The sequence below is a fragment of the Stenotrophomonas sp. UBA7606 genome (genome assembly GCF_002477705.1).
Lineage (GTDB): Bacteria > Pseudomonadota > Gammaproteobacteria > Xanthomonadales > Xanthomonadaceae > Stenotrophomonas.
This window is the reverse complement of sequence record NZ_DLJW01000127.1, coordinates 40340-89224: the sequence shown is the minus strand read 5'-3', so window position 1 is coordinate 89224 and position 48885 is coordinate 40340. Positions and strand designations below refer to the sequence as shown.

The 48885-nt window shown below is 65.2% G+C and carries 44 protein-coding genes, 1 tRNA gene and 2 pseudogenes; 14 read left to right on the top strand and 33 right to left on the bottom strand.

The genetic code is table 11. The features are described from left to right. The 4 genes and pseudogenes from B2527_RS17365 to B2527_RS17350 all read right to left on the bottom strand — a co-directional run. Nucleotides 1–104, bottom strand: a pseudogene (locus tag B2527_RS17365) (DNA-binding response regulator); the annotation flags it as partial. After that, nucleotides 101–1312: a sensor histidine kinase gene (locus B2527_RS17360; RefSeq protein ID WP_293716609.1), complete on the bottom strand. Its 1212-nt coding sequence runs from the start codon at nt 1310–1312 to the stop codon at nt 101–103. The gene B2527_RS17360 and the pseudogene B2527_RS17365, both read right to left, overlap by 4 nt. After that, nucleotides 1312–2097 carry an ABC transporter permease gene (locus tag B2527_RS17355; protein WP_293716607.1) on the bottom strand — a complete coding sequence of 262 codons (786 nt, stop codon included), beginning with the start codon at nt 2095–2097 and terminating at the stop codon, nt 1312–1314. The genes B2527_RS17360 and B2527_RS17355 overlap by 1 nt, the downstream gene beginning before the upstream one ends. After that, a complete protein-coding gene (locus B2527_RS17350) occupies nt 2097–3017 on the bottom strand; it encodes an ABC transporter ATP-binding protein (protein ID WP_293716605.1) in 921 nt (306 codons plus the stop codon). Before B2527_RS17350 ends, B2527_RS17355 begins: the two co-directional genes overlap by 1 nt. Nucleotides 3018–3220: 203 nt before the next feature. On the opposite strand from B2527_RS17350, the gene B2527_RS17345 reads away from it, so the two are divergent. The 6 genes from B2527_RS17345 to B2527_RS17320 all read left to right on the top strand — a co-directional run bounded on the left by B2527_RS17345 (nt 3221) and on the right by B2527_RS17320 (nt 12561). After that, the gene (locus tag B2527_RS17345; RefSeq protein WP_293716603.1) at nt 3221–4471 is read left to right on the top strand and encodes an efflux RND transporter periplasmic adaptor subunit; all 1251 of its coding nucleotides are present in this window, start codon (nt 3221–3223) and stop codon (nt 4469–4471) included. 487 nt (nt 4472–4958) lie between these two features. Then, nucleotides 4959–5645 carry an ABC transporter ATP-binding protein gene (locus tag B2527_RS17340; protein WP_293716601.1) on the top strand — a complete coding sequence of 229 codons (687 nt, stop codon included), beginning with the start codon at nt 4959–4961 and terminating at the stop codon, nt 5643–5645. 11 nt (nt 5646–5656) lie between these two features. Further along, nucleotides 5657–6817 carry an ABC transporter permease gene (locus B2527_RS17335; RefSeq protein ID WP_293716599.1) on the top strand — a complete coding sequence of 387 codons (1161 nt, stop codon included), beginning with the start codon at nt 5657–5659 and terminating at the stop codon, nt 6815–6817. A gap of 10 nt (nt 6818–6827) precedes the next feature. Further along, entirely contained in the window at nt 6828–8135 is a 1308-nt protein-coding gene (locus B2527_RS17330) for an ABC transporter permease (protein WP_293716597.1), read from the top strand. 225 nt (nt 8136–8360) lie between these two features. After that, entirely contained in the window at nt 8361–11207 is a 2847-nt protein-coding gene (locus tag B2527_RS17325) for a TonB-dependent receptor plug domain-containing protein (RefSeq protein WP_293716595.1), read from the top strand. Between the two features lie 274 nt (nt 11208–11481). Then, on the top strand, nt 11482–12561 hold the full coding sequence (locus B2527_RS17320) for an alpha/beta fold hydrolase (protein ID WP_293716593.1): 1080 nt from the start codon (nt 11482–11484) through the stop codon (nt 12559–12561). A gap of 165 nt (nt 12562–12726) precedes the next feature. On the opposite strand, the gene rarD is transcribed toward B2527_RS17320, so the two are convergent. Both rarD and yedA read right to left on the bottom strand, forming a co-directional pair. Further along, nucleotides 12727–13641 (bottom strand): EamA family transporter RarD, encoded by a 915-nt coding sequence (rarD, locus tag B2527_RS17315; protein WP_293716591.1) that lies wholly within the window; start codon nt 13639–13641, stop codon nt 12727–12729. Then, nucleotides 13638–14537, bottom strand: a complete 900-nt coding sequence (gene yedA, locus B2527_RS17310; RefSeq protein WP_293716589.1) for a drug/metabolite exporter YedA — start codon at nt 14535–14537, stop codon at nt 13638–13640. Before yedA ends, rarD begins: the two co-directional genes overlap by 4 nt. A gap of 207 nt (nt 14538–14744) precedes the next feature. Here yedA and B2527_RS17305 point away from each other — a divergent pair, with 207 nt between their 5' ends. After that, a complete protein-coding gene (locus B2527_RS17305; RefSeq protein WP_293716587.1) occupies nt 14745–16073 on the top strand; it encodes an MFS transporter in 1329 nt (442 codons plus the stop codon). A gap of 243 nt (nt 16074–16316) precedes the next feature. Here the strand turns inward: B2527_RS17305 and B2527_RS17300 are convergent, their stop codons facing one another. From B2527_RS17300 to B2527_RS17285, 4 genes are all read right to left on the bottom strand, one after another. Then, complete coding sequence (locus B2527_RS17300) at nt 16317–17969, bottom strand: M28 family metallopeptidase (protein WP_293716586.1); 1653 nt, start codon at nt 17967–17969, stop codon at nt 16317–16319. A 693-nt stretch (nt 17970–18662) separates the two neighbouring features. Further along, the gene (locus B2527_RS17295; protein WP_293716584.1) at nt 18663–19595 is read right to left on the bottom strand and encodes an MBL fold metallo-hydrolase; all 933 of its coding nucleotides are present in this window, start codon (nt 19593–19595) and stop codon (nt 18663–18665) included. Nucleotides 19596–19680: 85 nt separating this feature from the next. Continuing rightward, a complete protein-coding gene (locus tag B2527_RS17290; RefSeq protein ID WP_293716583.1) occupies nt 19681–19974 on the bottom strand; it encodes a hypothetical protein in 294 nt (97 codons plus the stop codon). A gap of 22 nt (nt 19975–19996) precedes the next feature. Next, nucleotides 19997–21298, bottom strand: coding sequence for a tryptophan--tRNA ligase (locus tag B2527_RS17285; protein WP_293716581.1), 1302 nt, complete (start codon nt 21296–21298; stop codon nt 19997–19999). Between the two features lie 121 nt (nt 21299–21419). Between B2527_RS17285 and B2527_RS17280 the strand changes: the two genes are divergently transcribed. Continuing rightward, nucleotides 21420–22244: a hypothetical protein gene (locus B2527_RS17280; RefSeq protein ID WP_293716579.1), complete on the top strand. Its 825-nt coding sequence runs from the start codon at nt 21420–21422 to the stop codon at nt 22242–22244. 319 nt (nt 22245–22563) lie between these two features. Here B2527_RS17280 and B2527_RS17275 read toward each other — a convergent pair whose 3' ends face one another. The 5 genes from B2527_RS17275 to B2527_RS17255 form a co-directional block, all read right to left on the bottom strand. Next, a complete protein-coding gene (locus B2527_RS17275) occupies nt 22564–22785 on the bottom strand; it encodes a CsbD family protein (protein ID WP_293716577.1) in 222 nt (73 codons plus the stop codon). A 189-nt stretch (nt 22786–22974) separates the two neighbouring features. Then, nucleotides 22975–23112, bottom strand: a complete 138-nt coding sequence (locus tag B2527_RS17270; RefSeq protein ID WP_293716575.1) for an entericidin A/B family lipoprotein — start codon at nt 23110–23112, stop codon at nt 22975–22977. A gap of 54 nt (nt 23113–23166) precedes the next feature. Beyond that, the gene (locus B2527_RS17265; protein WP_293716573.1) at nt 23167–23319 is read right to left on the bottom strand and encodes an entericidin A/B family lipoprotein; all 153 of its coding nucleotides are present in this window, start codon (nt 23317–23319) and stop codon (nt 23167–23169) included. 202 nt (nt 23320–23521) lie between these two features. After that, nucleotides 23522–24442 carry an arginase gene (gene rocF, locus B2527_RS17260; RefSeq protein WP_293716571.1) on the bottom strand — a complete coding sequence of 307 codons (921 nt, stop codon included), beginning with the start codon at nt 24440–24442 and terminating at the stop codon, nt 23522–23524. Between the two features lie 182 nt (nt 24443–24624). After that, nucleotides 24625–26217 (bottom strand): mechanosensitive ion channel family protein, encoded by a 1593-nt coding sequence (locus B2527_RS17255; protein WP_293716569.1) that lies wholly within the window; start codon nt 26215–26217, stop codon nt 24625–24627. A gap of 442 nt (nt 26218–26659) precedes the next feature. Between B2527_RS17255 and B2527_RS17250 the strand changes: the two genes are divergently transcribed. Beyond that, the gene (locus B2527_RS17250; protein WP_293716567.1) at nt 26660–27868 is read left to right on the top strand and encodes an NnrS family protein; all 1209 of its coding nucleotides are present in this window, start codon (nt 26660–26662) and stop codon (nt 27866–27868) included. 14 nt (nt 27869–27882) lie between these two features. Here B2527_RS17250 and B2527_RS17245 read toward each other — a convergent pair whose 3' ends face one another. From B2527_RS17245 to B2527_RS17195, 11 genes are read right to left on the bottom strand one after another with little or no spacing between them, the layout of a single operon-like run. Next, on the bottom strand, nt 27883–28548 hold the full coding sequence (locus B2527_RS17245) for a sulfate/molybdate ABC transporter ATP-binding protein (RefSeq protein WP_293716565.1): 666 nt from the start codon (nt 28546–28548) through the stop codon (nt 27883–27885). Next, on the bottom strand, nt 28538–29221 hold the full coding sequence (gene modB / locus B2527_RS17240) for a molybdate ABC transporter permease subunit (protein WP_293716616.1): 684 nt from the start codon (nt 29219–29221) through the stop codon (nt 28538–28540). The genes B2527_RS17245 and modB overlap by 11 nt, the downstream gene beginning before the upstream one ends. A gap of 2 nt (nt 29222–29223) precedes the next feature. Further along, nucleotides 29224–29964, bottom strand: a complete 741-nt coding sequence (modA, locus tag B2527_RS17235; RefSeq protein ID WP_293716563.1) for a molybdate ABC transporter substrate-binding protein — start codon at nt 29962–29964, stop codon at nt 29224–29226. 21 nt (nt 29965–29985) lie between these two features. After that, nucleotides 29986–30762, bottom strand: coding sequence for a helix-turn-helix domain-containing protein (locus tag B2527_RS17230; protein WP_197606663.1), 777 nt, complete (start codon nt 30760–30762; stop codon nt 29986–29988). A 7-nt stretch (nt 30763–30769) separates the two neighbouring features. Then, the gene (locus B2527_RS17225; RefSeq protein ID WP_293716556.1) at nt 30770–31981 is read right to left on the bottom strand and encodes a coproporphyrinogen III oxidase; all 1212 of its coding nucleotides are present in this window, start codon (nt 31979–31981) and stop codon (nt 30770–30772) included. Nucleotides 31982–32025: 44 nt separating this feature from the next. Then, nucleotides 32026–33357, bottom strand: coding sequence for an MFS transporter (locus tag B2527_RS17220; RefSeq protein WP_293716554.1), 1332 nt, complete (start codon nt 33355–33357; stop codon nt 32026–32028). A 23-nt stretch (nt 33358–33380) separates the two neighbouring features. Further along, nucleotides 33381–34271 carry a peptidylprolyl isomerase gene (locus tag B2527_RS17215; protein WP_293716552.1) on the bottom strand — a complete coding sequence of 297 codons (891 nt, stop codon included), beginning with the start codon at nt 34269–34271 and terminating at the stop codon, nt 33381–33383. Between the two features lie 3 nt (nt 34272–34274). Beyond that, on the bottom strand, nt 34275–34979 hold the full coding sequence (gene narI / locus B2527_RS17210; protein WP_293716550.1) for a respiratory nitrate reductase subunit gamma: 705 nt from the start codon (nt 34977–34979) through the stop codon (nt 34275–34277). Further along, nucleotides 34976–35656 (bottom strand): nitrate reductase molybdenum cofactor assembly chaperone, encoded by a 681-nt coding sequence (narJ, locus tag B2527_RS17205; RefSeq protein WP_293716548.1) that lies wholly within the window; start codon nt 35654–35656, stop codon nt 34976–34978. Before narJ ends, narI begins: the two co-directional genes overlap by 4 nt. After that, nucleotides 35653–37197 carry a nitrate reductase subunit beta gene (gene narH, locus B2527_RS17200; RefSeq protein WP_293716546.1) on the bottom strand — a complete coding sequence of 515 codons (1545 nt, stop codon included), beginning with the start codon at nt 37195–37197 and terminating at the stop codon, nt 35653–35655. Before narH ends, narJ begins: the two co-directional genes overlap by 4 nt. Next, complete coding sequence (locus tag B2527_RS17195) at nt 37197–40448, bottom strand: nitrate reductase subunit alpha (protein ID WP_293716544.1); 3252 nt, start codon at nt 40446–40448, stop codon at nt 37197–37199. The genes narH and B2527_RS17195 overlap by 1 nt, the downstream gene beginning before the upstream one ends. Nucleotides 40449–40527: 79 nt before the next feature. On the opposite strand from B2527_RS17195, the pseudogene B2527_RS17190 reads away from it, so the two are divergent. From B2527_RS17190 to B2527_RS17180, 3 genes and pseudogenes are all read left to right on the top strand, one after another. After that, a pseudogene (locus B2527_RS17190) lies at nt 40528–40842 on the top strand (DUF1153 domain-containing protein). Then, nucleotides 40842–41219, top strand: coding sequence for a hypothetical protein (locus tag B2527_RS17185; protein ID WP_293716540.1), 378 nt, complete (start codon nt 40842–40844; stop codon nt 41217–41219). The pseudogene B2527_RS17190 and the gene B2527_RS17185 overlap by 1 nt, the downstream one beginning before the upstream one ends. A gap of 6 nt (nt 41220–41225) precedes the next feature. Then, nucleotides 41226–41522, top strand: a complete 297-nt coding sequence (locus B2527_RS17180; protein WP_343124769.1) for a DDE-type integrase/transposase/recombinase — start codon at nt 41226–41228, stop codon at nt 41520–41522. 423 nt (nt 41523–41945) lie between these two features. On the opposite strand, the gene B2527_RS17175 is transcribed toward B2527_RS17180, so the two are convergent. The 5 genes from B2527_RS17175 to birA form a co-directional block, all read right to left on the bottom strand. Beyond that, nucleotides 41946–42842, bottom strand: a complete 897-nt coding sequence (locus B2527_RS17175; protein ID WP_343124768.1) for a tyrosine-type recombinase/integrase — start codon at nt 42840–42842, stop codon at nt 41946–41948. Nucleotides 42843–42984: 142 nt separating this feature from the next. Beyond that, nucleotides 42985–43060, bottom strand: a tRNA-Thr gene (locus tag B2527_RS17170). A 102-nt stretch (nt 43061–43162) separates the two neighbouring features. After that, on the bottom strand, nt 43163–43951 hold the full coding sequence (locus B2527_RS17165; protein ID WP_293716538.1) for an SPOR domain-containing protein: 789 nt from the start codon (nt 43949–43951) through the stop codon (nt 43163–43165). A gap of 9 nt (nt 43952–43960) precedes the next feature. After that, on the bottom strand, nt 43961–44698 hold the full coding sequence (locus tag B2527_RS17160; protein ID WP_293716536.1) for a type III pantothenate kinase: 738 nt from the start codon (nt 44696–44698) through the stop codon (nt 43961–43963). Beyond that, nucleotides 44695–45660, bottom strand: a complete 966-nt coding sequence (gene birA / locus B2527_RS17155) for a bifunctional biotin--[acetyl-CoA-carboxylase] ligase/biotin operon repressor BirA (RefSeq protein WP_293716534.1) — start codon at nt 45658–45660, stop codon at nt 44695–44697. The genes B2527_RS17160 and birA overlap by 4 nt, the downstream gene beginning before the upstream one ends. A gap of 125 nt (nt 45661–45785) precedes the next feature. Here birA and B2527_RS17150 point away from each other — a divergent pair, with 125 nt between their 5' ends. Both B2527_RS17150 and B2527_RS17145 read left to right on the top strand, forming a co-directional pair. After that, entirely contained in the window at nt 45786–46073 is a 288-nt protein-coding gene (locus tag B2527_RS17150) for a hypothetical protein (protein ID WP_293716532.1), read from the top strand. Then, nucleotides 46040–46828 (top strand): zinc-dependent peptidase, encoded by a 789-nt coding sequence (locus B2527_RS17145; RefSeq protein WP_293716530.1) that lies wholly within the window; start codon nt 46040–46042, stop codon nt 46826–46828. Before B2527_RS17150 ends, B2527_RS17145 begins: the two co-directional genes overlap by 34 nt. Before the next feature lie 189 nt (nt 46829–47017). On the opposite strand, the gene B2527_RS17140 is transcribed toward B2527_RS17145, so the two are convergent. Together B2527_RS17140 and B2527_RS17135 are read right to left on the bottom strand one after the other, a co-directional pair. Beyond that, nucleotides 47018–48445 carry an ATP-binding protein gene (locus B2527_RS17140; RefSeq protein WP_293716528.1) on the bottom strand — a complete coding sequence of 476 codons (1428 nt, stop codon included), beginning with the start codon at nt 48443–48445 and terminating at the stop codon, nt 47018–47020. Nucleotides 48446–48468: 23 nt separating this feature from the next. After that, the coding region (locus tag B2527_RS17135; protein WP_293716527.1) for a winged helix-turn-helix domain-containing protein at nt 48469–48885 on the bottom strand (417 nt) is incomplete at its 5' end.

The window sequence follows — 48885 nt, the reverse complement described above, 5'->3', positions numbered from 1 at the left end:
TCGGCGGCGGTGCCGACCACCTCGATATCGGCTTCCAGGTTGAGCAGCGCCGACAGCGCGCCACGCACCATTGCCTGGTCCTCAGCCAGCAGGATGCGGATCATGCGCGCAACGCCTGCGCCGGTGCCATCGGCGCTGTGCTGCCCAACTCAATCGGCACCGGAATGCGTATCTTCAAGCAAGTCCCCTGCCCCTTGGGCGAATCAATCTGCATCTCGCCACCCAGCGCCAGCACCCGCTCACGCATGCCGGCCAGTCCATTGCCATTGACCGATACGCCGCCACGGCCATCGTCCACCACCTCCATCATCACCGCATCCGGCGCACTGACGAGGCTGATCCTCGCCTCGTTGGCCTGGGCGTGGCGGGCAATATTGGTGACGGCCTCGCGCAGCACCATCGAAAGACCGGCCTCGATCCATGCCGGCATCGGCGGTGGCGGCGCGTAGCGCAGGTTGACCCGTGAGGACTCCAGCAGCAGATGCGCCGAGGCCAGCTCCGCGGCCAGATCGGTGGCGCGGAAGCCGGTGACCGCGCTGCGCACCTGGGCCAGCGCATCGCGGGCAATCTGCTCGGCCTCGGCCAGCTCGCGCTGTGAGCGCAGCGGGTCGCGCTCGAACAGCTTGCGTGACAGCTCCATCTTCAGCGTGATCAGCGACAGCGTGTGCCCGAGCAGATCGTGCAGATCGCGGCCGATGCGCTCGCGCTCGGCGGTGGCGGCCAGCCGCCGCACTTCCTCGTGGGACAGCCGCAATGCGGCGTCCTTCTCGCTACTGGAACGCTCGACGTTGACGATCAGGCCAATGACCACGGTCAACGCCGGTATCCAGGCAATCACCTGCCACGGGTAGCCGATCCACGACGCCAACGATACGAAGCCGACATTCAGCAGCATCACCTCCAGCAGGTAACGCCACATGCCGATGCAGCGGTTGGTGCGCAACATCACGCAGCCGAACACGAAGTAGTTCATGCCGGAGGGATAGCTGCGCAGCAGGGCCATCGCCAGCACGATCATCGCCAGCGCGAAGATCGGCGCGCTGCGCCGCGAACTCACCAGGGTGAGCAGGTACAGCACGATGAACAGCGGGAAGGACCACAGAGTGATCAACAACCACTGCAGGCTGTAGCCACCGCCGAACATCGGCGTGATGAACACCCATACCGTCCATAACAGGTGCACGGTATCAATCCACGGCCACTTGCCGAGCTTGATGTTGTCGGCCACCACCGAATCCAGTGCCGGCTTCAACCATTCAGGGCGCTGCAATGCCATCGCGGGAGTCCTGTCGTCGTGCGGCAATGATGCCATCAGCCATGCCGGCGCAGGCGCCAGGCAGCCAATGCGGTGACCACCAGAGCAACGCCCGCCAGCCACAGCGCATGCGGCCAGAGCCGCCCTACCGGAAAATCCAGTGCGCCCTGTGCCAATGCATTCAGGTGATAGCTGGGCCAGATCCACGCCTGCTCCCGCAACACCGACGGCAGCATTTTCAGCGGGAACCACAGCCCCGACAGCACCGCCATCGGCAGGTAAACCAGGTTGATCACTGCCGGGGCGCCGTTGCCCTTGACCAGCGTGCCCAGCAACAGGCCCAGCGCACAGAATGGCAACGTACCGAATGTAGCCACCGCACTCAGCCGCAGTGCCTGCGACGCGGACAGTGGCACGCCGGCCACCGTTACCGCCAACACCTGCAGGACCAGCACGATCGCCAGCCCCATCATCATCGCCATCACCATCTTGCCCAGCAGATAGGCCAGCGGCGGCATCGGCAGCGCGCGTTTGAGGGTGAGCAGGCCGTTGTCCCGCTCCAGCGCCAGCGACATGCCGAAGCCGAACAGGCCTGGCGCCATCACCCCGAACGTGGCGTAGCTGCCCAGCAGGAAACGGGCGACTTCCGGCGGCTGCGCCTTGCCCAGCACCACCGCGAACAGCAGGTAGAACGTGGCCGGGAACAGCAACGTGGGCAACAGAAAACCGGGGCTGCGCAGGTAGCGCAGGCACTCGGCGCGGATCTCCTGCAGGTAGGCGCCCAGCAAGCGCTGCGGCGGCAACACCAACTGCGGGTTGTCGCGCAGGATCGGGGTGTTCATCAGGCCGCCTCGCGTTGCATCGGGCCGGCAGCACCGGCGGTAAGTTCGGTGAAGGCTTCACCAAGGCCCGGCGCCTGCACTTCCAGCCCGGACAGATGGGGATCGGCCACCAGCAATTGCCGCACCACGTTCTCCACCTGGTCGCTGTGCAGCTGCAGCCAGGCATCGTCACGGCGGGCCTGCAGCACGCCGGGCCATGCCGCCACCGTGGCCGCATCCAGGCTGCTGATGCAGCGGATGCGGCGCTGGACCACCCGCGCACGCAGCGCGTCCACGCTGCCATCACTGACGATGCGCCCGCGCAGCAGTACACAGACCCGGTCGGCCAGGCGTTCGGCCTCCTCCAAGTAGTGGGTGGTCAGCACCACTGCGGCGCCCTCCGCCACCAGTTGGCGCACGCTGGCCCAGAGCTGCTGCCTGGCGGGCAGATCCAGGCCAACGCTGGGTTCGTCCAGGAACAGCAGGCGGGGCCGCCCACAGATGGCCAGCGCAAACTGCACACGCCGCTGCTGGCCACCGGACAGCTTGCCGTAGCGGCGCGGCAACAGTTCCTCGGCACCGGCCAGCGCCGCGGTTTCGGCCACGCTGCGCGGCGCCGGGTAATAGCTGGCGGCCAAACGGATGAGTTCGGCAACACTCAGGGTGTCCGGCAGTTCCGCCGCCTGCAGCATCACGCCGATACCGCGGCGCGCGGCCAGCTGTTGCGGGTGCTGGCCGAACAGTTGCACCTGCCCGGCATCGGCACGCAGCAGCCCCAGTAGCAGGCCGATGGCGGTGGTTTTCCCCGCGCCATTGGGACCCAGCAGGGCCAGCACCTGACCGGCATGCAGTTGCAGGTCCACGCCGTCCAGCGCGCACACGGCGCCGTAGTGTTTGTGCACGCCCCGCAGGCTTGCCAGTACCTCACCGTGTTGTGCCATTGCCATCGCCTTCTTTGGGGACGGTGCAAGCTTGGGCAGGGGCCCAGCGTCTGCCCAGTCGCCGCGATCAGGCAAAGCACATGACAGCCGTCACCTGTCCCGAAGCCGGGCAGCACCTAAGATTCGGGCATCGCCCATCCCGTGCCTCCAAGGATTGCGGTAAGTTGCGGTCACATTTCCCTGCCGACGCCGTCCTGTCTCCCATGAATGCATCTGCTGAACTGCTGAAGGAACTACGCATCGACCGCTCCGCCCCCCCGCCGCGCGGCCCTGCACCGTCGCGGCGCTGGCTGTGGATCGTGATCGGCCTGGTGCTGGCACTGCTGCTGGCGCTGGGGGTTGGTGCCCTGCTCAGCCGCAAGCCGGCGCTGACGGTGCAGACCGCACCGGTGGTGGCGATGGGCCAGGCGGGCAGCGAAAGCAGCTCGGTGCTCGATGCCAGTGGCTATGTGGTGGCACGGCGCATGGCCACTGTCTCGGCCAAGATCACCGGCAAGGTGCGCGAGGTGATGATCGAGGAAGGCATGCGGGTGGAAGAAGGCCAGGTGATGGCCACCCTGGACCCGATCGACGCCAACGCCCAGCGCAGCCTCAACGCCGCCCAGCTGGCGGCTGCCCGCAGCCAGACCGAGGGCCTGCAGGCACAGCTGCGCCAGGCCGAGGCCGAGGCCGGCCGCCTGCAGGCGCTGGTGGGCCAGCAGCTGATCTCCCGGTCGCAGTACGACCAGGCCGTGGCCGCGCGTGACAGCCTGCGCGCACAGCTGGCCACGGCCCGCCACAACGCACGGGTCGCGCAGGACGCGCTGGCCATTGCCGACCTGGGCGTGGACAACAACGTGGTGCGTGCCCCGTTTGCCGGCGTGGTCACCGCCAAGGCTGCGCAGCCGGGCGAAATCGTGTCGCCGCTGTCGGCTGGGGGTGGTTTTACCCGTACCGGTATCGGCACCATCGTCGACATGGAGTCGCTGGAAGTGGAAGTGGAAGTGGGCGAAGCCTTCATCGGCCGCGTGCAGCCGAAGATGCCGGTGGAGATCGTGCTCAACGCCTACCCGGACTGGAAGATCCCTGGCCACGTGATCGCCATCATTCCCACCGCCGACCGTGGCAAGGCCACGGTGAAGGTCCGTGTGGCGCTGGAAACCAAGGACCCGCGCATCGTGCCGGAGATGGGCGTGCGGGTGAGCTTCCTGGAGAAAGCCGCTGCCGCTGGCACCGAAGCACCCAAGGGGGTACGCGTACCGGCCGCTGCGATTGTCGAGCGCGACGGCAAGCCGGTTGCTTTTGTCGTGCAGGCCGATGACAAGGTGACGCAGCAAGCGCTGCAGGTGGGCCAGGCATTGGCCAAGGACAAGCAGGTGCTGTCGGGATTGAGTGCCGGGCAGACCGTGGTGCTCAACCCTGCAGCAGAATTGAAGGATGGCGACAAGGTGACGCTGGAAGGCGCGGAGAAGTAAGCGCAGGCCTGTGATCTTTGTTGCGCTGGCGCGAATCCCCTGGTGCATTGAAGTAGCGCTGTTGCTGTTGCTGTTGCTTCCACCCCCTCCCTTGCGCGAAGCGTAGCCGAGGGTTGGGGTTGGGGCGAGTGCTTTGGCTTTGGTTTGAAAAGCCACAGGAAGCAAAACCGCAGCCGAAGCCTGAAGCAAAGCAAAAGCTGCCCTCACCCCTTCCCCTCTCCCGCTGGCGGGAGAGGGGAAAGCAACGACAGCCAGAGCCACTGCCAAAGCCAAAGCCAAAGCAAAAGCCAAAGCCAAAGCCAAAGCCAAAGCCAAAGCAAAAGCAAAAGCAAAAGCAAAAGCAAAAGCAAAAAGCACCCCTCCCTAGCCCTCCCCTTGCCTTCGGCAAAGGGAGGGAACCAGAAGCAAAGCGAAGCAAACTCGCGTCCGAAATCAAACTTTCAACATCAAACATCAAACACCACCGCGTCACTGCTGAGGATCATCCATGAGCACCCTCGTCTCCCTGCGCAACATCACCAAGACCTACCAGCGTGGCCCGGAAAAAGTGCAGGTACTGCACGGCATCAACCTGGATATCGCCAGCGGTGACTTCGTCGCGCTGATGGGACCGTCCGGCTCCGGCAAGACCACCCTGCTCAACCTGATCGGCGGCCTGGACACGCCCAGCGGTGGCGAGATCAACATCGAAGACCAACGCATCGACCAGCTCAGCGCCGGCCAGCTGTCTACCTGGCGCAGCCACCACGTTGGCTTCGTGTTCCAGTTCTACAACCTGATGCCCATGCTCACCGCGCAGAAGAATGTCGAACTGCCGCTGCTGCTGACCAACCTCAATGCCGGCGAGCGCAAGCGCCGCGCGCAGATCGCGCTGACCCTGGTCGGCCTGGCCGATCGCCGCGACCACCGCCCCAATGAACTGTCCGGCGGCCAGCAGCAGCGCGTGGCGATTGCCCGCGCCATCGTCTCCGACCCGACCTTCCTGATCTGCGATGAACCCACCGGCGACCTCGACCGCCAGAGCGCGGAAGAAGTGCTGGGCCTGCTGCAGCTGCTCAACCGCGAACACGGCAAGACCATCATCATGGTCACCCACGATCCCAAGGCCGCCGAGTACGCCACCCACACCGTGCATCTGGACAAGGGCGAGCTGGTCGACGCCCCGGCGCACTGAGGAGCACCGCCATGAAGTACTTCTCACTGATATGGGCGCAGCTGTTCCGCAGCCGCACGCGCACGCTGTTCACCCTGCTGTCCATCGTCACCGCCTTCCTGCTGTTCGGCATGCTCGATTCGGTGCGCGTCGCCTTTGCCAGCGGCGGCAATACCGTGGCCGGCGCCAACCGGCTGGTGGTGGCCTCGCGCCTGTCCATCACCCAGTCGCTGCCGATCCGCCTGGAACCGCAGATCCGCCAGATCGAAGGCGTCCAGGATGTCACCTATGCCATGTGGTTCGGCGGCATCTACCAGGACCAGAAGAATTTCTTCCCCAACTTCTCGGTGGCACCCAACTACTTCGACCTGATGACCGAGTTCGAGATCCCCAAGGACCAGGTCGATGCCTTCCGCAACACGCGCACTGGCGCCATCGTCGGCGAATCGCTGGCCAAGCAGTTCGGCTGGAAGATCGGCGACACCATCCCGCTGCAGGCCACCATCTTCCCGCGTGGTGGCAGCAATGATTGGCCGCTGCAGCTGGTCGGCATATTCAAGTCCAAGAACACCGCCACCGCCGCCAACGAAGAACGCCAGTTGATGATGAACTGGAAGTACTTCGACGAATCCAACGACTACATCAAGAACCAGGTCAGCTGGTACACCGTGCGCCTGGACAACCCTGACCATGCCTCGCGCGTGGCCCAGGCCATCGATGCGATCTCGGCCAACTCCGATCACGAGACCAAGAGCCAGACCGAGTCCGCCTTCCAGCAGGCCTTCATCAAGCAGTTTGCCGACATCGGCATGATCGTCACCTCGATCATGGGCGCGGTGTTCTTCACCCTGCTGCTGCTCACCGGCAACACCATGGCCCAGGCCGTGCGCGAGCGCGTGCCGGAGCTGGCCACGCTGAAAACGCTGGGCTTCACCGATGGCACCATGCTGATGCTGGTGATGGTGGAATCCATCGTGCTGGTCGGCCTGGGCGGTGCCATCGGGCTGGGGTTGGCGGCACTGGCATTACCGGTAATGGCGCCACAGACCATGGGCCTGCTGCCGCCGCATGTGCCGGCGCAGACCTGGATCGTGGGGCTGGTGCTGATCGTGGTGATCGGCCTGGTGGTGGGCGTATTGCCGGCACTGCGGGCCAAGCGCCTGAAGATCGTCGACGCACTGGCCGGGCGCTGAGGAGAACGACATGAAGAATTTTCTTTCGAATGCGCTGGTGATCGTGCTGCTCATCGTCGGCCTGGGTGTCTGGATTGCGCTGCCGTGGATCGGCGTCGCCGTGGTCGCGGTAGCGATCACGCTGTGGTTGCTGCTGACCCGCAGCGGCCGCCTGGCGCTTGCCGCGACCCGCATCGGACTGGCCAGCCTGCCGCAACGCTGGGGTGCCTCATCGGTGATCGTGATCGGTATTGCCGGCGTGGTCGGCGTGCTGGTGGCGATGCTGGCGATGGGCCAGGGCTTCCAGGCCACGCTGGAGAACACCGGCGATGACAGCACCGCGATCGTGCTGCGCGGCGGTTCGCAGGCGGAGACCAACTCGGTGATCACCCGCGACCAGGTGCCGCTGCTGGAAACCCTGCCCGGCGTGATGCGCGGCGAGAATGGACGGCCGTTGGTTTCCGCCGAAGCCTCGCAGGTGGTCAACCTCACCTCGCGCAGCGATGGCACCGATGTGAACGCACAGTTCCGCGGTGTCGGCGAGCAGGCCTGGGCGGTGCACGAGAAAGTGCGCCTGGTCGAAGGCCGCAAGTTCGGCGCCGGCCTGCGCGAGATCGTGGCCGGACGCGGCGCGCAGAAGCAGTTCCAGGGCCTGGAAGTCGGCAAGACCCTGCGCCTGGGCAACCAGGATTGGACCGTGGTCGGCATCTTCGAATCCGGCGACGCCCACGATTCGGAACTTTGGACCGACGCGCAGACCCTGGCCACCACCTACAACCGTAGCGCCTGGCAATCGATCAGCGTGCGCACCGACGGCAAGCAGGGCTTCGAGACCTTCAAGGCCGCAGTGGAAAGCGACCCACGACTGAAGCTGGACGTGGAAAGCACCGCCGAGTACTACCGCAAGCAGGGCGGCGGCCTGAACAAGCTGCTCAAGGTGCTGGGCACGGTGATCGGCGCGATCATGGCGGTGGGCGCGGTGTTTGGTGCGCTCAACACCATGTACGCGGCCGTGGCCACGCGTGCACGCGAGATCGCGACCCTGCGTGCGATTGGTTTCCGCGGCGTGCCGGTGGTGACCGCGGTGATGCTGGAAACCATGTTGCTGGCCCTGCTCGGCGGCCTGCTGGGTGGCATCGTGGCTTGGCTGGCGTTCAACAACTTCACCGTCTCCACCCTGGGCAACAACTTCAGCCAGGTGGTGTTCCAGTTCAAGGTCTCGCCGCCACTGTTGTGGAGCGGGCTGAAGTGGGCATTGGGGATCGGACTGGTGGGCGGGCTGTTCCCGGCCCTGCGTGCGGCCCGGCTGCCGATCACCACCGCCTTGCGCGAGACCTGAGCAGCGCAGCCTTGGCGCGTTGGCCGTGGTGTACACGGCCAACGCCCTGCCACCGGCGAATGGCGGAACTTTCCCACTGACGCATCAACTACCCAGCGGCACTCCGCCCCGTCCTCCGACGGGCGCGGTGTGCTGATGGATGCTGCGTCCCTCCCCCACGGTGATGCATCTGTCACGGCGCCCCTCTAGGGCGCCTTTTCGCGTTTAGAAAGGAAATCTGAAGAGATGTATCTGAAACCCACGCCGCTTCACGCCGCGATCGCCCTGGCCATGGTTGCGGGCAGCCCTGCTGCCTACGCCCAGGACAGCAGCGAACCCACCACCCTGGACCGCGTCGAGATCACCGGCTCGCGTATCCGCCAGGCCAATGTCGAAACCGCCCAGCCGGTGATCGCCTTGACCCGGGCCGAGATCGAGAAGAAGGGCTACGTCAACGTCGCCGACATCCTGCAGGATGTCACCGCTGCCGGTGCACCGTCGCTGAGCCGTGCCTCCGCACTGTCCTCGGGCCGTGACTACGGCGGCATGTTCATCAGCCTGCGCAACCTGGGCCCCGAGCGCAGCCTGGTGCTGATCGACGGCCGCCGCATGGGCGTCAGCGCCGGCGGTTATTCCGACGTCGGTTCCATTCCCTCTTCCATCGTCGAGCGCGTGGAAGTGCTGACCGACGGTGCCTCGGCCCTGTATGGCTCCGATGCCATCGCCGGCGTGGTCAACATCATCACCCGCAAGAACTTCGATGGCGGCAACGTCAGTGCCTATGTCGGCCAGTACAGCGAAGGCGACGGCCAGAAGCGCTCGTACAGCGCCAACTACGGCAAGACCTTCGAGCGCGGCTGGTTCAGCGTGGGCGTCGAGAAGTCCAAGGAAGATCCGGTACTGGGTGGTGAGCGTGAGTTCACCGCCTATCCCAACGGCCCCTATCATCCGCAAGATGGCCTCAACGGCACCACCCAATGGGGCTCGGTGACGGTTGATGGCAAGGTGCTGAGCGTCGGCCCGGGCGGCGACCCGTCGGACGTGGCCAACTTCAAGCCGCGTGACCCGGCCACCTACGCCAACACCAAGACCAACATGACCCTGCTGTCCTCGCTGGAGCGCAGGTCCGCATTCGCCAACGCCGGCTTCCAGATCACCGATAACGTCCGCGTGGTCGGCGACGTGCTGTACAGCGAGCGCGAGTCGGTGAAGCAGCTGGCCGGTTACCCCTACTCGGTGTCCGCGGCGCAGGCGGCCAGCGGTGCGCGTGCAGCGCTGTCGGCCGACAGCATGTTCAACCACTGGGGCAAGGACGTGCTGTTCTCGCACCGCACCGAGGAATACCCGCGTGCGACCAACAACAGCCTGACCACCAAGCGCGCCGGGCTGGGCCTGGAAGGCAGCTTCGAGACCGGTTCGCACCTGTGGGACTGGAACGTCAACTACATGTACAACCGCAATGAAGGCGAGCGCCGCAGCCGGCAGAGCATGTACCAGCCACACGTCAACCTGGCCGTGGGCGCGTCCTTCATCGATGCCGATGGCGTGGCCCGCTGCGGCAGCGTCGGCAACGTGATCGAAGGCTGCGTGCCGTGGAACCCGCTGGCCCCGGCTGGCAGCAACAGCACCGGCTCGCTCAGCGACAAGGCCGTGCGCGACTACATCTTCACCCGCTTCAGCGACGAGATCCTCAGCACCACCAAGGTCCTCAGTGCCAACATCTCCGGCTCGCTGTTCAGCCTGCCGGCTGGCGACATGATGGCGGCGATGGGCGTGGAGCACCGCTCCGAGGAAGCCAGCTACACCCCGGACCTGATGGTGCAGAACGGCGAGATCGCCGGCACCAGCGGCGGCCCCACCCGCGGTGACTACACCCTGGACGAGGTCTACCTGGAACTGCAGGTACCGCTGCTGTCCGACCTGCCCTTGGTGCGCGAACTGTCACTGGACATGGCCGGCCGCTATTCCGACTACGACAACTTCGGCGGCACCACCAACAGCAAGTTCGGCCTGAAGTGGAAGCCCGTGGACACCCTGCTGGTACGCGCCACCTATGGCACCGGCTTCCGTGCCCCCACCGTGGACGATCTGTACGGCGGCACGGTCACCACCCGCGACCGCATCACCGACCCGTGTGACCGTTCCTTCGGCGCGGCCGCACGCAATGCCGAGGTCGCCGCACGCTGCACCGCTGCCGGCATGGGCGCCGATTTCCGCCAGAAGACCGGTGACGGCGAACTGGCCACCACCTCCGGTGTACAGGCCGTCACCGACTTCACCTCCGGCTCCAACCCGGACCTGAAGCCGGAAACCGCCAAGACCTGGACCGTGGGCCTGGTCTACAGCCCCGACTTCGTCACTGGCCTGGACCTGAGCCTGGACTGGTGGAAGATCCGCATCGACAACGTGATCGTCGGCGAATCGGCCACCGACATCCTCAACCAGTGCTATGTGCAGGGCATCCAGTCGGCCTGCGACCGTTTCAGCCGCTACACCTCCGGCAGCAACAAGGGCCAGGTCAGCGGCATGAACCGCTCGTTGAACAACGCCGGTTTCCAGGAAACCGCCGGCTATGACATTGGTGTGCGTTACCGCCTGCCGGAAATGGCATTCGGCCAGCTATCGCTGCGCTGGAACACCACCTATGTGGATTACCTGTCGCGCAAGAGCGACAACGTCGACACCACCCCGGTCGAGCAGTACACCGGCTGGGAAGGCAACTTCCGCGTGCGCTCCAACCTCACGGCGGACTGGCAGTACGGTGATCTGGGCATCAGCTGGACCACCCGCTACTACTCCAGCATGAAGGAAAAGTGCTCCTACGATCTGGACGGTGGCCCCGAGTGCAACCTGCCGGGCTTCCAGTCGCCGTACACCGACATGCAGCCGAGCCGCAAGCTGGGCTCGAACACCTTCCACGATGTGCAGCTGCGTTACGCCCTGCCGTGGGAGGGCACGGTGTCGCTGGGTATCAACAACGTGTTCAAGCACGCCGGCCCGATCATGTACAGCCAGCCGAACAGCAGCTTCACCTATTACGGTGGCTTCGACATCGGCCGTTTCATCTACATGAAGTACCAGCAGCGGTTCTGATGGACCGCCTCCACGAGGCGCCCACCACTGCCTGAACGCTTCGCGCTTGAAACCCCTCTCCCGCCTGCGGGAGAGGGGCTACGGAGAGAACGCGCCAGCGCGCCAAGCCTCTGCCGGACATGGCGCGGCACTCCCCCGCGCGAGGGCCTGGGGCGGGAAGCGACGCTCCCGCAACCCAAACACCACACAACGGTCATCCAACTGTCATCGCCGCGCGGTAGATGACGGCCGCCATTGCACCTAATGTGGCCGGCTCCCCAAATCGGATACCGCCATGCTGCGTTCGCTGGCGCTGGCCGGCGTCTGCGTGATGCTGGCCGGCTTTGCCCTTTCCCCTCCTGTTCCCTCGCTGTCACTGAGCGAGCGCCTGGCTGCCCCTGGCGGCACCTCGCCGCTGGTCCCCACCGCGCGCATCGATGCACTGCTGGCCCACCTGCCGCATCGCCAGGGCACGGTTGCCGGCAGCGATGGCGTGGCCCTGCACTGGGTTGGCTTCGAGCCGGGCGACTACCAGCTCGACTACCGCTACCTTGGCAAGGGCCCGCGCTTCCCCGAGTTCTCGCTGCAGGCCAGTGCGCCCACCGCGGCCGCACCCGCCATGGCCCCGCGCGGCACCGTGGTGCTGCTGCACGGCTGGATGATGGACGGCGGCTCGCTGTTGCCGTGGTCGCTGGAACTGGCCCAGCAGGGCTACCGCACGATTGCCCTGGACCTGCGCAACCACGGTCGCTCCGGGCAGGCGCTATCAGGCTATGGCACCCGCGAAGGCGAGGACGTGGTGGCCGCGATCAGCCACCTGCGCGACCAGGGCGTGGTCAGCGGCCCGGTGCACCTGCTGGGCGTGTCCTATGGCGCCGCCACCGCGATCTTCGCCGCCCGCGAGCTGGGCAGCCAGGTCAGCAGCGTGGTCGCGATGGAGTCCTTCGACAACGCCGGCCAGGCGATACGCACGATGGTGCCGCATATGCTGTCCAAGCCACCGGAACGCTGGAGTGACTACGTCGCCCTGCCGATTGCGCGCTGGCAGTACGGTGGCCGCGGCCTGGACGAAGCCATTGCCACCACTGACCGCAAGCTTGGGCTGGATCTGGACCGGGTGGATGTGGGCCAGGCGCTGGCGCAGGTGCCCAGCTGCGTGCTGCTGGTCCATGGCCGCGACGACGAACACATTCCCGTATCGCAGGGCCGTGCACTGGCCGCGGCGGCGCCGAAGGCACGCTACCTGGAAGTACCCAGCGAAGACCATCTCACCCTGCCGATGCGGCTGGACCGGCTTTCCCCAGCAGTCAACGACTGGTTTGCCGAAGCCGCCGAGGGTCGCGGCTGCCCCGCCGCACCACTGGCGATGCGGTAACCGCGACGCAAGCTACCCGCCCCAACCCGGTCAACGGCAGAAGGCTGAAGCCCCTGCGGATCACCATCGGCAGCTGTGGCGCAAGCGGCGACATACCCGCCGCATCCGTCGCGCCAAAGCCACCCGCTCCCCTGCTGCGCAAGCGAGCGGGCAGAACAGAGGCCTTCAGGCTGCCGCAGGCTTCTGCTGCTTCGCGCGTGCAGCCGCTCGCCACCCGGCCACCGCAAACACCAGCAACCCGGCCCAGATGAAGCAGAAGCCGACCAGCTGGTTGGCATTGAAGGGCTCGCGCAGGATCAGCACGCCGGCCAGGAACTGCAGGGTCGGTCCGATGTACTGCAGCAGCCCCACCACCGACAGCGGCACCCGCCGCACGCCATAGGCGAAGGCGATCAACGGCACCGCGCTGACCACGCCGGCCAGCACCAGCAACACGTCATTGCCCAACCCCCAGCCCGAGATGAAACCGCCGCCGTGGCCACTCTCGGCCCAGATCACATAGACCAGTGCCGGCGCGACCATGAACACGCTTTCCACACCCAGGCCGGTGACCGCTTCCACCGCCACCAGCTTGCGCAGCAGGCCGTACAGGCCAAAGGTGATCGACAGACCGATGGCAATCCACGGCAACCGCCCGCCTTGCCAGGTCAGCCAGGCCACGCCCAGCGCCGCCAGCGCCACCGCCAACCACTGCAGCTTGCCCAGCCGCTCGCCCAGCACGGCCACGCCCAGCAGCACGCTGAGCAGTGGGTTGATGAAGTAGCCCAGGCTGGTCTCCACCACGTGGCCTGCGTTCACCGCCCAGATATACAGGCTCCAGTTGAGCCCGATCAGCAGGCTGGACAAGCCCAGTAGCCAGAACCGCCGAGGCGTGGCCCACACCTCGCGCAGCCACCCCCAGCCGCGCATGATCGCCAGCCCGCCGATCAGCAGCACCGCGCTCCAGACAATGCGGTGGGCAATGATCAGGAACGAAGGCACGTCCTTGAGCAGGTGCCAATACAGCGGAAACAGGCCCCAGATGACAAAGGCCAGGGTGGTGGCCCACAGGCCATTGCGGGTTTCGTTGGAGGCAGTCATGCGCGGCGCAGCCTGGCAAGGGTGATGACGACGACACCGGCCAGAATCACCGCCATCGCACCGAGATCGGAAACACTGAAGCGCTCATGCGCGATCCACACGCCCAACGCCACCGCGATCACCGGGTTGACGTAGGCATAGCTGCTGGCCAGTACCGGGCGCACGTTGTGCAGCAGCCAGACATAGGCGGTGAAGGCGATGATCGAGCCGAACACGGTCAGGTAGCTCACCGACAGCAGGCCCTGCAGGTCCGGCAGGCCGTGCAGGCGTTCGCCACGCAGCAACCCGACCGTGATCAGGATCACGCCGCCGCACAGCATCTGCCCGGCGGCGGTCATGAACGGCGACGGCAGGTCGCGGCCACGCGACCAGATCGAACCGGCAGCCCAGCCCAGCGGCGCGATCAGCAACAGCACCAGGCCCAGCGGGGTGGCGGTCAGGCTGCTGCCGGCATTGAGCCAGAGCACCCCGGCAAAACCAATGGCGATGCCCAGCCACTCGCCACGGGTGACTTTTTCGCCACGGAACGCCGAAAACAAGGCCATCCACAGCGGCACCGAGGCCACCGCCACCGCGGCCAGCCCGGAAGACACATCACGCTCGGCCAGCACCACCATGCCATTACCGAAGAACAGCAGGCACAGCCCCATCACCGCCAGGGTTGGCCACTGCGCGCGGGTGGGTGCAGCCACCCCGCGCCAGCGCAGCAGTGCGTACAGCACGCCACCGGCGACCACGAACCGGCTGCCGGAGATCACCGTCAGCGGTGGCAGGCCACTCTCCAGCGCCAGGTGGATACCCAGGTAGGTCGAACCCCAGACCACATAGACCAGGAACAAGGCCAGGACGACAAGGCCGCTCCGCGGAGCAGCCGACGTGGTTTCAGGTGAAGACATGGGGCAATACCACCATCAGGGGAAGGTGGATTTTAGGGCACGGCGTTGCGCGTTATCAGTACGGAAAACGGCATGCTGTATCCGTCGTGCCCGCCCCCTACCAAGTCATTACATCGCCTGAAGGCGGCGTGCGGTACGGTGCAGGCACCCGTCCGCTGTCGCCTGGCCGCAGGCTCCGCAGCGGATCCCAGCGAGGACACCGCCCCGATGAGCACGACCAGCACCGCCCCGGCCGCCGCCAACCACGCCCTGCGCCGCTCGATCTCCAACACGCTCAAGGGCTCGGCCGGCAACCTGGTCGAGTGGTATGACGTCTATGTCTACTCGGTGTTCGCGGTGTATTTCGAGTCACAGTTCTTCTCGGCCGAGGACAAGAACTCCACGATCTATGTGTGGGCGATCTTTGCCGCCACCTTCCTGATGCGGCCGATCGGCGCCTGGTACTTCGGCCGCTTCGCCGACCGCTATGGCCGGCGGCTGGCACTGACGGTATCGGTGTCGGTGATGGCGGCCTGCTCGTTCCTGATCGCCATCACCCCCACCGCCTCGCAGATTGGCGGCGCGGCGGCACTGATCCTGTTGTTCGCGCGGCTGGCGCAGGGCTTTGCCACCGGCGGCGAATACGGCACCAGCGCCACTTATATGTCCGAGGCCGCGCTGCCGGGCCGGCGCGGCTTTCTGTCGTCCTTCCACTACGTCACCCTGGTCGGCGGCCATGTGCTGGCGCAGCTGACCCTGTTCACGATGCTCAGCTTCTGGGACAAGCCGGAGATTTCCGCCTGGGGTTGGCGCGTGGCCTTCGCCATCGGTGGCGTGGCCGCCATCGTGGTGTTCTGGCTGCGCCGGAGCATGGACGAATCGCTTACCGCCGATTCGATCGAGGCCGCCAAGGAGGGCCGCGCCAAGGCATCGGGCTCGATGTACGAGCTGTTCGTGCACCAATGGCGGCCGTTGCTGCTGTGCTTCCTGATCACCGCCGGCGGCACGGTGGCGTTCTACACCTATTCGGTGAACGGGCCAAAGATGATCCAGAGCGCCTTCGCCGGTGACGACGTGATGACCGGCACGCTGATCAACCTGGGCGTGCTGATCTTCCTGATGGTGCTGCAACCGATCGGTGGCTGGATCTCGGACATCATCGGCCGCAAGAGCCTGCTGGTGTTCTTCGGCATCGGCGGTGTGCTCTACAGCTGGTACATGATCACCGCCCTGCCGCAGCAGCACGACGCCTTCAAGGCTTTCCTGGTGCTGGCCATCGGCTTCGTCATCCTCACCGGCTACACCTCGATCAACGCGGTGGTGAAGGCCGAGCTGTTCCCCACCCATGTCCGCGCGCTTGGCGTCGGCTTTGGCTATGCGATGGCCAATTCACTGTTTGGCGGCACCGCACCGCTGCTGTATCAGGCGGCGTTGAAGACCGATCATGTGGACACGTTCGCGATCTATGTCACCGCGGTGATCGCGGTATCACTGGTGGTCTATATCTTCTTCCTGAAGAACAAGGGACCAAACTGGCTGGATGACACGCGGAGTTAAGACCAGACAAGTTGGAACCATGGCGGGTTTGGGTTTGGCTTTGGCTTTGGCTTTGGCTTGGTCTTGTTTGACTTTGGTTTTGGCCTTGCTTTTGTGCCGTCATTCCCGCGCAGGCGGGAATGACGGCACAAAAGCAAAGTGCGAAGATCAAAACGAACAGCAGAAAAAAACCGGCGGACTCAGTCCACCGGTTTTCTCATCACTCAGCGCCAAACAACATCACTCAGCACAGCCACACATCACTCAGCGCCGAGCGGCATCACTCGCTTCACGCGCGGCCTCGAACTCCGCGCCCTTCTGCCACTGCGGCCACCGCCGGCTGTTGGCCAGCTCCAGCCCCAGGTCATAAACCAGCAAGGTATCGGCGGCCAGGCCTCGCGCATCCCACTGCGGGCTCCACGCATCGCAGGCCTGGTGGTAGCACTTGGCGAAATAAGCATCACGCAGCGCGCGGCCGGCGGCAACGCCGCCATCCAGCTTGTCCAGGCCCGCACCCACGGTGATCGCCGGCACGCCCTTGCGGGCAAAGGCGAAATGGTCGGCACGGTAGAAGAAACCTGCCTCCAGGTTGGGGTCCGGCGACCAGCGGCGGCCACGCGCCTGCGCCACCCGCTGCACATCGTCTTCCAGCGACACGCGGCCATTGCCCCAGGTCGCGATGTCGGCGGTTTCGCCGTCCGGGCTGAACATCTCGATGTTCAGCACCGCTGCGGTGGTTTCCAGCGGTGCCAGCGGATGCGCGGCGTAGTAGCTGGCGCCGAGCAGGCCCTTTTCTTCGGCGGTCAGCGCGATGAAGTACAACGAACGCTGTGGCCGCGGCCCGACCGCGAACACGCGGCCCAGCTCCAGCACCGAGGCCACACCGGTGGCGTTGTCGATGGCGCCGTGGCGCACGGTCTGGCCGCTGGCGTCCGCCTGGCCGATGCCGAAGGCATCCCAGTGCGCGGAGAAGATCACCGACTCCTGCGGGTAGCTGCTGCCTTCCAGCTTGGCCACCACGTTGCGGGTGACCACCTGCTCGCGCTTGAGCTTGAAGCTGGCCGACAGGCGTGCATCACCCAGCGTGAACGGCTTGAAATCAGCCTGCATGGCCTTGCGCTTCTCGGCATCGAAGTCCAGCCCGGCCGCTGCGAACAGCTGCTCGGCCAGGCTGCGCTGCATCCAGCCGCGCAGTGGCGTGTGTGCGGCCAGCGCCTCTTCCGGGCTGCGCTCGATATCGAACAACGGCGAGGTGCCGGAGGCCTTCACCGTTGCCCAGGGATAGGCCGCCGGTGCGGTTTCATGCACGATCAGCACGCCCTCGGCACCGCGCCGCGCGGCTTCCTCGAACTTGTAGGTCCAGCGGCCGTAGTAGGTGACTGCCTTGCCGTCGAATGCGCCGGCTCTGTCGGCCTCGAAGTCGGCGTCGTTGATCAGCACCACGGCGATCTTGCCGTGCAGGTCCACGCCTTTGTAATCGTCCCAGTGGCGCTCGGGTGCGGTAATGCCGTAGCCGATGAACACCAGCGGTGCATCCTTCACGGTCACCGCGGCCTGCGGGCGCAGACTCTGCAGGGTGACATCCTCGCCGTTGACCAGGGTCCGGGTCTTGCCGCCCTGGCTGAGGCTGGCCGTGGCCTCGCCATCCAGCTGCGCGCGGACCAGCGGCACTTCCTGCACCCAGCTGCCATCGTTACCGCCGGGCTGCAGGCCGGCCTTGCGGAACTCATCGACCAGATAGTCGACGGTGCGCTGTTCACCGGCCGATGCCGGTGCACGGCCTTCGAACTCGTCCGAGGCCAGGATGCGGACATGCCGCGACAGCGCTTCCGGATCGATGCCGCCGCCGGGCAGGTCATTGGCCGCCGAGGCGATGCCGCCCACGAACAGGCAGGAAGACAGCAGCAGGATGCGCATCGGGTTCAAGGCAACTACCAACGAGACAGAATGAATGGCAGATTCTAACCGGCCTTGCCCATGTAGTGCCGAGCCATGCTCGGCAGAAGCGTTACCGGGAAAGCCCCTGCCGAGCTTGGCTCGGCACTACATGAAAGACCTTTGCCGAGCTTCGCTCGGCACTACATGAGAGACCTTTGCCGAGCTTGGCTCGGCACTACATGAAAGACCTTTGCCGAGCTTCGCTCGGCACTACATGAGAGACCTTTGCCGAGCTTCGCTCGGCACTACCGCCCCCTCCCTTTCGCGTAGCGAAGGGGAGGGTTGGGGAGGGGGGAGCTTCACCGCTTCTGTTCTGAGCCAGGCTTCGCGGTTTGCACCGCTCCCGCAGCGAGCGGATGCATCGCGTGGAAAGCCTCTGCCGAGCATGGCTCGGCACTACATTGACGCCCTTTGCCGAGCGTGGCTCGGCGCTACATTGACGCCCTTTGCCGAGCGTGGCTCGGCGCTACATGAGGCCCTTTGCCGAGCTTCGCTCGGCACTACCGCCCCCTCCCTTTCGCGCAGCGAAGGGGAGGGTTGGGGAGGGGTGAGCTGCACCGCTTCTGTTATGAGCTTGGCTTCGATGTTTACACCGCTCCCGCAGCGAGCGGATGCATCGCCGGGAAAGCCTCTGCCGAGCATGGCTCGGCACTACATGGAGCTGGCGGGCTCTCAGCGCTTGTCGCGGTCCAGCCAGCAGGCCAGGCCCTGGGCGTTGAGCTCGATGTCCATCGCCAGCACCCGCAACACCTCGGATGCGTCCAGCGGGCTGCCCTGCAATCTCAAGCGCGCCACATACAGCGCGCCCAAGGCATCCACCAGCAGGCGGTGACGTTGCGGCTCACCGTTGCAGCGCTGCGCAATCGCCACCATTGCATCGATCTGCTCGTGCAGCTCCTGCGCCAATCGCGCCGTGCCTTCGACCCGGCCGTAATGGGTCAGGAACATGCCCTCCGGTGACTCCTGCATCAGCCGACGGATCGAGGCATGCATCGCTTCCGGCTCGAACTGCACCGGCGAGGAAGTAGGAATGATGAAGGCACCACCGGCATGATCCAGCTCTCGATAAGAGAGGCCAAACGTGTCGCCGGTGAACCAGCTGCGGCTGACGGCATCCCACACGCAGAAGTGATGCCGTGCATGCCCCGGCGTGTCCACGCAGACAAGTTCGCGCCCGGCCACGGAAACGCGGTGGCCGTCTTCGGCTACCACCACGCGCTCGGCGGGCACCGGCACGATCTGCCCGTAGCTGCGGGCAATTTCCGCCTCGCCATACACCGCCGTCGCCCCGGCGATCAGCCGGGTGGGATCGATCATGTGCCGGGCACCACGCGGGTGCACGACCAGCTTGGCATTGGGCAGCTGCTGCATCAGCGCACCAGCACCGCCGGCATGATCCAGGTGCACATGGGTGACGATCAGCCAATCAATATCCGCAGGCCTCAGACCCGCCTGCGCAATGCAGGCCAGCAGATTCGGCAGGGAATGTGTGGTGCCGCAGTCAACGAACGCGCCGCGCCCGTCCTGCACGATCAGGTAGGCCGCATCGAAGTGATCGCGCTGGAACGCGGTATCGATGGTGTGTATGCCATGGGCAAGAGACATGCAACAACTCCGGCAGAAACTGGCTTCGATCCTGCCAGCCCCCCTGCCCGCACTCAACCCGGACTTTTGTCGCAGCCGCGTCGGCTCAGTGCCGCAGTACGCGTGGGCGCAGCAACAGCGCCAGTACCATTACCGCCAGGAAGCCGCCATAGGCATAGAGCACAGCCAGGATCTGCTTCCACAGGCCGTCGGCCACCTCGGCCGCACCGACCTGGTAGCCCCACAACATGAAGCCGATGCTGGCCACCAGGGCCAGCATCAGCATCGCGGCATCAAACAAGGTGCGTGTGCGGTTGCGCGGCTGGCGCGGGAACCACCAGTACAACGCCCCCATCACGCAGAACCAGGGGAGAAACAACAACAACGACAACCAGGCCATCGACGTGCTCCTCCGCAGGTGATTACTCCTTCGCTGCCGCCTCGCGCAGTTCGCGCAACGCCGCCAGCACCGGCTCCACTTCCACTTCAACCTTGAACAACTCGCTCTGCAGCGCATCGCCCTGCTCGGCCTGCTTGAGCACGGCGATCAGCTGGCCGGCATCGCGCGGCGAGTCAAAGCCTTCGCTCTGGATCAGCAGCGTGCCTTCGCCATCAAGCAGCTTGAAGTAGAAGCGGCCATCCTTTTCGCGGTACTGCTTGAACAGCGGCAGCGCCGCCTTGGCAGCGGCTGCCGCCTTGGGCTTGTCACCGGCGGCGGACAGATCGCGCAGGCCCACGGCGTGACGCAGCTCCTTCAGCAGCGGGATGGCGAACTGCTCGCGCAGCTGCTGGCCACGCTTGCGCAGGATGGCTTCGATCTTCTCGGGCTCGGCCATCAAGGCGTTGTAGCGCTCGCGCAGCGGCGACAGCTCGGCGTCGATGCGCTCGAACAACTGCTGCTTGGCATCGCCCCAGCTGATGCCCTCGGCAAAGGCCTTGGCAAAGGCGGCGGTCTGCTCCGGGCTGGCGAAGGCCTGGTACATCTGGAACAGCGCCGAGCCCTCGGTGTCCTTGGGTTCGCCGGGCAGGCGCGAGTCGGTGAGGATGGAGAACACCAGCTTCTTCAGCTCCTCGCGCGGCACGAACAGCGGAATGGTGTTGCTGTAGCTCTTGCTCATCTTGCGACCGTCCAGGCCGGCCAGGGTGGCCACCTGTTCGTCGATGATCACCTCCGGCAGAGCAAAGTATTCCTTGCCGTAGACGTGGTTGAAGCGCTGGGCGAAATCGCGCGCCATCTCGATGTGCTGGATCTGGTCACGCCCCACCGGCACCTTGTTGGCGTTGAAAATCAGAATATCGGCGGCCATCAGCACCGGGTACATGAACAGGCCGGCGCTGACGCCTGCATCGTCGTCCAGCTGCTCCTCGCGGTTCTTGTCCACCGCCGCCTTGTAGGCGTGGGCGCGGTTGAGAATGCCCTTGCTGGCGACCACGGTGAGGAACCACATCAGCTCGGTGGTTTCCGGGATGTCGCTCTGCCGGTAGAACCACACCTTGTCCGGGTCCAGGCCACAGGCCAGCCAGCTGGCGGCGATCTCCAGGGTCGAACGCTGGGTGCGCTCGGGCTCCTGCGCCTTGATCAGGCTGTGCAGGTCGGCCAGGAAGAAGAAGCTCTCGATGTCCGAAGTCTGGCTGGCGGCAATGGCCGGGCGGATCGCGCCGACGTAGTTGCCGAGATGGGGAGTGCCGGAGGGGGTGATGCCGGTGAGGACGCGGGTAGTCATGTAAACCAAGCTGACGAGCGGATGAACCGGGCCAGTGTAACCGCCCCAGCCTGTCCCCGCCCTCAACCCCGTTGCCCGCGCCCGGCCGTTTCATGCCACGTACCCCGCCAAGGAGCCTGCCATGTACCGTTTTCTAGCCAGTGTGTTGTCGGTTGTCGCGCTATGCGGGTTCAGCCCGGTACGGCCGGCAGAGGAGGGCCCGGTGCTGCTGTCGGTGATCGACCGCGACGACGGGCAGGAGCTGGACCTGCACCCGCACCGGGGCCAGCAATGGGTCGCCGGCAGCCCCGGCCACCGCTACAGCGTGCGCATGCAGAACCGCAGCGGCGAGCGCGTGCTGGTGGTGCTGTCGGTGGATGGGGTCAACGCCATCACCGGCCAGACCGCCTCGCCCAGCCAGTCCGGCTATGTGCTGGAGCCCTGGCAGAGCAGCGAGATCACTGGCTGGCGCAAATCCAATGCCGAGGTGGCGCAGTTCGTGTTCACCGCCTCCAGCGACAGCTATGCAAGCCGCACCGGCCGCCCGACCAATGTCGGGGTGATCGGCATTGCGGTGTTCAACGAAGCGCGCCGACCGGTGTATGACGTGCGCCCGCTGCCGATGCCGCGGCCGACCCCGCGGCCGATGCCGCAGTACGAGGACCGTGCCGAGGCCAGCGCCAATGCCCGCGCTGCCGAAGCGCCTGCCCCACCCAGCGCGATGGCCAGGAGTGAGTCGCGTCAGCGGCTGGGCACCGGCCATGGCGAGCGCGAATGGTCCAGTTCGTCGCTCACCAGCTTCGAGCGTGCCAGCCGCACCCCGGTGCAGGTCAGCGAGCTGCGTTACGACTCGCGCCAGCGGCTGGTGGCGATGGGGATCCTGCCGCGCGGTTATCGCCGCGTGGACAACACACCGCAGGCCTTCCCGAGCGGCTTCGTGCCGGATCCGCCGGCACGTGGGCGCTGAGTTTGGTGATTGCATCGGGGATGCAAGAAGGGCCGCTTTCAGCGGCCCTTCTTCCTTATCCCCAAGCCCTCTCCCGCAACGGGAGAAGGGCTCGAAGGCTGACTGCTGGCACAGGTATGAACGGTGCCCTGTGCCTCGTAGCCTCGTAGCCTCGTAGCCCGGGTAAGCGCAGCGCACCCGGGAAGCTCGACCTCTCGGGTCGTTCGATACTTCTGCCAACAGCCCCGGGTGCGCTGCGCTTACCCGGGCTACGCGGGGGGAGGCGTCTCAGGCTGCCAGCAACCTGCTCCCTCAATCCCCCCGCATCAACCACCCTGCATCAACGGTAGTCTGGATACTCATCGTGCAGGGACTTCTGGAAATCGCGCACCTCGGATTCAGCGCGATCCTTGGCCCAGCCATAACGTTCCTGCAAGCGCCCGGCCAGATACTCGGCATTGCCTTCGGCCACCTTCATGTCGTCATCGGTGATGTCGCCCCACTTGGCCTGCACCTTGCCCTTGAGCTGGGTCCACTTGCCGGAAATGATGTCTTTGTTCATTACGCTTCTCCTTGGTGGGATACGCGGCTTGTTCGCGTGGGATCATCTTGGCCCTGACTGTGTTGGCAACGGGTACACGGTTCGTTGTGTGGTGCTGACCTCGATGAACACAGCTTCAGGCTTGCGCAGCGCACATGAAAAAGGCCGGCAAGGCCGGCCTTCTCCATTCAGCTGTGTGCGCTTGCCAGGTCAATGACCCTTGGCAGCGTCCTCCACCTTTTCGCCTGCCTTCTGCACGTCCTTGCCGGCACCGGCAACGGTGTTGCAGCCGGACAGCGCGGCAACCGAGAACAGCGACAGCAACATCAGGGCAACCAAACGCTTCATGTCTTTCTCCTGTGGTGGGTTACATCAACACGGCCCAGCATGGGCCGCCGGGGTTCAGCACTTGCCGTCCTTACAGTCCTGGGCCTTGTCCTCGACCTTTTCACCGGCCTTCTGCATGTCCTTGCCAGCACCGGCCATGGTGTTGCAGCCACTGAGCATGCCTACCGAGAACGCGCCAACCAGGGCCAACATCAGTACTCGCTTCATCATCAGATCGTCTCCTTGCTCATAAGGCGGCGGCTTTGGCCGGGGACCGGCAACCAGCATTCCGCGTGTGAAGACGAATCTCGCCGCTTGGCTGTGTGCTGCGCGTGAACATGCGCAGCACCGGTTCAGCGATGTCGGAGCGAGGTTAAGCAAGACAACGCAACAGACGGGCACCACCGGCGCCCGCCCCAGTCAGGCGTCCTTAGTCACGCATCAGCGTGGATTTGCCGAACAGGCTCTCCACCAGGTCCACTGCCAGCTCGGCGGTGCGGTTCTGGTGATCCAGCAGCGGGTTCAGTTCGACGATATCCAGCGAGCCCATCAAGCCCGTATCGGCAATCATCTCCATCACCAGCTGCGCCTCGCGGTAATTGACCCCGCCCGGCACCGTGGTGCCAACGCCCGGCGCGATGCTGGGGTCGAGGAAATCCACATCGAAACTGACATGCAGGTGGGTATTGGCATCAATGCCATGCAGCGCGGCTTCCATCGTCCGTTTCATCCCTGCTTCGTCGATGTAGCGCATGTCATAGACGTCCACGCGGTGCTGCTTGATCAGGCGCTTTTCTTCGGGGTCGACCGAACGTATGCCGATCTGGTGCACCTGCCACGGTGCAATCGCCGGGGCGCTGCCGCCGAGATTTGTCAGGCCTTGCGGGCCGAGGCCACACAGGCAGGCCACCGGCATGCCGTGGATGTTGCCTGACGGGGTAACATCGGAGGTGTTGAAGTCCGAATGTGCATCCAGCCACAGCACGCGCAGCTGCTTGCCCTGTTCGCGGCACCAGCGCGCGACCGCGGTAATCGAGCCCACGCCCAGGCAGTGGTCGCCGCCGAGCATGATCGGCAGGCGGCCGTCCTTCAGCTCGGCGTAACTCGCCTCCATCAGCGCGTGGTTCCAAGCGACTACTTCGTCGAGGTGGCGGTAGCCCTGCACCGGGCCGGTCCATGGATTGCGCGGACCATCGAGGTTGCCAATGTCGCGCACGTCCACCCCGCGTTCGACCAGCGCCTCAGGCAAGCCGGCAATGCGCAGCGCCTCCGGCCCCAGCCGCGCACCACGCGCACCCGCACCCACATCGGTAGGCACGCCAATCAGCGACACCGGACGAAAACCAGCCATACCACCTCCGTTGCAAATGAAAACAGTTTAACGAGCGGCACCTGAAAGACCTTGCGGCAGCGCGGCAAACCCTTGTGCTGCCTGCGTTCCGGCCCTTCCCCGCGGATCAGGGCCAGCGTAGCGGGGCGACATTGCAGCCGTGCACGCGGCCGCGTTCAGTGCCTGCGGACCCCGCACGCAGCTCACGACAGGGGCGGCTTGGGGTCCCAGTTGTCGGGCGTAACGATCTTGGGCAGTTCGGGGTCGGCGATGTAGTTGGGCGACATGATCTGTACCCCGGCCGCATTGAAGGCATCCTGGATGTTGGCGTGCAGCGCGCTGAGTATCTCCGCACGCAGCGGCAGTTCAACGATGTGTACGCGCAGCACATAGGCTACGTAGAAGTCGTTGAGCGCGGTCTGCAACACGTAGGCAGGCGGCACGTGCTGCACATGCCCGGTCCTGCCAGCCGCGTCCAGCAGCAGCCGATGCACCTGCCGCCACGGCGTGTCATAGCCGATGGTCACGCCGGTTTCCAGCCACATGCCGGCCGCCTGCGGGTCGCGCGAATAGTTCAGCAGCTTGCCGCTGAGCACATGCATGTTGGGCAGGCTGACCTCCACCCCGGTGAGGGTGCGGATGCGGGTGGTGAACAAACCGATCTGTATCACCTGCCCTTCCACCTCCGCCACCTTGACCAGGTCGCCGACCGACATCGTCCTTGAATACAGCAGGGTGAAGCCCGCCGCTGCCTGGCCGACGATGCTCGATCCGCCCAGCGAGATCATCACGCCGAGCAGCACCGTCAGGCCCTTGAACGCATCACTGCCCGAGCCGGGCAGATAGGGATAGGCCATCACCAGCGCAAACAGCCAGATGCCCGCGACGATCAGTTTGCGGCTGGGTTCGGCCAGTTGGCGGTCGATGCCGAACAGCTGGAAACGCCCATGCTGCACGCCCCGGAACAGGATGCCGATGATCTGGCTGGCCAAGCGTGCCAGCAGGAAAATGATCAGCGCCGTCACCAGCCCCGGGATCGCCGCCACACCCGCCCACAACCAGGCTTTGGCCTGGGCAGCGAGCCATAACGTCATCGTCGTTGCCCACGGCTGGGTGTAGTCGAACTGGTGGAATACATAGCGCAGCCATTCCTCGGCAAGCACCAGCACCGCTACCAGCAACAGCGCACGCGACATCCAGTCGGCCAGCGCATTGGCCCCATGCAGCATCTGCCGTACCGGCACGCTACGCAGCGTCCCCGCCTTTTTACCCACCCAGGCCAGCATCGCCGCCCGCAGCCGGCGAGCCAGCCAGGCCATCAGCCAGACCAGTGCGGCGGCCAGCACCGTGGCCACAAGGCTGTGCAGCACGCCCCGGAGCACCCGCCCCGGCGCACGCTCGCGCTCGGCGGCGGCGACCGCCTCGCCAAGCCGGCTGCGCACCTCCTCGCGCACCTGGACCAGACTCTGGCCCTGCGCGGTATCCACATCGGCCGGCGTGATGAGGGTGACGACCTCCCCGCCGAGCAGCAGGATCGCACCGGCAGCGGTGTCGTTGAAGGTCACGCCGGGCATGCCCGGCTCATCGACGATGCGTTTGATGTTGAATTCGGCAACCTGCGCACGCTGCAGGGGCGAGCGCCCCATGAAGGCACTGCGGAAGGTCAGGATGTCACGGTTGTAAAAGCGCACCGTCGCCGGGGCCTGCGCCTGGGCGGTGCTTTCTTCGGTCACAGCCAGCACCGGCGCAGGTGCAAGCAGCAGCGAGGCGCACAGCACAAGCAGCAGCCATGCCATCAAGGTGAACCCCCGTGCCAGTGGTGCTGTTTCGAGGCTGCTCCGGAACATCTTTCTGCTTCCCCGCAAGAAGAGATGACTTGCCGCTGGCGTGTTGCGTCGACCCGCCGCCAATCAGCTGCCTTGGCGGTAGCAAGCCAGGCCGGCTGCGTGCGTGCTCCATCATCGCACCGCGGCAGGCGGATTGGCTGCCATCGCGATCTGGCCACTGCGTCCAGGCGTGCACCACACTCGCCCGCAGCAACGTAGCCCGGGTAAGCGCAGCGCACCCGGGAAGAACGGTCCAGCCATCCGTATCCGCGCCAACCGCCCCGGGTGCGCTGCGCTTACCCGGGCTACAACCAGCCATTGATCTGGCGATGCTTGCCGCGGCTTTCTGCTGATGTTGCTGGCCTTGATATTGGTCAGTACCGGCGGCGACGGAAGTGTGGATACTCGCTGCGTGGACACTTCCAGGCCCCGCGTGCAGCTGTTCAATGCGCCACACCGGCTGCTGTTCTTCATCGGTGTCTGCAATCTCGGTCTGGCGATGGCTTGGTGGGCGCTCTGGCTGGCCGGCTTGCAGCTGGGCAGCCCCCTGCCCGTACCCGCCGTGCCACCGGCCTGGCTGCACGGACTGTGGATGCAGTACCTGGTGCTGCCCAGTTTCATCTTCGGGTTCCTGTTGACCGTGTTCCCGCGCTGGATGGGATTACCGGCGCTGTCGCGGTGGCAGTACGCCGGGGTCGGCAGTGGCCTGTTCGGCGCGCAGATGGCGCTGTTGGCCGCCAGCCTTGGATGGCAACCCGGGGTGAGGCTGGCCCTGTTGCTGGCGGTGCTCGGGTGGTCATTCGGTCTTGTGGTTCTTGGCCGACTATTGCTGCAGGAAAAAGGCCGCACCTGGCATGCATGGTCCTGCTGGGCTGCATTGCTCTTGGGCTGGATCGGCCTGCTGGCCTTCGCTGCTGCGGCGGCAGGCGCGGATATCCGCTGGCAGGCACTGAGTGTGTCGGTCGGAACCTTCGGACTGTTGCTGCCGATCTACGCCAGCGTCGCCCATCGCATGTTCCCGTTCTTCGCCGGCAATGTGGTGCCGGGCTACCAGGCATGGCGGCCACCGCATTGGCTGGCGATCATGTGGACGTTATGCCTGCTGCATCTGTTCGGGGAAAACCTGCAGCAGCTACTGGTCATGCTGCTGGCCGATGCCGGCTTGCTGCTGTTGTCGCTGTACTCGCTATGGCGCTGGTGGCCACGTGGTCCCAAGCCGGCCTTGCTGGCGGTGTTGTTCTACGGCTTGGCGTGGTGGCCGCTGGCGATGCTGCTGTACCTGCTGCAGGACATAGCCCCGCTTGCCGGCCATACCGGCTGGCTGGAACGCGCGCCGCTGCATGCCTTGGCGATGGGCCTGTTCGGCAGCCTGCTGGTGGCGATGGTCACCCGTGTGACCCAGGGCCACTCCGGGCGTGCGCTGGTAGTACCGATGGTCGCCTGGATTGCCCTGCTCGGCCTGCAGCTGGTTGCCGTGCTGCGCATCCTGGCGCCGCTACTGGATGATCCCTGGCGTTGGCATGCCGTCGCCGCCGCAGGCTGGCTGCTGGTGCTTGCACCGTGGTTGCTGCGACTGGGGTGGATCTACTGGCGCCCACGTGCGGATGGCAAGCCGGACTAAGCGTTGCCTGGCGATCAGACCTGCACGCGGCCGTCGGCCAGATGCACCACCTGCTGGCCGAACATGTCCACGTCCTCCGGATCATGGCTGATCAGCAGCAGTGGGATGCCAGTCTGGTCCAGCACCGTTTCGAGTTCCTGGCGCAGATGCGCACGCAGAGCGTGGTCGAGTGCGGCGAACGGCTCATCCAGCAGCAGCGCCTGCGGCTGGGTCACCAGCGCCCGTGCCAACGCGGTGCGCTGACGTTGGCCGCCGGAGATCTGCGACGGCAGCAGGTCACCAAGGTGATCGATGCGGAACGCCTGCAACCATTGCTCGACCGCATCGATACGACGGCTCCGCGGCGGATTCAACAGGCCTCGCTGCAGGCCAAAACCCACGTTCTGCCGCACCGTGAGGTGCGGGAACAAGGCGTAGTCCTGGAACACATAGCCGATGCGGCGCCGTTGTGGTGACAGATTGATGTCGGCAGCCGCGTCGAACAGTGCTTGCCCGTGCATGCGGATCACACCGGCGTCCGGCCGCAGCAATCCAGCCACTGCCTTCAAGGTCAAACTTTTTCCCGCACCAGACGGGCCGAACAACACCACGTTGGGCTGCGTGCAGCGCAAGGCCGCCTGCAGCTGGAACTGCTGCCCCGCGGCCTGCAGCTTGCGTTGGATATCCAGCTCAAGCCACATTGCGCGTCCCCTCCTGCCGCCGCCCCACCAATCGTGCGGCAAGCAGTAGCACGCTGATGCAGACCAGCGAGGACAGCAGCACCAAGGCGTTGGCGCGACCGTCATTGCCGGCCTGCACCGCCTCGTAGATGGCGATGGACAAGGTCTGGGTGCGCCCGGGAATACTGCCAGCGACCATGATGGTGGCGCCGAACTCACCCATCGCACGGGCAAACGCCAGCAGCAGGCCGGCAAGAATGCCGCGCCATGCCAGCGGCAAGGTCACCCGGAAGAACAGCGCCAACTCGGACACACCCAAGGTGCGCGCGGCCTGTTCCAGCTGCCCGTCGACATCCTCGAAGGCCGCACGCGCCGGCTTGAATACCAGCGGAAACGAAGCCACCGCTGCGGCGATCACCGCCGCCTGCCAGGTGAACACCAGGTTGATGCCGAAGCTGCTCTCCAGCCATGCGCCAAGCGGCCCCTTGCTGCCGATCAGCACCAGCAGGTAATAGCCCAGCACCGTTGGCGGCAGCACCATCGGCAAGGTGAATACCGTGTCCAGCAGCTCACGGCCGGGAAAGCGCCGCCGCGCCAGCAAGGCACCAAATCCGACACCGAGCACGAGATTGATCGCGGTCGCCCAGCCGGCCACCTTCAGCGACAACCACAACGCGCTCCAGTCCAGATCCACCATCAAGGGCTGCCGAAGCCGTGCCTGTGCAGGATGGCCTGGCCCTGCGCCGAGCGCACGAAGGCGATGAAGCGCTTGGCTTCGGCGGCATTGCGGCTGGTCTTCACCATCGCCAGCGGATACGCGATGCCACCAGCAACCGGCACCTGGAATGCACGCTGCACGCGCTCGCTCATCGCCTGCGCGTCGGTGGCGTAGACGAAACCAGCATCCACTTCACCGCGCGCCACATAGTCCAATGACTGGCGCACGTTCTGGGTGCTGATCATCTTGGCCTGCATCGCCGGCCACACACCGGCCTGCTGCAGCGCGCCGCGTGCGTAGCGGCCGACCGGCACGCTGTCGGGGTTGCCGATGGCAACGCGCTTCACATCGGCCCTGGCCAGTGCCGCCAACGTGGTCGGCTTGTTGCTGGCCTGCGGCGGCACTACCACCCACAGGCTGTTCTGCGCGAACACGTGCTCGGTCGTTGGATCAATCAGGCCTTCGGTGTTGGCCTGCGCCATCGTGGCCTGGTCGGCCGAGGCCAGCACATCGACCGGCGCGCCGCGTGCGATCTGCTGCAGCAAGGTGCCAGAGGCGGCAAAATTCAGGTCGACCTTCGTGCCCGGATTGGCCTTCTCGTACGCGCTGGATATCTCGCGGAAACTCTCGGTCAGGCTGGAAGCCGCCGAGACCGTCAGGTCAGCCGCGCCTGCCGGCAGTGTGGCGGCCAGCAACAACAACGCCCACAGCTTGTTCATGCATGCATCCTCGGTTGGGCGTCACTCGCTTGCGTCATCGGTGGCCGCCATCAGCGCCAGGCGCTCCGGTTGCAGCAGGATGATCTCGCGCTGCTTCACCGCGATGACTTCTTCGTCGCTCAAGCGGCGCAGCACCCGGCTGGCGGTTTCCGGGGCCATGCGCAGGTAGTTGGCGATCTCGGTGCGGGTCATGGTCAGGTTGAAGCGGTGTGCGGAAAATCCACGCCGCGCGTAGCGGTTGGAGATATCCAGCAGGAATGCGGCCATGCGCTCCTCGGTGCGGTAGTTGGCCGCCAGCAAGGCGGCCTTGCCGATCTCGGCGCTGAGCAGGCTGAACAGCTTGGCCTGCAAGCCGGGCATGCGACTGGCCAACATGCTGATGCGCGGAAACGAGATGCGGCACAGATGCACGGTATCCAGCGCCACCGCATTGCAGGGATAGCGCGAACCGTGGATGGCATTCAGACCGATCACTTCGCCCGGCAGCGAGAAACCCAGCACCTGTTCATTGCCCAGGCTGTCGTCGACAAAGGTCTTGACCATGCCCGCACGCACCGCAGCGATTGCATCGAAGGGTTCGCCCGCGCGGAAGATGTAGTCACCGGCGTGGTACGGCCCGACGTGGTCGACCATCACGTGCAGCTCGTTCAGTGCGGTCTTGTCATAGCCCTGCGAGCTGCAGGCATCGGAGAACGCACAGGTCGTGCAGAAATGCAGCGCGTCACCGTCGCCGGCAGCGGCTGGATTCGGCGTCGCGGTGCCCAGGGGGCCGCGCGGTGGGGGTGTAGGTGACGTCATTCCGTTTTCAAGCAACAGCGGCCAAGGGGCGGAAGCACGCTGCGATCATACGCCACAGCAGCTCACCTTCGTTCTGGATCAACAGCATGTCGCCGTCCCGGCGCAGCCAGCCGCGTTCGATGAACATGGCGACACGGCTCCACGCGTGCTCGAAACAGGCATCGAAGGGCTGCGCGTTGCGCCACTCGAAGGCGCGCATGTCCAGCGCGTGATCGCAGGCCAGGCTCTGCACCACCTCATCGGTCATACGTTCATGCTCGGAAAGAATAAGCCCGGACGATATGCCCGGCTGCCCAACTACCAGGCAGGCGCGCCAGCTGCGTGGCTCCGGTGCGATGCGGCAGATCACATCGCCGATCTGGCTGCAGGCGCCGACACCAATACCGAGCAGGTCATGGCGCTCGCGCCGGGGGACCCCGAGCAGGTCGCAATGGCGCTGGCCATCACCGTTGCGCAGCGGCATTGGCAGGTCCGGCCGCTGGTAGTGGTCGCCGCCCAACGGCAGATAGCCGGCCGCCCGCAGCAGCCGCCACGCCTGCAGCCAGTCCGCCGGCAACGGATATTCGGGCAGCAAGGCAGGCGATGGCAGGATGATGCGTTCGGGTGCCAGCTCCAGCACGCGCTGCAGCCGTTGCAGGAACGACACATCGGCGTAGCAGGGCACGCGCAGCTGGTAGTAACACGCGGTGAACCCGGCCTGCTGGGCCTGAGCCAGCATCGCCGGGCCATCGACGCCGGCGTGATCGATCACTGTCATCCGGGTACAACCGACCCCCCGCAATGACGCTGGTACCACATCGCTGGCCGCATCCAGCCGCACTTCGACCTGCGGCCGGGCAATGGTGCACAGCTGCTCCGGCACCGCATCCAGCAGGCGGCCCAGCAGGGCGGGCGGCAGGTGCTCGACGATACCCGGCTGCAGCACCATGGCTGCCACTTCGCGGTCGCTGGCCAGCATGTTGGCATGCAGGCGCAGGCATACCAGCAGCGCATCCAGCACGTTCTCCGCCGGCTCCGGGTCATGGGCCGGTGCGCAGAAACCCAGGGTCAACGCACGCGGAATCAGATGCTCGTTGCTGGCCTGCATGGCCGCACGCCAGCCGGCTTCGGCAAAGCCGGGGCTCAGCTCCGCCGGCGCCGGGAACAACACGTGCGCGGGTTGCTGCAGCAGTGCGACATGCAATGTGGCGTCATCCATCCCGGCGGTCTCTACTGACATGCCTGCATCCTCGCGCAGCGACCGCCGGGTTTCCCTGATCTGGATCAAGCGCGGCGCTGTTTCTCCACCGCGCGGGCATCGATGGCTTCGGGCAGGTCGGTCTCGCGATCGAGCTGCGGGAAGTTGCGACGCTCCATCCGGCGGATGGCGAAGTGCATCCAGGTCAAGGAAATGCTGACCAGCACGAACAGCAGCATGAAGCAGCTGCTCCAGATGCCGAGCGCATCATTCAGGGCGCCAAAAACGATGGGCAGGATGAAGCCACCGAGCCCGCCGATCATGCCGACCACGCCGCCCACCGAACCCACGTGCTGGGGGTAGTAGACCGGGATGTGCTTGTAGACTGCGGCCTTGCCCAGCGACATGAAGAAGCCGAGCACGAACACCAGCACGGTGAACAGGGTCACGCTGATCGCCAGGTGGAAGCTGATCTCGCCGTGTATGCCCTGCACGGTATAACGCGTATCTGGATAGGCCAGGATGAAGGTACAGATCGACGACACCCCCAGCGTCCAGTACATCACCCGCCGCGCACCGATACGGTCGGACAGCCACCCGCCCACCACCCGGAACAGGCTGGCCGGTATCGAGTAACACGCCGCCAGCACGCCGGCCGTGCCGACGTCCATGCCATAGGCGCCGACCAGATAGTGCGGCAGCCACAGTGCCAACGCGACGAAGCCGCCGAACACGAAGAAGTAGTACAGCGAGAAGCGCCACACCTGCAGGTTTTTCAGCGGTGCCATCTGTTCGGCGAAGGACATCGGCTTGACGCCGCTGCGGCGGCGGTCCTCCAGCGAGGGATCTTCCTTGCTGAACAGATAAAACAGGATGGCGGTGACCGCCAGGCCAACGGCCCACAGCTTGGCCACCATCATCCAGCCCGAGGCCACCATCACCAGCGGCGCCAGCAGCTTGGTGATCGCCGAGCCGATGTTGCCGGCACCGAAGATGCCCAATGCGGTACCCTGCTTCTCCGGCGGAAACCACTTGGACACATAGGTGACGCCGACCGAGAAGTTGCCACCGGCAATGCCGACGAACAGCGCCGCCAGCAGGAACTGCGGGTAGGTCTGCGCATAGGTCAGCAGCCAGGTCGCCGCCGCGCCGCACAGCATCACCAGGGTCATCACCTTGCGGCCGCCGAACTGGTCGGACCAGATGCCGAGGAAGACGCGGATCACCGAGCCGGTCAATACCGGGGTGGCTATCAGCAGACCAAACTGGGTGTCGTTCAAGCCCAGCTGCTCGCTGATCTGGATGCCGATGATGGCGAAGATCATCCACACCGCGAAACACACGGTGAAGGCGAAGGTACTCAGCCATAGCGCACGTTGTTGTTCGCCGCTGCTGACGTTCTGTAGATTCTGGCTCATTGCCGCTCCTGGGGGATTACGTCTTACTCGGCCTGTGCTTCGATGTCTTCCAGCCCGCGCACGGGGTAGCGTTCGCGCAGCTCCAGCAGGAACTGCTGCACGTCGCGCTGGCGCACCTGCAGTTCGAGGTAGTCGCTGATCTGCGGCTGCACCTGCTCGAAAGTGAGTGCTTCACCTGCTTCCAGCGCGTCAACGCTGACCACGTGGTAGCCCCAGCGCGATTCCACCGGAAAGCCGGCCAAGCCTTGCCGTAGGCGGAACACCTGGCGATCGAACTCCGGCGTGGTCTGGCCGCGTTGCAGCCAACCCAGCTCGCCGCCTTCGCTGCTGGACGGGCACTGCGAATGGCGCGCGGCCAGATCGACGAACAGGTGCGGCTGATCCAGCAGTTCGGCAATCAGCTGCTCGGCCTGGGTGCGCGCCTTCAGCCGGCCGGCGATATCGTCAGCCGGTGCCGCCAGCAGGATGTGGCGTACACGGATGCGGTCCGGTGAGCGGAAGCGCTCGGGGTTCTGCGCGAAGTAACGCCGGCAGTCGTCCTCGCTTGGCACCCGGTCTTCCAGCGTCTGTTCGATCAGTTGCTGGATGCGCGCTTCCTCGCTGGTTTCCTGGCCGACGCCGGAGGCATCGGCCAGGCCAAGCCGCTCGGCTTCCAGCCGCAGCAACTCGCGCACCACCAGCGCACGCGCCGCATCGGCACGCGACTGCTCCGGGCGCATCGCCCGGTGGTATTGCATCTCGCGGGCGATATCGGCCTCGCTGATCGGTGTGTCCTGCACGTACAGGCTGCACGGTGCCGGTTGGCCAAGGCTGCGCGGGCCGTCATCGGCGTCGTGATGGTGGCCGGCCTCGGCCGGCACCGGCGTCTGCGAATCGATGACGGTGATGGGAAGAATGCGTGGCAGGCTGCCCATGGCTTACTCCCTCGGGCCGTAGCGCAGCGTGGCCTGGCGACGACGCACCACCTGATGAGGCCGCCACAGGTAACTGATCGGCACGCTCCACACATGCACCAGGCGGGTGAACGGGGCGATCAGTACCAGCGTCAGGCCGAGGAAGATGTGCGCCTTGTAGACCCAATGCACGCCTTCGACGTAATCGGCGGCACCGGCACGGAAGGTGACGATGTGCTGCGCCCACTCGGCCAGCATCACCATCACCCCGCCGTCCAGGTGTCCGGCGGAGACCTTGATGCTGTACAGGCCGAGGCAGAGCTGGGCGAACAGCAGCACCAGCACCAGCGTGTCACCGAAGCTGCCAATCGCGCGCACCCGCGCATTGGTCAGGCGACGCACCAGCAGGATGGTGATGCCGACGAAGCACAGCGCGCCGAAGAAGCCACCCACCACCATCGCCAGCAACTGCTTCTGCGAGGAAGTGATGAAAGGCTCGTACAGCGCATGCGGGGTCAGCAGGCCGACGAAGTGACCACCGAGGATGGCGATGATGCCGATGTGGAAGCAGTTGCTGCCAAAGCGCATGCCGCGGTCGGACAGCAACTGGGTGGAGCCGGTACGCCAGCTGTACATGGCCTTGTCATAGCGCGCCCAGCTGCCGATCAACAGCACCGCCACCGCGATGTAGGGATAGAACTGGAAGGCGAACTGATTGAGGTAATTCATGGCTGGATCTCCCGCGGCTGCGCGCGTGCCGGTGAACGATGGGGTGGATCGCAATCCTGCGAAGGTGCATCGGTGCCAAAGCGCACCGCTTCCTCTTCCCACAGGCGGTCCATGGCTTCGACGGTGTCGTCGCGCACTTCTTCGCTGGCCCGCTGGCGCAGCACGGCCAGGTTGACCTTGCCCTCGCCCGCCTCGACCAGGATCTCCAGCAGCACCGCATGCGGCAACTGCCGCTCGGCCGCGCGCGCGGCGAGCATGCCGGCGATGTGGCCGATGTGGTGCAGCCAGTCCTTTGCCTCGGCCTGCGGCCGGTGCGAGAGGTATTCCAGCAGCAGCGGCAGATAGTCCGGCAGCTCGCGCGCATCCAGCTCGAAACCGTTCTTGCGATAGGCATCGATCAGGTCGACCATGGCCTGGCCGCGATCACGCGACTCGCCATGGATGTGTTCGAACACCAGCAGGCTCATCGAGCGGCCACGGTCGAACGTGGCCAGCCAGCGGTCCTGCGCGTCCAGCGGGTCGGTGGCGAGCAGGTCACGGACGAAGGCCTGCAACTGCCTGCGACGGGCCGGCGACAGTGCCGGATCGTCGCAGGCCTCAAGCAGCTCCTCGCCATGCTGCCAAAGCTCATCACGCGGATAGTCCAGCAATACGCCAATCAGCTTGAGCACACTCATTTCACCACCTCATGCCGGTGCTGGCGGTTGGGATGCACCGCGAAGGTGGTGCTCTTGCGCTGGGTGAACAGATCGGCCGGGCTGTCGCCGTTGCAGCCATTGCCGAAGGTGAAACCGCAGCCGCCACGTTCGCCGAAGGCGTCGTTGGCGTACTCACGATGGGCGCTCGGAATGACGAAACGGTCCTCGTAGTTGGCGATGGCCAGGTAGCGGTACATCTCTTCCACCTGCGCCGGGGTCAGCCCCACCTGTTCGAGCACGCGCATGTCTTCCACGCCATCCACGTTCTTGGCGCGGCGCCAGGCACGCATCGCCATCAACCGCTCAAGTGCGCGGATGACCGGCGCTTCATCACCGGCAGTCAGCAGGTTTGCCAGGTAACGCACCGGGATGCGCAACGAAGCGATATCCGGCAGCTCGCCGCTCATGCCGACGTGGCCACGTTCGGCCGCCGACTGGATCGGCGACAACGGCGGCACGTACCAGACCATTGGCAAGGTTCGGTATTCCGGGTGCAGCGGCAGCGCCAGCTTCCAGTCGATGGCCAGCTTGTAGACCGGCGACAGCTTGGCCGACTCCAGCCAGCTGTCGGGAATGCCTTCGGCACGTGCGGCGGCGATCACCGCCGGGTCGAACGGGTCCAGGAAGATGTCCAGGTGCGACTGGTACAGGTCCTTCTCCGCCGCCACCGATGCGGCCTCGGCAATGCGGTCGGCGTCGTACAGCATAACTCCGAGGTAGCGGATGCGGCCCACGCAGGTTTCCGAGCACACGGTGGGCTCGCCCATCTCGATGCGCGGGTAGCAGAAGATGCACTTCTCGGATTTGCCGCTCTTCCAGTTGTAATAGATCTTCTTGTACGGGCAGGCCGACACGCACATGCGCCAACCACGGCACTTGTCCTGGTCGATCAGCACGATGCCGTCTTCCTCGCGCTTGTAGATCGCGCCGGAGGGGCACGCCGAAACGCAGGCCGGGTTGAGGCAGTGCTCGCACAGCCGCGGCAGGTACATCATGAAGGTCTTCTCGAAGGCGCCGTAGATCTCCCTCTGCACCTTGTCGAAGTTGTAATCGCGCGAACGCTTGGAGAACTCGCTGCCGAGGATTTCCTCCCAGTTCGGACCCCACTCGATCTTCTCCATGCGCTGGCCGGTCAGCAGCGAGCGTGGACGCGCGGTCGGCTGGTGCTTCAGCTCAGGCGCGTCATGCAGGTGCTGGTAATCGAAGTCGAACGGCTCGTAGTAGTCGTCGATCTGCGGCAGATCGGGGTTGGAGAAGATCTTGGCCAGCATGCGCCAGCGACCACCGGCGCGCGGCACCAGCTTGCCGCTGCCGTTGCGCACCCAACCGCCGTTCCACTTCTCCTGGTTTTCCCATTCCTTGGGATAACCGATGCCGGGCTTGGTCTCGACGTTGTTGAACCAGGCGTACTCCACGCCTTCGCGCGAGGTCCACACGTTCTTGCAGGTGATCGAGCAGGTGTGGCAGCCGATGCACTTGTCCAGGTTCAACACCATCGCAATCTGGGCACGTACTTTCATCACACCACCTCCCGTGCGGCGCCCGAGGTATTCGAGTTTGATTGCTCGTCATCCAGCCAATCGATCTTGTCCATCTTGCGCACGATCACGAACTCATCGCGGTTGGTACCGCAGGTACCGTAGTAGTTGAAGCCCCAGGCCAGCTGCGCGTAGCCGCCGATCATGTGGGTAGGCTTGAGCACGATGCGGGTCACCGAGTTGTGGATGCCGCCGCGGGTGCCGGAGATCTCCGAACCCGGCACATTGATGATGCGTTCCTGGGCGTGGTACATCATCGCCATCCCCGGCATCACCCGCTGGCTGACCACCGCGCGCGCGGCGATCGCACCGTTGACGTTGAACAGCTCGATCCAGTCGTTGTCCTCGATGCCGGCATTGCGCGCATCGTCCTCGCTCAACCAGACGATGGGACCGCCACGCGACAGCGTCTGCATGATCAGGTTGTCGCTGTAGGTGCTGTGGATGCCCCACTTCTGGTGCGGGGTGATCCAGTTCAGCACGATCTCCTTGTTGCCGTTCTGGCGCTTGTTGAGCAGCGGCTCCACCGTGCGTGTGTTGACCGGCGGCCGGTAGCTCATGAAGGCCTCACCGAAGTCGATCATCCACTCGTGGTCCTGGTAGAACTGTTGGCGGCCGGTGACGGTGCGCCAGGGAATCAGCTCGTGCACATTGGTGTAGCCGGCGTTGTAGCTGACGTTGTCGTCTTCCAGTCCGGACCAGATCGGCGAGGAGATGATCTTGCGCGGCTGCGCCTGGATGTCACGGAAGCGGATCGCCTCGTGTTCCTTGCCCACCGCCAGATGCGTGTGCTCGCGGCCGGTGAAGGTGCCCAGCGATTCCCAGGCCTTGACCGCGACATGGCCATTGGTTTCCGGTGCCAGGTGCAGGATCACTTCACAGGCGTCGATGGCGGTATCAATCGCCGGCCGGCCCTGGCTGATGCCTTCGTCCAGCACGGTGTGGTTGAGCTTGCCGAGGAATTCCACCTCGTGCTTGGTATCCCAGCTCATGCCCTTGCCGCCGTTGCCGAGCTTGTCCAGCAGCGGACCCAGCGAGGTGAACTTGCGGTAGAGGTTGGGATAGTCGCGCTCGACCACCGCCATGCTCGGCATGGTCTTGCCGGGAATGGCCTCGCACTGGCCCTTCTTCCAGTCAGCCACGCCGAACGGCATGCCCAGTTCGTTGGGCGTGTCGTGCAGGGTCGGTACCAGCACCAGATCCTTCTCGACACCGAGCACGCCCGGTGCCATGTCGCTGAGTGTGCGCGCGACACCCTTGAAGATTTCCCAGTCACTGCGTGATTCCCAGGCCGGATCCACCGCCTTGGACAGCGGGTGGATGAAGGGATGCATATCCGAGGTATTCAGGTCGTCCTTCTCGTACCAGGTGGCGGTCGGCAGCACGATGTCCGAGTACAGCGCGGTGGTGCACATGCGGAAATCCAGCGTCACCAGCAGGTCGAGCTTGCCTTCCGGGGCTTCGTCACGCCACTTCACGTCCTCGGGCTTGAGCGCGCCCATCTCGCCCAGGTCCTTGCCCTGCAGGCCATGACGGGTGCCAAGCAGATGCCGCAGCATGTACTCGTGGCCCTTGCCGGAGGAACCGAGCAGGTTGGAGCGCCAGATGAACATCATCCGCGGGTGATTCTGCGCGGCATCCGGATCGGCGAAGGCGAAGTCCAGCGAACCGTCCTTGAACTTGGACAGCGCGTAGTCGGCCGGTGCGATGCCGGCCTGTTCGGCCTCGCGCACCAGCTGCAGCGGATTGCGGTCCAGCTGCGGTGCGCTCGGCAGCCAGCCCATGCGCACCGCGCGCAGGTTGAGGTCGGCCAGGCTGCCGCTGTACTTGGAGGCATCGGCCAGTGGCGACAGCAGTTCGTCCACCTGCAGCTTCTCGTAACGCCACTGCCCGGTGTTGAAGTAGAAGAACGAGGTGCCGTTCATCTGCCGCGGCGGGCGGCTCCAGTCCAGGCCGAAGGCCAGCGGCTGCCAGCCGGTCTGCGGACGCAGCTTTTCCTGGCCCACGTAATGCGCCCAGCCACCACCGGTCTGACCAACACAACCGCACATGACCAGCATGTTGATCAGGCCGCGGTAGTTCATGTCGTTGTGGAACCAGTGGTTCATGCCGGCGCCGACGATGATCATGCTGCGACCATGGGTCTTGTCGGCGGTGCGGGCGAACTCACGGGCGATCTCGATCACCTCGGCGCGTGACACGCCGGTGATGCGCTCCTGCCAGGCAGGCGTGCCCGGCACGTTGTCATCGAAGCTCTTGGCGACATTGCCGCCGCCGAAGCCGCGATCAACACCGTACTGTGCAAGCAGCAGGTCGTAGACCGTGGCCACCAGCGCTTCCCCACCATCAGCCAGCTGCAGGCGACGCAGCGGGATGTTGCGCTCCAGCACTTCTTCGGCCGGTGCGGCGGTCCAGCCGTCGCTCTCGATGCCGCCGAAGTACGGGAAGCTCACTGCCTCGATGCCGTCGTGGATGTCGGCCAGACTCAGGCGCAGGCGCGTGTCATGGCCATCGCTGGCTTTCTCCTCGATGTTCCACTTGCCCTTCTCGCCCCAACGGAAGCCGACCGAGCCATTCGGCACGGTGATATCACCGCTGTTCTCGTCGAACGCCAGTGTCTTCCATTCCGGGTTGTTGCCTTCACCAAGGCCGCCCAGCTCACTGGCGCGCAGGAAGTGACCCGGCACCAGACGGCCATCGGCACGGCGCTCGATGCGCACCAGCATCGGCATGTCCGAGTACTGGCGGCAGTAGTCCTGGAAGTACTGCGAGGGCGTATCGACGTGGAACTCGCGCAGGATCACATGGCCGAAGGCGAATGCCAGCGCGGCATCGGTGCCCTGCTTGGGATGCAGCCAATGGTCGGTGAGCTTGGCCAGTTCGGAATAGTCGGGGCAGATCGCCACCGTCTTGGTGCCGTTGTAGCGCGCCTCGGTGAAGAAGTGCGCATCCGGCGTACGCGTCTGCGGCACGTTCGAGCCCCAGGCGATGATGTAACGGCTGTTGTACCAATCGGCCGATTCCGGCACGTCGGTCTGCTCGCCCCACACCTGCGGCGAGGCCGGCGGCAGATCGCAATACCAGTCGTAGAAGGAAAGACAGGCACCACCGAGCAGCGACAGATAGCGCGCACCGGCGGCGTAGGACACCATCGACATCGCCGGGATCGGCGAGAAGCCGACAATGCGATCCGGGCCGTATTCCTTGGTGGTGTAGTCGATAGACTCGCTCACGCTTGAGTAGCCCAAAGAAGCCTTTGTAATGACCCACTGAGAACCTGCTCAGGTGTTGATTTCCCCGAAGGAGACATCGATGAGCGAAATTATGGAAGAAGAGATCAAGCGCTGGACCGCCCGACCCAAGTCGGCGCTGGTCCTTGAGATCATCCAGGGCAAGACGACGGCGGCTGCTGCAAGCCATCAATTGGACCTGACCCCAGCCGAGATCGAGAGCTGGGTTGAGGACGGCAAGCGCGGCATGGAGAACGCACTGCGGGCCAAGCCGGAGGATGCGCGCGAGCAATACGAACGCTAGCTCAAGAACCTGCAGGAAGCCTACGGCGAGGCGATGCTGGAGATCCGCGCGCGAAAAAAGCTGGCCTCCCTGCTGGGAAAGGACGAGAGCTGATGCGCTCGGTCCAGCAGGGCCTGAAGGACGAAGGTTTCTCGGTGCCGATGACCAAGGTGTGCCACTGGTTTGAGGTAGCCCGTCGCACGACGTACTACAAGCCAACCAGGTCGCCGGCCAAAGTGAAGCCGGAGTTGGCCGAGCCAATCAAGGAGATGATCGAGGCCGAACCGTCGTTCGGATATCGCACGGTCGCCGCACTGCTTGGCGTGAACAAGAACACGGCGCAGCGCATCTTCCAGCTCAAGGGGTGGCAGGTCCGCAAGCGGGCGTTGAGGCACCGGCCGAGGATCGAAGCCAAGGTCTCCCGTGCTGAACTTCCGGATCAGCGTTGGGCCACGGACCTATGCCGTGCATGGGGTGGCAAGGATGGCTGACTCCGCCTGGCGCTGGTTATCGACTGCAGCACGCGCCAGCTACCTGGCTGGCACCTGTCACGGACTGGTAAGGCCAGTACGGCTTCGGCCGCCCTGGAGCAAGCCCTGCTCACGCGCTATGGCACGCTGGGGCGAGTACGGGAGCCCTTCCTTCTTCGCTCCGACAACGGCCTGGTCTCCACCAGTCGCGACTACACCCGACTGGTGCGTAGTTACGGCTTGAAACAGGAGTTCATCACCCCGCACTGCCCACAGCAGAAGGGGATGATCGCCGCGGGGCGGCCATTGACTTTAGGCTGTTGAACTTCCGTTTTGGGTCGGTAGGGCCCTGCGCGACTACTGTCGCGCAGGGCGATCTAAGACATAAAAGTGGAGAGTCAGCCCACCAACTTTAGATGCGGCTGACCTTTCCCCTTCAACTCACCCAAGTAGTCTGCCCACGCCTGCATCATCTTCCTGCGCTCAGGCAAGTGTTCCGCTCGATTGTAGGCAGCTTTGATGGGGTTTCTTTCAGAGTGAGCAAGCTGTCTTTCGATCGCATCTGATGTCCATCCCATCTCATGAAGCAAAGTGGATGCCATGCTTCGGAAGCCATGCCCGATCATATCGTCAGTCCCGTAGCCCAGGACGAAGAGCTGCATTGACGGTGTTCTCGCTCATTGGATCCCTTGAACTCCGAACGGACGGAAACACGTAGCGTCCATTCCCCGTGACCGGTCGCAGTTCCTAAAGTACTGCAACTGCCTGCTTGGAAAGCGGAACAACGTGAGCTACCCCCATCTTCATTTTCGCTCCAGGGATGTTCCATTGCTTCGCAGCAAGATCGAACTCCTCCCATTCCGCCTTACGCAGCTCCCCCGGACGAGTGAAGACCAGGGGAGCAAAGCGGAGCGCACATTGCGTGACGAGCTGCCCCGTGTACCCATCAATTGCCCGCATCAGCTCACCAACCTTCGCCGGATCGGTGATTGACGCGTAGTGCCTATTCTTCGCCGTCTTCAAAGCACCACGAAGAGCACTGGTCGGGTCACGATCCAACCTTCCGGTGGCCACGGCGTAGCGAAAGACCTGCCCACAGATCTGGCGAAGACGTTGCGTGGACTCGATCTTTTCCTGAGCCTCTAATCTGCGCAGCACCGCCAATACCTCAGCAGTGCCAATCTCGTTGATCTGCCTCTTGCCCAACCAAGGAAAGGCATAGGTCTCAAGCATCCATGCTGCCTTCTCCCGCGTTGACTGCGCCAAGTCCCCCCGGGACTCGAGCCATTCCATGGCTATCGCCTGGAAGCGGGTATCCACTGACAGCTTGGACGTGAGCCTGCTCAATTGTTTGTGCTCGGAGGGATCACGTCCCGCACGAAGCTTCGCCCTAGCCTCATCCCGGGCTTCTCCAGCTTCCTTCAACGAAACCTCGGGGTACACCCCGATCGCAAGCAGTTTCTCCTTGCCATCCCAGCGGTACTTCATCCGCCAGTACCTGGCCCCGTTGGGCATCACGTGCGGGTAAAGGCCTGCCCCTGCCGCCAGCTTGTAGGGCTTGTCCTTGGCCTTCGCGTTGCGCGCGGCCATATCTGTCAATTGCTTAGCACCCATTGGGGGTACATCCTCCTTGCTGAACTCCATTTTTCGAAATGTACCCCCACTTGTACCCCCAACGTCGCTGGATGTACGTGGACAAGATCGGACCAAAGCACACAAAAAAGCCCGCAATTCTGCGGGCTTAGTATGAATTCTGGACTTGCTTGGACGCCATGGGATCAGGCGATGGTGCCGCTTATCCGAATCGAACGGATGACCTACTGTTTACAAGACAGTTGCTCTACCAACTGAGCTAAAGCGGCAATGGGTACTGCTTAGGTAGGAGACTGGCAGCTTGTGGCGGCAAGCCCGGCCTCCCTGCAGGCGGCGTTTCCGCTGCCTGCGCCCCGGGTGGGCGCGCCATTCTAGCGCAGCCGCGCGCAATCCAACGACTGTTGTTGCGCGGCGGCGCTGCGCTGTTTCGCCGTAGCCAGCCCGGCGGCGTCCTTGCTGGCCACGTCCAGCCACCAGACCGCAGCCCCCTCACCGCCATTGCTGCCCAACTTGGCCGGGAAGCCAGCGGCCGTCAGTGCCGCCAGACGGCGCTCGGCGCCCTCGCGGTTGCGGTACTGGCCCAAGGCCACGGCATTGGCCTCCTCGCCCTGGGAGACGATGAAATAGTCGTTGAAACCCGCCTCCACGATGCGTTTGGCGGTGGCCTGCGCTTCCTCACGGCTGGCGGCCGGAGGAATGAAGACGCGGTAGCTGCTGGCTGGCTTGCCCGGCACTTCACGCAGGCGGCTGCGTACGACTGCGCCAGCCAGTGCCGACAGCGCGGCCTGGGCTTGGGCCTGGGCCGCGAACGGGCCAAAGCTGGCGCATTGCTCGGCCACGGCTGGGGTGGGAACCGCAGCTGCAGCCGGAACAGGTTCGGCAGGCTTGGGCTCGGCGGCGGCTGGCGCCGCCGGCTTGGCCGGCTCGGCCGTTGGCGGCACGGCAGCGGCTGTTGCCAGCGCTGGCGCTTGCTCCGGCACCACCGTGGTTGCCGGCGCAACAGGTGCTGCCGTCGTGGGTGAGGGCAATACCTCCAGGCTGGCCACGCCCGGTTCGGCGCGCACGGGTTCGACTGCCGGCTCGGCACGCGGCAGCATCCACCACAAGGCCACGCCCACGTTGAGGATGGCGAGGATGACGATCAGGAAACGGGTCAGCATGGCGTGATCCTACCGTTCACAGCCACATTGGTGCAGCGCCCAGCGTGCCAATCCGTCGAGCACCAGCGCCGGCCGGTAGTCGGCGGCGGGGATCAACGGCAACAGCGGCAGCGCGCCGCCACCATGAACCACCAGCGTTGGCGCGGTGCCAAGCAGCGCCGTGGCCTGGCACAGACTGCGCTCCACCAACGCCACCGCCGCGCCATCACAGCCGGAAGCCAGCGCATCGTCGGTGTCGTTGGCGAATTCGGCATAGTCACCGCCGGTGGCCGGCAGCTGCACGGCACGCGCATGCAAGGCCTCGCGCATCACCGTCGGCGAGGCGCCGATGCGGCCCCCCCGGTGCAGGCCGTCGGCATCGAGCAGATCGATGGTCAGGGCCGTGCCCACGCCAACCACCAGCACGGCCTGCTGCGCTGGCGCGACCGCCAGCAGCCCCAGGAAGCGATCAACGCCAAACTTTTCCGGGCGTGCATAGGCCACGCGCACCCCGCCGCATTCCGGCAGCGTGTGCGCGACGCGCACCTGGGCGAAACGACCGCCCAGCACCTCCATCACCTGCCTAGTCAGTGCCGCCGAGGCCACGCTGGCCACCCAGGCGGTATCGCCGCGCGGCAACGCGTCCAGCGCGGGTGCGTCCATCGCCTCGGCACCATGGGCCCATGCCTGCACGCTGCCGGCGCGCTCGCCCTGCAGCGGTGCAAACTTGAAGCGCGAATTCCCCAGATCAAACAACCAATCGCTCATGCCGCCCTCACGCTGACTTCCCCGGCATGGAAACAGGTTTCCCGCCCTTCGATAAGCACCTTCAGTGCGCCGTCCTCAGCCAGCCCACAGGCCAGGCCTTCATGCCAGGTGCCGGCATCTTCCACCCGCACGGTGCGCCCCTGCAGGACATCCATGCCCGCGTAACGGGGCAGGAACGGCGCCAACCCCTGCTGTTCAAACAGCGCCAGCGCCGGCAGCAATGCCGACAACAGTGCGGCAACCACCTGGTTGCGCGACAGTTGCTGGCCCGCCAGCGTATCCAGATCGGTCCAGGGCTGGGTGATTTCCTCGGCTGCGGCAGTCGGCATGCGCACGTTCAAGCCCAGGCCGATCACTGCCCGGGCCGGGCCGGCAAACTCGCCACCGCCCTCCACCAGCAACCCTCCCAACTTGTGCCCGTCCACCACCACATCGTTCGGCCACTTCAGGCCGGCCTGGCGGAAGCCCAGGCCATGCAGGGCCTCGACCACCGCCACGCCTACCGCCAGGCTCAGCCCGCCCATCCGCGACAGGCCACCGCCGAAACCACGCGACAGTGATACATAGATGTGCGCGGCCAGCGGCGAGGCCCAATGCCGGCCTCGTCGGCCGCGGCCGCCGGTCTGGCGCTCGGCCAGCAGCACGTCCACACCGCGCCCAGAGGTGCTGCGTCGCAGCAATTCGGTATTGGTGGAGGCCACGGTCCAGGCAACTTCCAACGCATTGAGCTGGTCCTGCACCGTCGCGGAAAGACCCTCGCGGATCTGCCGCGGATCCAGCAGGTCCAATGGCTGGGCCAGCGAGTAGCCATCACCGGCGCGCCCCTGGATATCCACCCCGGCAGCGCGAAGTCCTTGAATTCGCTTCCAAACCGCGGCCCGGGTGACCCCCAGTTCCCGCGCCAGCGCGTCGCCGGACAAAGCCCCGGCACTCAGCTTGGCCAGTAGTTGGCGGTCATCCACAGCGCGTTCCTCAGATACAGACGGCGAAATTATGCGTTATGCCCCGCAAGCCGCGCATGGGCAGGCCCAATTCAGCCAGTAAAGCAGGCTATGATCGGGAACTCACCCGCTCTTGGATGTTGTCGATGCGCCACCTCGCACATTGCCTGATCCTATTGCTGGCCCCGGTTGCAGCGCAGGCTTCGGACGCGCTCGGCGGTGCTGGCCAGAGCGGCTGCAGCTACGCGCCGGCGGAAGTGGAGCGGGTGGCCGCACCGGCTGCGTCGGTGGGCATCGCCAACACCCCGGCACCGGCCCTGCCGGCCTCCAAGCCGGTACAGCCGCGCGCCGCAGGTGGCGGCAGCGATGACGAGCTGATCCCGCGCCTGCGCGCGCCCAAGTGGCACCGCTACCTGCCCGGGATGTTCCGCTGATCCAGTCGTTGTTGCGCTGGTTCCAGCGCAAGCCTGTCCCCATCGATGACGCCCTCTGGCAGCAGGCCTGCAGGCAATGCCCGTGGCTGGCTGCGCTGGGCACCGAGCGGGAAGCGCGCCTGCGTCGGCTGGTGGGCATCTTCCTGCAGCGCAAGACCATCACCCCGGTTGCCGGACTGGCGCTGGATGACAGCCAGCGCCTGATGCTGGCGGCGCTGTGCTGCCTGCCGCTGATCGAGTTCGGTGCAGAAGGCCTGCATGGCTGGTCGGAGCTGGTGGTCTATCCCGAGGCCTTCCGCGTGCGCCGCGACCATGTGGATGCGGCCGGGGTGCTGCACCAATGGGATGATGAGCTGATCGGCGAATCCTGGGACAGCGGCCCACTGATCCTGTCCTGGGCCGACGTGCAGGCCGACATCGCCGATCCGCATGCTGGCTTCTGCGTGGCGGTACATGAGATGGCGCACAAGATCGATGCGCTGGATGGCGCCATCGACGGCACCCCACCGCTGCCGCGCGACTGGCAGCGGCAATGGGCGACGGATTTCCAGCAGGCCTATGACGCGTTCTGCGCGCAGGTGGATGCTGGGCTTGAGACGGTGATTGATCCCTATGCGGCGGAGGCGCCGGAGGAATTCTTCGCGGTGGTCAGCGAATATCACTTCTCGGCACCGGAACTGCTTGTGCAGGCCATGCCGGCGGTGGCCGGGCATCTGCGGCGGTTCTATGGACCGGTTGAAGCTGCGCTGCGGTAGCGCTGAAGCAGGATCAACAGCCAACCCCTCCCCGGCCCTCCCCTTGGCTACGCCAAAGGGAGGGAGCAAAGCGCCTGCACTGCCCCCGCCCTTGCGCGCGCACTGCGTAGGGGAGGGGTTGGCCGTTGCCGTCAGCTCACACACGCGCCGCAGGCGAACAAGCTGCTGAAGCGATCAGCCAATGCCGAATCAGATACCCGGCGGCAGGGTCACTTCAAAGCGGGCACCGCCCAGCTCTTCCGAACGTTTGACGTGCAACTGGCCACGGTAGGCCTTGATCAGGTCCTGCACGATCGACAGGCCGATGCCATGGCCCTGCACGCGCTCGTCGCCACGCACGCCACGCTGCAGCACCTTGGCGATGTTGTCCTCGGCAATGCCCGGGCCATCATCGTCCACCGCCAGCTCCAGGCCGGCACGCTTGCCCTGCCCACCCAGCACCGGCCGGGCCGTCAGCAATACGCGTCGGTTGGCCCACTTGAAGGCGTTCTCCAGCAGATTGCCCAGCAGCTCCTGCAGGTCACCCGGCTCGCCGTAGAAACTGACGCCCGGCTCCAGCTCGAACTCACAGAACACACCCTTGGCCGCGTAGACCTTCTCCAGCCCGCGCACGATCTCCTCCGCGGTAGCCTCGATAGGCACCGGCGCGGAGAACAGCTTGTGGCCGGAGGACGCCGCGCGTGCCAACTGGTAGGACACCAGGTTGTTCATGCGCTGCAGCTGCACCCCTACTTCCTCACGCAGTTCCGCCTCGTTGCTGGCGCCGCTTTCCAGCTGGGTGCGCAGCACCGCCAATGGCGTCTTCAGGCTGTGCGCCAGGTCGGCCAGGGTATTGCGCTGACGCTCCAGGTTCTCGCGCTCGCTCTCGATGAAGGCATTGATGCTTTCGGTCAGCGGTTCCAGTTCGCGCGGGTGCATCTCGCTCATGCGATCGCGCTCACCGCGCTGCACCTTGGTCAGTTCGTTGATCACGCGCTTGAGTGGACGCAGGCTCCATTGCAGCACCAGGGTCTGCAGCAGCAGCAGGATCAGGCCGGTGACACCCAACCAGAACCACACCGCACCACGAAAGCTGCGCAGCTGCATGCCGAGCGCGCGCGAATCCTCAAGCACGTAGATGGTGTACGGCACTTCCGATTCGGGACCGCCGTCGCCGCCCCAGACCAGGCCCATGCCATAGCGGTAGACCTCGCCTTCGGAGCCGTCGATCTGGGTCATGCGCAGCGGCCCTTCGAAGACCTCTTCGCGCGGGCTCAGCATATGATTGCTGACGTCCGGCAACATCGGCCCTTCGGCTGACATCGAGTTGGCCACGTGACCGGGCATCACCACCTGCAGGTACAGCCCATTGCCGGGGATGTCGAAGCGTGGATCCGGCGGCTGTTCGCGGATGTACAGCGAGCCGTCACGGGTGAAATCGATGCCACCGGCATAGGCGGTGGCGTAGTTCTTCAGGCGCTCGCTGAGGTTGTCACGCGCGGTCTGGCCAAAGGCCGCATCCAGCGCGTAACCGGCCAAGGCCAGGAAGGCCACCAGGCCCACCGACGCCGCCAACAGCTGGCGGGCCTGCAAGGAGCGGGGCCGCCAACGCTTCAATAGCCACTGACGGCCCTTCATCACGCTCTACCCCTTGGCGGGGCTCAGCCCTCGTTGCGCGGAATCGCGAAGCGGTAGCCGCGGCCACGCACGGTTTCGATCGGCTTGAGTTCGCCGTCCGGGTCCAGCTTCTTGCGCAGGCGGCCGATGAACACTTCCAGCACGTTGGAGTCGCGGTCGAAATCCTGCTGGTAGATGTGCTCGGTCAGGTCGGCCTTGGAGACCAGCTCACCGGCGTGCATCATCAGGTATTCCAGCACCTTGTACTCATAGCTGGTGAGGTCGACATTGCTGCCGCCCACGCTCACGGTCTGTGCGGCCAGATCCAGCGCCACCGGGCCACATTCCAGGGTCGGCTTGGACCAGCCAGCGGCGCGGCGCAGCAGCGCGTTGACGCGGGCCAGCAGCTCTTCGACATGGAACGGCTTGACCAGGTAGTCATCGGCGCCCTGCTTCAGGCC

What these genes read in the sequence shown, in the direction of transcription:
- B2527_RS17275 (WP_293716577.1), bottom strand. Translation starts at nt 22,785, where the DNA reads ATGAACAAAGACATCATTTCCGGCAAGTGGACCCAGCTCAAGGGCAAG.
- B2527_RS17335 (WP_293716599.1), top strand. Translation starts at nt 5,657, where the DNA reads ATGAAGTACTTCTCACTGATATGGGCGCAGCTGTTCCGCAGCCGCACG.
- B2527_RS17290 (WP_293716583.1), bottom strand. Translation starts at nt 19,974, where the DNA reads ATGGCCTGGTTGTCGTTGTTGTTGTTTCTCCCCTGGTTCTGCGTGATG.
- B2527_RS17255 (WP_293716569.1), bottom strand. Translation starts at nt 26,217, where the DNA reads ATGGCATGGCTGCTGCTTGTGCTGTGCGCCTCGCTGCTGCTTGCACCT.
- narH (WP_293716546.1), bottom strand. Translation starts at nt 37,197, where the DNA reads ATGAAAGTACGTGCCCAGATTGCGATGGTGTTGAACCTGGACAAGTGC.
- B2527_RS17320 (WP_293716593.1), top strand. Translation starts at nt 11,482, where the DNA reads ATGCTGCGTTCGCTGGCGCTGGCCGGCGTCTGCGTGATGCTGGCCGGC.
- B2527_RS17175 (WP_343124768.1), bottom strand. Translation starts at nt 42,842, where the DNA reads ATGGAGTTCAGCAAGGAGGATGTACCCCCAATGGGTGCTAAGCAATTG.
- B2527_RS17230 (WP_197606663.1), bottom strand. Translation starts at nt 30,762, where the DNA reads ATGACGTCACCTACACCCCCACCGCGCGGCCCCCTGGGCACCGCGACG.
- B2527_RS17285 (WP_293716581.1), bottom strand. Translation starts at nt 21,298, where the DNA reads ATGACTACCCGCGTCCTCACCGGCATCACCCCCTCCGGCACTCCCCAT.
- modA (WP_293716563.1), bottom strand. Translation starts at nt 29,964, where the DNA reads ATGAACAAGCTGTGGGCGTTGTTGTTGCTGGCCGCCACACTGCCGGCA.
- rarD (WP_293716591.1), bottom strand. Translation starts at nt 13,641, where the DNA reads ATGACTGCCTCCAACGAAACCCGCAATGGCCTGTGGGCCACCACCCTG.
- B2527_RS17225 (WP_293716556.1), bottom strand. Translation starts at nt 31,981, where the DNA reads ATGTCAGTAGAGACCGCCGGGATGGATGACGCCACATTGCATGTCGCA.
- B2527_RS17220 (WP_293716554.1), bottom strand. Translation starts at nt 33,357, where the DNA reads ATGAGCCAGAATCTACAGAACGTCAGCAGCGGCGAACAACAACGTGCG.
- yedA (WP_293716589.1), bottom strand. Translation starts at nt 14,537, where the DNA reads ATGTCTTCACCTGAAACCACGTCGGCTGCTCCGCGGAGCGGCCTTGTC.
- B2527_RS17140 (WP_293716528.1), bottom strand. Translation starts at nt 48,445, where the DNA reads ATGAAGGGCCGTCAGTGGCTATTGAAGCGTTGGCGGCCCCGCTCCTTG.
- B2527_RS17355 (WP_293716607.1), bottom strand. Translation starts at nt 2,097, where the DNA reads ATGAACACCCCGATCCTGCGCGACAACCCGCAGTTGGTGTTGCCGCCG.
- B2527_RS17325 (WP_293716595.1), top strand. Translation starts at nt 8,361, where the DNA reads ATGTATCTGAAACCCACGCCGCTTCACGCCGCGATCGCCCTGGCCATG.
- B2527_RS17150 (WP_293716532.1), top strand. Translation starts at nt 45,786, where the DNA reads ATGCGCCACCTCGCACATTGCCTGATCCTATTGCTGGCCCCGGTTGCA.
- B2527_RS17265 (WP_293716573.1), bottom strand. Translation starts at nt 23,319, where the DNA reads ATGAAGCGAGTACTGATGTTGGCCCTGGTTGGCGCGTTCTCGGTAGGC.
- B2527_RS17295 (WP_293716584.1), bottom strand. Translation starts at nt 19,595, where the DNA reads ATGTCTCTTGCCCATGGCATACACACCATCGATACCGCGTTCCAGCGC.
- B2527_RS17215 (WP_293716552.1), bottom strand. Translation starts at nt 34,271, where the DNA reads ATGGGCAGCCTGCCACGCATTCTTCCCATCACCGTCATCGATTCGCAG.
- B2527_RS17330 (WP_293716597.1), top strand. Translation starts at nt 6,828, where the DNA reads ATGAAGAATTTTCTTTCGAATGCGCTGGTGATCGTGCTGCTCATCGTC.
- B2527_RS17160 (WP_293716536.1), bottom strand. Translation starts at nt 44,698, where the DNA reads ATGAGCGATTGGTTGTTTGATCTGGGGAATTCGCGCTTCAAGTTTGCA.
- B2527_RS17245 (WP_293716565.1), bottom strand. Translation starts at nt 28,548, where the DNA reads ATGTGGCTTGAGCTGGATATCCAACGCAAGCTGCAGGCCGCGGGGCAG.
- B2527_RS17300 (WP_293716586.1), bottom strand. Translation starts at nt 17,969, where the DNA reads ATGCGCATCCTGCTGCTGTCTTCCTGCCTGTTCGTGGGCGGCATCGCC.
- B2527_RS17280 (WP_293716579.1), top strand. Translation starts at nt 21,420, where the DNA reads ATGTACCGTTTTCTAGCCAGTGTGTTGTCGGTTGTCGCGCTATGCGGG.
- B2527_RS17340 (WP_293716601.1), top strand. Translation starts at nt 4,959, where the DNA reads ATGAGCACCCTCGTCTCCCTGCGCAACATCACCAAGACCTACCAGCGT.
- B2527_RS17345 (WP_293716603.1), top strand. Translation starts at nt 3,221, where the DNA reads ATGAATGCATCTGCTGAACTGCTGAAGGAACTACGCATCGACCGCTCC.
- B2527_RS17185 (WP_293716540.1), top strand. Translation starts at nt 40,842, where the DNA reads ATGCGCTCGGTCCAGCAGGGCCTGAAGGACGAAGGTTTCTCGGTGCCG.
- B2527_RS17165 (WP_293716538.1), bottom strand. Translation starts at nt 43,951, where the DNA reads ATGCTGACCCGTTTCCTGATCGTCATCCTCGCCATCCTCAACGTGGGC.
- B2527_RS17360 (WP_293716609.1), bottom strand. Translation starts at nt 1,312, where the DNA reads ATGGCATCATTGCCGCACGACGACAGGACTCCCGCGATGGCATTGCAG.
- B2527_RS17270 (WP_293716575.1), bottom strand. Translation starts at nt 23,112, where the DNA reads ATGAAGCGTTTGGTTGCCCTGATGTTGCTGTCGCTGTTCTCGGTTGCC.
- narJ (WP_293716548.1), bottom strand. Translation starts at nt 35,656, where the DNA reads ATGAGTGTGCTCAAGCTGATTGGCGTATTGCTGGACTATCCGCGTGAT.
- narI (WP_293716550.1), bottom strand. Translation starts at nt 34,979, where the DNA reads ATGAATTACCTCAATCAGTTCGCCTTCCAGTTCTATCCCTACATCGCG.
- B2527_RS17350 (WP_293716605.1), bottom strand. Translation starts at nt 3,017, where the DNA reads ATGGCACAACACGGTGAGGTACTGGCAAGCCTGCGGGGCGTGCACAAA.
- rocF (WP_293716571.1), bottom strand. Translation starts at nt 24,442, where the DNA reads ATGGCTGGTTTTCGTCCGGTGTCGCTGATTGGCGTGCCTACCGATGTG.
- B2527_RS17305 (WP_293716587.1), top strand. Translation starts at nt 14,745, where the DNA reads ATGAGCACGACCAGCACCGCCCCGGCCGCCGCCAACCACGCCCTGCGC.